Origin of the sequence: Vibrio sp. R78045, from assembly GCF_042466085.1 — a bacterium.
In the GTDB taxonomy this organism is placed as follows: Bacteria; Pseudomonadota; Gammaproteobacteria; order Enterobacterales; family Vibrionaceae; genus Vibrio; species Vibrio cyclitrophicus.
In genome coordinates, this window is sequence record NZ_JAXHBS010000013.1 from 1787814 (window position 1) to 1845176 (window position 57363).

Genomic DNA, 57363 nt, shown 5'->3' on the forward strand with positions numbered 1-57363 from the left:
GATATGGAAAGCTACCCAAGCTTTTCAAATATGAACCCTGACGGTACGGGTACCGTGACTCAAGGCGGTAACTACCGTCATGACAAATGGCGTTTTAGAACGGCTTACGTAGATCTAACGACAACCGCCGATCTTGCGGGCACAGAACACCAATTACTATTCGGCGCTAACTGGTTAGGTTACAGCTACTACCGTGGTATGGATCGTTTCAGCAGTGGTGAATATGCACCAGATGCAACAGTACCAGTACCTTCAGTAGGAGCAACATCGCTAGGTAAGATGAGCACTTACGATACTTGGGGCTTCTACATTCAAGATCTAATTACTATCAATGACGAATGGCAAGTTCTTGCAGGCGCCCGTTTCGATCGTAAAGTAAGTTCTGGCGTTGCAGAAGAAAACGTAGCACCTAAGCTTGGCGTGATTTACCACCCAGTATCAAACGGTAGCATCTACGCTTCATATTCTGAAAGCTTCGAACCACAAGGTGTTGTTTCTAGCGGAAGCCGTAACTACACCAACGATGGTCAACTTCTTGATGCAGCAACAGGTGTATCATATGAAGTAGGTACTAAGTGGGAGCTAATGGATGAGCGTCTATTCGTATCCGGCGCAGTATTCGATATTACGCAAGAAAATATCTCGATGGATGTAGAAGACACTGCATCAGGTGATTGGACGAAGACACAAGGCGGCGAACAACTTCACCGTGGTGCTGAACTAGCTGCACAAGGCTTTATTTCAGAGCGCTTCTCAATGTCTGGTTCTGCAATGTACTTAGATGCGGAAATTGCTAATCATGAAACATACGCGGGCAATCGTCCAGTAGATGTACCTGAATTTGCAGCAAGTGTTTGGTCTACTTATGCCGCAACAAATGAAGTTGATGTAAACCTTGGTCTTATCTATGAAGGCTCTCGTTACGGTGATGATGCGAATACTTTCAAGAAAGATGGTTACGCCCGTGTTGATATGGGCGCAGCATACACACTTAAGTACGACGACTCTCTTGATTTCGTAGCGCGTCTAACAGTAGAGAACGTATTTGATAAAGAATACCTAGCGGGTGGTGGTTCTACTTCTTCAAGTCACCAATTTGCTGAGGACGTAGTTATTGGCGAAGGCCGCAACTACATGGCAACGTTACAGGTAAAATACTAATTTGTTAGTAGGGTACTATTGTTAGCCTAAATATTAAGGGGAGGGTTTCTACTTTCCCCTTTCGTGATTCTGCTATTTCGTAAAATATCCCTAGTAATGTGAGTGACTTTTAATGATAATGAGACTGCTTATCAATAAAACTCATTTGACCTTCTTCTATAGTAAATGACTACAATTATGAATCTTTTAAAAACTAGCCTAGCACTTGCCATCAGTTTGGTTGCAACGTCTTCTATGGCAAACAGCTTGGATCAAGCTCAATCAATTCAAAATAAGACCAATAACGCGTCGGCTTCGAGCCAAAAGGTTATTGATAAAAGTTCGCAAGCGACCTTGATGCTGCAAGCTGAGATTGAGCGTCTGCAAGAAGAAGTGAAGAATCTAGAAATCTATCACGACCATCTTGCAGCATTGGTTGATAGCCAAAACAAAGAAGCTCAGAGCATTGAAGCGCAGATCGACGAAATCAAATACACACGTCAAGGTGTTGTACCTTTGATGTATCAAATGATCGATGGCCTTCAACAGTTAGTCGAGCAAGATATTCCGATTAAGAAAGAGCAGCGTCTAGAAAGAGTTGAAAAGCTACAAGCAATGATGACTCATGCTGATGTCAGTGATGCAGAGAAATACCGTCGCATCCTAGAGGCATACCAAATCGAGATGGACTACGGCATCAAGCTTGGTGTGTACCAAGGTCGTGTCGCATTGGCGAGTGATAAAACGATCGAGGCAGATGTTCTGCACTTAGGTCGTATCTCTTTGGTTGCTCGTAACCTAAATGGCAGCCAGTACTGGGCTTGGAATCAAACAGATGCTCAGTGGCAAGAACTTGATTCTTCTATGAAATTTGAGCTCGTTAAAGCGTATGATATTGCTAGCCAACAAGCAGCCCCAAGCTTGATTACTTTACCTGTTTCTTTAACTGTTGCGGAGGTTAAGTAATGAACTTAAAACCATTAGCAGCATTGCTTTGTATTACGTCACTTTCATTTTCTGCTTTCTCAGCTTCCGACTCAACGGCTCAGCTCGTTAACAAAGCAAAATCAGAGAACCGTACTCAAGCTTCTCACAACGTAGTTCGTGAAGCTGACTTTAAAAAGACTGAACAAGAACTTAAAGCGATCAAAGCGGAGCTTGAAGCGAAACGTACATCGGTTCAAAATGCGACAGACGTTCTTACTCAAACCTTCAGCGACAACGAAAACAAGCTTGCTCGTTTAGAAGAAAAATTGCGTTTAGAAACGGGTAGCCTTGGTGAGTTGTTCGGTGTCGTTCGTCAAAACGCGAAAGAACTAGGTGCAGAGCTTAGTTCAACAGTAAATAGCGTTGATCGCGCTGAGCACACAGCGACCGTTGACCAAATTATCGATGCTAAATCCCTGCCATCAATGCCACAACTTTCTGGTTTGTGGATGAGCATGGTGGAACAGATCCAAGCAAGCTCAGAGCTTAGCAAATCTCAAATTGCATTCATCAATGGCGAAGGCAACACACAGTCTGTCGACGCTTATCGTTTAGGTTCAATTGGCTTAGTGACAGACCAAGGCTATGTTAGCTGGAACACTCAGCGTGAAGATGCAATTGCGTATCTGAAACAGCCATCAAATGGTCCAACGTTAGCGTCACTTTCTTCACTTGCGAATGGTGACATATCTAATGTCGTTGTCGATCCTTCTCGCGGGTTCATGCTCGAGCAATTAGCACTGACGCCAAGCCTAACTGACCGTCTACAAGCGGGTGGTGTGGTTGGTAAAGTGATTCTTGGCCTGCTGGCAATTGGTTTAATCATCGCATTGGTTCGAGGTATTTCTTTGGTTATCGCTCGCCAGAAAATTCGCGCTCAACTTAAGAACCCAGAGCAAGCGGGTGACAACCCTCTAGGTCGTGTTCTTGCAGTTTACAACAAAGAGCAAAACCAAACGGTAGAAGCGTTAGAGTTACGACTTTTAGAAGCGGTTGTTGATGAGCAGACTCATTTAGAGAAAGGCCTATCAATGCTTAAACTATTGGCAGCATTAGCACCAATGTTGGGCCTTCTAGGTACAGTAACGGGTATGATCGAAACATTCCAAGTGATCACACAGTTTGGTAATGGCGACCCTAAAGTAATGGCGGGTGGTATTTCGATGGCGCTTGTAACTACGGTACTTGGTCTGGTTGCTGCAATGCCTCTTCTACTGGCACACAACATTCTTAGCAGTCAAGCGGAAAACATTCGTAATATTCTTGAGAAACAAGGTATTGGTCTTGTTGCTGAGCAGGCTGAAAAGACCGTTGAATCAAACGCTGTTGTTTCACCAGTTGGGACTGCTGCGTAATGGATATTTTGTCGGGTTCTCTATTACCAGCGAGTTGGTTAACGAGTGACTGGCTGCTGTCTTTATCAAGCTTTATGGAGCAGGGCGGTTTCGTCTTGTGGTGGCTAGCGGCTGTTGTCCTAGTGTATTGGGTGCTTGTGGTTGAACGTGTGCTTTATCTTGCGTTCTACTTTCCTAAGCAACGCCAAGCTTGGATAGCGAAATGGCATGAAAGAGAAGATCACTCTTCTTGGCATGCCAAAGCCATTCGTGAAGGTTGGTTAGGGCAAGCGAGTATCTTGCTTAACCAAAACTTGAATTTTATTAAGCTGTTAGTCGCTATTTGTCCAATGTTGGGTTTGCTAGGCACTGTAACCGGTATGATCTCTGTTTTTGATGTTATGGCGACACAAGGCAGCAGTGACCCTAAATTGATGGCTTCAGGTATCTCGTTAGCAACGCTGCCAACCATGGCAGGTATGGTTGCTGCATTAGCGGGCATGTTTGTCCATGCACGTTTAGCGAAAGTGTGTAACCGCTTAGAATTAAAATTAGAAAAATCTTTAAGGAGTCAACGATGAGACTCGGTCGACGTCATTCTAAAAACGAAGAGGCTCAAATAGACCTTACTTCGATGCTTGATATTGTCTTTATCATGCTTATTTTCTTTATTGTGACCAGTTCATTTGTTCGTGAATCAGGGGTAGAAGTCAATCGCCCACAAGCTTCTAACGTAGTTAGCCAAAAGGATGCGGGCATCTTTGTCGCGATTACATCTGCAAATGACATTTTCATTGATAAGCGTGTCGTTGATGTTGAACGTGTACAAGCGACGTTAGAGCACTTGTTGCTAGAACAACCTGATGCTTCTTTGGTTATTCAAGCGGATGAACACGCTTACAACGGTACTGTTGTTAAAGTGATGGATGCCGCGAAAGGTGCAGGTGTTAAAAACATTGCGCTTGCTGCTGATAAGCGATGATCTTGGAGGATCTTCATAAATGATTCGCCTATTTCTTGCTTTACCGTTAGCGGGTGCATTGGGCTTAGCTCTGTTTTCTTTTATGGCCTGGATGGTCGACAATGGCCATCAAGGTTCACCAGACGATAGCGAGACGTTAAGTTTCAACATGGTAATGGTGGAACAAGAACAAGAAGTCCAAAGACGACAACGCGCAGTCCCTGAAAAACCAGAAATGCCAGAGCCACCACCGGAAGCGCAAACGTCTCAGTCACAGGCTGAAGTTACGCCTCTGAATTCGATGTCTTCGCTGCCTTCATTGGATTTGAATACATCGATTGACGGCCTAGCGATTAACGCACCGACATTTTCTGATTTTGGGTCGAACCAACAGGCAATGCCTCTGTATCGAGTAGAACCTCGTTACCCAGCTAAAGCGTTGAAGCGCGGCGCTGAAGGTTTTGTCAGTTTGTCGTTTACCATAGATGAAACAGGACGCCCAATCGATATTGAAGTGATTGAAGCCAACCCACGTCGCATGTTTGAACGTGAAGCGATACGTGCACTGAAAAAATACAAGTATCAGCCTAAGGTTGTGGATGGAAAATCAACCCCTCAATTTGGTCAAACATTTACCTTTGAATTCAAGTTGGATAAATGATGAAACAGATATGGATATTAATGGGCTTGTTATTATTGCCCCTTACGACACAGGCGCAAGAGCTATCCCAATATACTGCTATTCGTGTTCAAAAAGCGCATAAGCTTGCTCAAGATGAACAGGTTAAACAGGCGATTGAAGTACTTGCAGGTTTAGAGCTTTCTAAAGGATACGACAAAGCATATGTAGCTCGCATGCTGGGGGTGTTTTATTGGCAAGATGGTAAAACTGATAAGGCGATTCAGCAGCTGACTTATGCCGTCGATACTAATTTACTGGTGGATGAACAAGCTTGGGTAACGAAGCGTATGCTTGCTGATTTGTTGCTGAATGATCAGCAGTTCAAACAAGCACTTCCGCACTATTACGAGTTAGTGAAAACAGCGCCAGAAAAGGAAAAGAAAGGCACACTGTGGATGCGAATTGCCCAAGCTGAATACCAAATTGAAAACTGGTCAAAAACCCTAGTTGCAATTGGTAATCGAGACAAATTCAATTCGAAAGTAGAGTTGTCATCTCTATCGTTGAAGTTGGGCGCGCAGCTTCAGTTAAAACAGTGGAAACAGTCTATTCCAACACTAGAAAGCCTCATTGAACTTCAACCAGAGAAAGATAACTGGTGGCGTCAGCTTGTTGGTATCCAGTTAAGACTGGAGCGTAATCGTGATGCATTGAATACGCTGGCGTTGGCTGATCTGCATGGTGTTGAGCTAAAAGATTCAGACCGCAGGCTGCTTGCTCAATTATATGCGAAACGAGGCATTCCTGAGCGTGCTGCTCAAGAGATCGCTAAGTTAGATGGTGCGAACAGTGATGTTCAACTTCTGGCGGAGCAAGCAACTTACTGGCAGCTAGCGAAAGAGTGGGACAACGCGATTGAAGTGTGGACGTTAGCGTCTAAAAAAGACACTCGATACCACTGGAATGTAGCTCAGCTTTTGGTTCAGCAGGGTTATTATGATCGAGCGTTGGTTGTTTTAGACAAAGTGAAAGACAAAAATAAACAGGCCGACGTAGCATTGGCAAAAGTGCGTTCTTGGTATAAGTTGAAAAACTTAGATAACGCACTCGCTCAAGCTAAGCGTGCGAATAACATTGAACCCTCTTCTGAAGCAAAAGGTTGGATTAAATATCTAACTCAACTACGAACAGTAACCGAGAATGGAAATGTCTAATAGCTGTAAACAGAAGATAAGAGATAGTACATAAAAATGAGAAAAGCAAAAGGGTGCCATTTGAACGTTCAAATGGCACCCTTTTTGATATCTTGCGTTAAACTTTTGCGCGCTTGAGTGTCCGGGAGGGCAAACAGCGAAAACTAAGTTCTAAGCGTGAGCATTCTAAGCTCAAGGATTGCACATCGTACCGATTGGAATTGCACTTTGAATCACACCACTTTTATCAGCGATCCAGTTTATAGTGCAATCACGATACGGGTCTTTAAAGGCGTGCAAAGTATTGCCATTATCTAAAGGCTTTTTAGTCTCAACCCAAGCATAGTTTCGCGATTCCCAAAAACTGATAGGGCGCGAACGTTCAGTTAGGTACAGTGCTTGTATATCGGTTATGTTTGAGCCGATGTGTTTTTGGAGGCGGTCTTGCTTGCTTGCTATTTGGCTGGTACAAGCCGTCACCAACATGGCAAAAGCTAAAATAATAATACGCATTTTAAAATCCTTTTAAACTTGTGTAACTGTACCTAATTTATAATCAATAAGTTTAATCTACTCTAAACCGCATCACATCAATCGCTGAACACATACACACCTCAATGATGTCTATAGTGATCTCAGTGCAAAACCTCGTAAGTACTCATCCATGCACACTGCGTCCTTTGTCTTAAAGTTGCTCAATCCACCTGTTTAGCTCTTGTTGACCTTCAGCTTTTGTCGAACTTTAAACGGCGACTAAGCACCATGAATACAAGTTAGCAAGAATATGCATACAGTTCGATTACTTCCCGTGTAATGTTATGTAAATTTTCTTCTACCGCTCGGTAAACGTAAACAATGTAAATTGAATGCCAATACGAATGATTATCAACTAAATTGTCGCCATAAAATTTATAGGTATTGGTTTGTATGTCGTTAAAAAGTAGGGCGGTTCAATCATGGGCTCGTCGACTTCATGTTTATATTTCAATGGCGCTTCTGTTCGTTGTTCTTTTCTTTTCAGTGACAGGTATCACCCTGAACCGGCCTGAGTTATTTGAATCAACGCAACCCAATATCCAACGATCGACGTTAACGCTTCCTACGAATTTATTCATGATACAAGAAGGACGATTAAAAGCCGATGAAACGGCCTTTGAAACGTTTCTGTTTAAAGAAGCCAACTTATCTGGCGTTCCTTCAGGTTTAGATATCTACGCAGAGATTGAAGACGGTGAGTTGCTCATCGGCGAAGTGTCTATGGACTTCAAAGGACCAGGCTACAACGCCTCTGTGTTCGTTGACGTGACGTCTGAAATGGTAGAAATCGAAACAACCAATTACGGCGTTATCGCACTGTTGAACGACCTACATAAGGGACGCGACAGCGGTGAAGTATGGAAGTGGTTCATCGATATCACTGCACTGTTGATGATCTTCTTTGTGCTTACTGGCGTGTGCTTATTGTTACCTAAGAAAAAAACACTCAACACCTCCATCAAATGGACGGTATTTGGCTCTGCAATCTCACTTGCTATCTATTTTGTCGCCGTACCTTAATCGCTTGATTCAATTGATGGATTGGATTGAGCAACGAATGAAAGGTTAAACGGATTTAAAAGGTTGTTAAACATGAAAAAAATGAACTGGAGCAAGGCGCTTCTTGCTTTATCTCTTTTGCCAAGTCTCGGTATGGCACAAGCGATTCCTGATACGGCAAAACTTGATGTGAGCTTCGAACTTCCAAAGATCGATACCTCTATGTACGCACGCCCTTATGTGGCGGTTTGGGTAGAGAACAGTGAACGAAAATCAGTGAAAACTATTGAGCTTTGGATCGGTAAAGACGAATGGCTTAAAGATTTACGCAGCTGGTGGCGAAAGGTTGGTCGTTATGACCGTGAATTGGTTGATGCTGTGACTTCGGCAACGCGTCCTGCTGGCAAATATCGTTTTGCTTGGGATGGTAAAAGCGATGACGGTCAAGTTTTAGAACAAGGTGATTACACGGTTCATATCGAAGTTGTTCGTGAACACGGTGGTCGTAATTATCTTCGTCAAAAAGTATCGCTAACGGATTCAAACGCTTCTTATCAGTTAAAGGCTACAGAAGAGACGGGTGAAATTACTCTGAACTACATCGCTAACTAGTAAGTGCGAACAGTAAAACCAAGCTGAACAGAATAAACAGTCGTCATCGTAGGCTCAGATAGAGCGACACGGCTAACAATTATAAATAATGGAATTGAACATGATGAAACAGACAAAAATCAAAGCACTTGCTCTAGCGGGTGTGATGGCATTCGGCCTAGCAGCAACGACAACGGCACAAGCTCACCCACGTTGGATTTTGCCATCTCACTTCACTGTATCTAAAGAAGGTGGTGATTGGCTAACGTTCGACGTTACTGCGTCTCATGGTACGTTTGTTTTTGATAAGCCTGCTGGTAGCGAAAATGCTCATGTCATCATGCCTGATGGTCGCAGCGAGCGTCCTAACTTTGTTATTCGCGGGAAGCGTCGTTCAATCTTCGATTTCTATTTTGAAGAAGAAGGTACGCACAAAGTTGCGATTAACAACGAGCCTTCTTACTACACGCAATACAAAGCTGGCCGTCGTGATACCGTGAAGTGGATTAAAGCGAACAAGGCTGAACGTGACTCTGTACTTCCTAAAGAATCACGTGACGTGGTAACTCGAATCAGTTTCACTCGTGCAGAGAGCTACATCACTGTTGGTAAACCATCGGATTCAGTGTTCAAAATCGAAGGCAAACTTCTTGAAATGAAGCCAGTAACACACCCTTCGGACATTATTGAGGGTGAACCAGTAACATTCCAATTTTTCTACAACGGTGAAATTCAGAAAGACGTAAAAGCGGAGATCACTCGTGAAGGCACGCTTTACCGTAACCATCAAGAACAGATTGATGTTGTGAGCAATGAAAACGGCGAAATCACTTTCACTCCAACGGTTGCAGGTCGTTATGTAATGAAAGCGAACTACAAAGGTGAGTTGATTGACAACCCATTGGCAGATAAAGCAAGTGCGAACGTTCACCTAACGTTCGAAGCTCTGCTTCAATAATCTGTGATATCGGGGGCTAGCTCCCTGATTAAGCAATCAAATACTTAAGGGCTCATTTGAGCCCTTTATCGCTCAGTTTACTTCTGAGGAGTTGCACTGTGGCTAGGGTACGAACCATGACAATAAAAACAAAACTAAAATTAATAATTACTCCATGCTTGGCATTGGCGCTTGGTTTCGCTGCATTACCTGCGCAAGCACACTTTCCACTGATGAGCTGCTGGTTCGAAGGCAAAACCGTGGCCTGTGAAGCGGGTTACTCTGATGGTAGTAAAGCGATTGATTACGCGGTTGAGATGTACGATTACGAAGACAACTTGATTGCAAAAGAGATGACAGATAAACGTTCTATCGTTGAATTTCCCAATCCTGACACTGAGTTTTACCTTGTATTTGATTCAGGCCATGAGTTTCCGGTTGAAGTCGACGTTGTTGAGATCAGCGATAAATGATGATTCAAGGCGTACGTGCTGACACGGGTGGCAGAGAAGGAAAATGGGTAGGGCTGATCATTGTTTTCATTCTGAGCTTTGCCACGGTCACTATCCCGTTTCATCAGGCAGAATCCCACGTAAAAACGGTACTTGATCATCAAATTTTGGTGACGGATGTTGAGCAAGAAAACTTGGCGATGTTGTCAGAGCTACGTTTGGCTCATGAAGAGATTCGCGACCTGCGTATGGACTCAGATGGTGAATGGCCCAGTGTTGTGTCACTTAAAGATGAATGGGTCGCGCCTTTTGTTGAAGACCAGAGTTGGAAGCGAAAAGGTTCTCATGCTTGGTTATTGGACGAACGTGGTTACTACTTTTCTACGCCAAGCGAATACGATGCATCAAGTGAACATGGCTTTGCAGACTCGTTTATTTTGAATGCAAACAGCGTCTCTCCGGAAATCTGGATTTTTCTTGGAGGTGTAACAAGCCAGCCGACTCAGTTTGATGAACAAACTCTAGAATCAACAGGTTGGAAACTGGTTGTGAATGAATCAGAAATTACTGTTCAGCACGATGTTTCTTCTCATTAAGCAATCCGGCTTATAAAAACGCTCACTAATAATAAGAGATTGACTATGCGAATTATGACTCTGTTCATGTCGTTAATGGCGGTGCTATCAACACCCAATGCATTGGCAAAAGAGTACACAGTCGACAGCGAGAAGCTGACGGTTGGTATTACCCTACAACCCTACTACAGCTATGTAAAAGCAGTAGTGGGTGACAAAGTGAACATTCTTCCATTGGTTGATGCTGGGTTTAATCCGCATAACTACTTACCGCAACCCAATGATTTGAAGCGATTGAGCCAGATGGATGCGATCGTGGTAAACGGTATTGGCCATGACGACTTCGCACTAAAAGTAATCTCAGCCGCGCAACGTGATGACTTAGTGGTGATCGAAGCGAACAAAGAAGTGCCTTTACTTCCCGCATTAGGACAGTCTGTGGGTCAAGGCGCCGTGAACCCGCACACGTTTGTTGGACTTTCTACAACCATCCAAAAGGTTTACACCATCGCGAGTGAAGTATCTAAGCTCGACCCAGACAACGCGGCGTTTTATCGTAAAAATGCTCGTAAATATGCAAAAAAATTCCGCTTTATGAAGCGTGATGCGATGTTGTCATTAGGCGAACTCGATACATCAGGTATGAAAGTGGCGACCACGCACAATGCTTATGGTTACATTCTTCAAGAGTTTGGTGTTGATGTGGCGGCAGTAATCGAGCCAGCACACGGCGTTGAACCAAGTGCTAGCCAACTGCAAGAGACGATCGAAAAAATCCGCGCATCGGATATCGATATTCTTTTCTACGAGCTAAACATGCCAAACCGTTTCGTTGACACCATTGAAGCTGAAACAGGTGTACAGCTTTACCGCTTTTCTCACATGACGCACGGCGAGTATGAAGACGACAAGGTGGAAGTAGAAATGAAGAAAAACCTAGAAACGTTAATCGAAGCGATGAAATTTGCGGCGGCTAACCAAGCTGAAAGCGGGAATGCATAATGCTAGGTCCATCAATCTCAATTAATAATCTCGGTCTGCAATACGACAATAACGTCATTCTTGATGATATTTCGCTAGAACTTAAAGCAGGTGACTGCCATGTGATCATGGGACCAAACGGTGGTGGAAAAACTTCATTATTACGCTCTGTACTTGGCCTTACCCCTTTTTCTGGGCAAATCGATATTCATTGGCCTGAAAAGCCAAGTATTGGTTACGTTCCTCAAAAAGCGACCTTCGAATCAAGCTTACCTCTAACGGTAATGGATTTCGTGTTGCTTAACCAAACTCGAATTCCTCTATTTTGGCGTCGTAAATCCAAACAGCTGGATCTTGCATTAGCGCAATTGGATCGTGTGGGGATGGCGACTCGTAGCGATCGCCGTATGGGGCAGTTATCGGGCGGTGAGCAGCAACGTGTGTTGTTTGCTCAAGCGTTGTTGGATAACCCAAGCCTATTGGTGTTGGATGAACCGACTACCGGTATGGACGATCAGGGTGTTCGTTATCTTGAATCGCTCATTCGTGAATGTGTTGATGAAGGCCGTACGATTCTTGCGGTACATCACGATGTCACTGCAGTGCGCCGTCTTGAAGCCAATGTACATGTTGTGAATCGATTCTTGGTTGATAGTGGCCCGCACGAACAAGTACTGCACCCAAGTCAAATTGAAAGCTTATTCCAACATTACAGTAGTGGTTCAGCGATGAACAAATCGAAGGAGGTTGCGTAATGGATTGGTTACGACAACTTGCCATAAGTGGCGTTGAAGCGGGTTGGTTATCAGACAGTTTCATGTACGCATTCATGGTGAATGCTTTGGTCGCGGCACTATTGCTTGGCCCTTTGCTAGGTGGCCTGGGTACTTTGGTCATTGCAAAGCGTCTGGCTTTCTTCTCTGAAGCAGTTGGTCACGCGGCTTTGACCGGTATTGCTATTGGTGTTTTACTTGGCGAACCACCAGAGAACCCAATCATTGGTCTGTTCAGCTTCTGTATGATCTTTGCTTTGCTACTTCACTTTGTAAGAAACAGAACCAACGTGCCATACGATACATTAGTGGGCGTTTTCCTTGCGCTCGCTTTAGCGGTTGGTGCGGCATTGCTGATGTACGTGGCACGTAAAATTAATATTCATATGCTTGAGAACGTTCTGTTTGGCTCGATTCTCACGGTAACAGACCAAGATTTAGTAATTCTCGCAGGCAGCTGCGCACTCATCATTTTGCTCTTGATACCAACGTTTAACCGTATTCTGCTAACTTGTATCAGCCCTGATATTGCCAAGGTTCGTGGTTACAACACCAGCTTTTACGATTACTTGTTTGTTATGATGATCACCTTAGTGACAATTGCAGCCGTAAAGATCGTGGGCGCGGTTTTAGTCGGTGCGTTATTGCTTATCCCAGGTGCGACAGCTCGATTGCTGACCAAACGTATGGGAAGCTTTGTATTGCTTTCGGCATTACTTGCAACCATCGCATGTTTGGTTGGAACCGTGTTGCCAATGGAACTTAAATTGCCAGTGCCATCGGGCGCGTCAATCATCATCGTTTCTGCAACGTTTTTCCTAGCAGCAACGCTATACCGAATTGTAAGAAAGGCGTAATCATGACTTGTTTAATGAATCGTATCGCTAGATCAATAAAAGCAACGGCTCAATTGAGTGTGCTTGGTAGTGTGTTAATGGCTGGTTCTGTGCTGTCACTGAACGTGAATGCAGAAGATATTCTAACCAGTACACCTGTGACTTATGCATTGGCGACAGAGCTAACCAAAGGCACCGACATTACGACTGAATACCTTCCACCAAAACGATACGGTATTGATCGCTTGCCTAACTGGTTTGGAACGAAGGGCGAAAGCATAGTCCTTAAGTCAGGAGAGAAGGCGACAGTTGCATTGACGCTGACATCGATTTGGCAAGCTGATCCTACGTTCGTATACGCGAGACAAGGTAACATCCGCTTGGTTGAGGTTGATGTCGCTCAAGCGATTACACCGCGCGCGCAAGGTGTTGCAGCGCTGACGTTATCGAATGGTGAAGTGTCTAAATATGCCTGGTTAAACCCGACTAACCTAACGCGTATGGCGGCAATTGTGGCTGATGACTTTAAGTTATTGTGGCCGGCGCAAGCAGATACGATTGATAGCAACTTACAGCGTGTGATGCTTGATGTTCGAGAACTGATTAACAAGCAACAGGCGGTATTACTGGATAATGATGTAGATTCAGTGTTATTGCTTTCAGAAAGCTTGGAAGATTTTGCTTCGGGTAGCCAGCTGTTTGTTGAAGAACGGATGTTCAAGGCAGAGCTCGAATGGACAGAGCAAGACAAAGCGAAGCTCAAAGCGATGTTTTCGGAAGACGATGCTCTCTGGTTAGTGACCGCAAAGAAGCCAACTAACTTGATTAAGTCGCTGGTACCGAGTGAGCGTATCTTAGTGGTTGATTCTGTTGATCGTTGGGGTAGAGCTGGGATTAACCCAAAAGCGCCGTTTGCCCGTTGGGAAGTACAGCCATTTAAAGGCTAATCAGCGCGATTAAAATGGTAGGATCAAAAAAGCAGCCCAATTTGAGGCTGCTTTTTTTGTTCTTGTCCATTGTCTCTGTTTGGTGAGCTAGACAGGAGGACTGCGAGTTTTAACTTACTCTGCAGCTTTTGTCTCTTCAGCTTCAACAGTTGCTTCGACTGCACCTTTAGCTTGTTCTTCAGCTTCCATTTTTGCGCGGTCAGCTTTAGAAATATAGCGAGGCTTGTTGCTACCATGCAGTTTTGAATTCGCCTGTTTTTGCTTCTTCTTTAGAATTTGATTGATTTTTTTCTTACGGTTCATTGCTGCATAGCCTTGTATTTAGTTTAGGCGGTGGAGGATAATCATTTTAGCTCTAGAACTCAATATTTACATGGTACTCAGCAAGGAAAATATCACTATGCAGGCTATCGAGACCCGACGTTTACGATTAAGAATGATCACGCCTCAAGATGCGGCGTTCATTCAACGATTATATAGCTCAGAAGATTTCCTGCGTTACATTGGAGACAAGGAGATCAGCGATCCAGCCAAGGCCGTTGAATACATCGAAAACAACATTCTTAAGATGCATAAAGAGAAAGGTGTTTGTCTATTGATTGTCGAAATTAAGGACTTCTTAACGCCAATTGGTGTATGCGGATTAATTAAGCGAGATACGCTAGAGTCACATGATATTGGTTATGGTTTTGTCCCTGAAGTCTATGGGCAAGGTTTTGCATTGGAAGCGGCACAAGCGATAATTGAAGAAGCCAAGCATAATGCTGATATTGATCATTTAGTTGCCATCACTACCTCTGATAATATTCGAAGTATCGCATTGCTGACTAAATTAGGTTTTTTGTTCGAGCGAGTCGAAGACGTATTAAGTGAAAGTGTTAATCTCAATCTGTACGGTTTGTCACTGGGTAATTAAACATGTTCAAACATAACAACATTCTAAGAGGTGAGCTCGCGACGGAGTACAAAACTGTTATTGCGATGGTACACATCTACTGTAAAAATCATCACGGTGCACTTCGTCAGAATAACGCGTTATGTGAAGAGTGTGCGCAGTTGTTACGTTATGCCGAAACACGACTCGATAGATGCCCTTATGGCGAAGCAAAACCGACCTGTAACAAGTGTCCAATTCATTGTTATAAACCGCATCCGAAAGAGCAAATGCGTTTAGTAATGCGTTATGCCGGGCCAAGAATGCTACTTAAGCATCCTATTTTAGCTATTCGACATCTGATTCATGAAAAACGAAAATTGCCAGAGAAGCCGCTGCCGAATGTGTCGAATCGCCATATTCGTATGAATAAGAAGTAACTGGCGCTTAAAAGTAAGTTCGAAAGAAACGAAAAAAGGTCTGATTTATCAGACCTTTTTTGATGTAGATACGTTTCTGTATAAGCTTCAATATAGCTAGGTAACTGTAACTTACGCTGCTTGCGGCTCGTCGTAGGTCACCGTCAGGTTGTTGATCCAGCGTCGGCTTAGGTAACGATGGGAACAAATTGTCAGTTTCACCACTTCTTCCACCAACATCAAACCATAGATGTATTTGAAATCCCATCCAGCGACAAACGCGCCGTAAACACATACTGGAATGCCCACCATCCACATCGCGATGAAATCCATACGCAAGCAGAACGCATTATCGCCACCAGCGCGAATGATACCGTTGATGATCACCATGTTCAGCATGCGAATCACGACAGCAAAGCACATGATCATCATTGCAGGTGAAGCGAGCGGGTAGAGCGCATCTGTAGAAAGGTTCAGCCATGTTAGAACATGCTCTTTACTAATAAACAGTAGTAATCCGACAACTGCGCCGAAGCCAATGACGGCTTTAATGAATGTTAGTCCCATACTCATAGCGTCATCAAACTCATCACGACCGAGTGAGTGACCAAGCAGCACAGAACACGCGACCGATATACCAAAGAATATTGAGTAACACAGCGACTCAAACGGTGCGAGCATTGAGAACACGGCAAGTTCCGTTGTGCCCATGTGACCGAAGATCATTTGGTATGCCATGGTACCCATTGCCCACAGCACGGCATTCATCGTTAGGGGTAACGCAATACGACGGTAAGACAGCCACAGCGACGGACGATGTGGTGAGCTTGGCGTAGTTAATAACCAGTGCTTACGTATACGCATGTAGCTATACATCAAACCCACTTGAATCAATCGCGCTAAAGTTGTTGCTAGTGCAGCACCAGCAACGCCCATTGCTGGAATACCAAATGCACCCTTAATGAGAACAAAATTAAGTGCAATATTGAGGGCAATAGTCACACCACCAAGCAACAGCGGAGTTACTGTGTCACCAGAGGAACGCATGCTCGCTTCTACCACCACGACTATATGAGTGAGAAGTAGAACAGGGAATCCATACCACAAGTACGTAGCACCAAGCTCAATCACGGTGTGATCGCTGGTTTGCAACATCATTAAAAATTGAGAACCAAGAGTGATGATTGCAGTAACTGGCAGCAGAACTTTTAAGCCAAATACCATCGCGATGGATGATACTGTGCGCGCGCTTTTAGGGTCATTCTTTCCCCAGTATTGAGCGACTAGTGTTCCGTTTGCTGAGGCCAACCCTGCCATAATCATAATAGCGACGAAGTGCCATTTTGATGCAATTCCCACAGCCGCCGCTGCTTCCATGCCAAAATCGCTGACCATTAAGACGTCAGCAAGGGCAAGAATAGCAACAAGCGCACTTTGCAAAGCAACAGGCAAACCAAGTTTGATGATTCGAGGTAAGATGCTCTCTGGCTTGTTATTCATAGATGCGTTAGGGTTGATGTTAGTTGTCATAAGCTCTCCGATTTATGGCAGAACTATAGTGATTTGAGTGACGTAACAACATGTTTAAAAAACAACAAAACCTGTGCGAATCTGTCATTGATTCAATGAATCCAAAATCAACGTGGCAAGATGATGTTTTTCTCGCAGAGCATTGCAAAGAACGTTTTTTGACCGTTGAAGAAATCCCAGAGATGAAAAGTTGTGGTGTCTACATGGGTGGTATGGCGAAGCTGTATGACGCGTATTGGGTTGAACGCGAATCTGTGAATGTCCATACGCTGATTTTTACTCAAGAAGGGGGCGGTATATTGACGACCGAAACCTTCGTACAAGCGATTACGCCATGCACGCTGGTGGTTCTTCCTGCGGAAACGCCATTTCGTTTCGAGCTTGACCCTCAGTACAACTATTGGAAAATGGCTTGGATGCTGACGCCCGATACCTCGCAATGGCAACATATTGCGAGCTTAGGGCAGAGTATTGTACCTTTCGGAGAGTGTGAACAAATTTGGTCCTTGATGAATTTAGTTCATTTTGAAATTGGAGGTCGAGGCAGTTTTAGAAAATTGCTGATGAGCGAGATTATTCGAACTTTGACTGGCTTTGAACCTAAGTCGACTAGCACCACAGCACGTGTTCAAGCGCTCTATAATGAGATTGAAAGTAGTCTGCACCTGCCGTGGACTGTTTCTGGTATGGCATCGCGCGTGTTTATCAGTGAAGAACAGCTAAATCGAGTGACCAAGTCGCTGTTTAACGTTTCTCCTCGCAGCAAATTGATTCAGTTAAGAATGGACAAAGCGACCAGTTTGTTGAAACAGCAAGATTGGTCGGTATCTATGATTGCCAACCGTTTAGGTTATAAAGATCCCTACAACTTCTCACATCGTTTTAAAAAGCACTTTGGTTTATCGCCAAGTCAATATCGCAAGCGTAATCAAACCTCGGATTAGACCTTTGGTCTGCAGTTTCGGGTCTTGGAATCTAAATCAGACATTTGTGCGACTGCTATTTTACCCGAGGATATAAGACGATGTTCAGTATCAGCGTGTAATAATTGATCTAAGCAGTAAAAGTACGGTATTGAGATGTTTATCAGTTTAGTATTTTTACTCTATTATGTAATATCGTAAACATTGAAGAATACGTCTACTTATGCAATACGAGGTATATATGGAACAACTTACCAACGAATTAGGTGATTTTGTGCTGCCGTCCAAACTTGTTTTAAATAATAGAGAGTTTCAATCAGGTACTAAGATTGTTAGAAAACAGGGTTGCGGGTCGATTATTGGGACGCTCTCAGAACCTCACCGTAAAGTATTGTTCTATCTATACCAAAATAAAGGGCAAGTGGTCAGCAAGCAAATTTTGAAGAGTGTTGGTTGGGCTGGTAAAGCTGTCACGTCTGCCTCAGTGCTTGTCGCTATTTATGAGATCAGAAGGATTCTCGATTGTCGCTGCATTCAAACTGTTTCAAATGAAGGTTATGTTATGGAGCAAAGAAATAATCCTCTATTGATATCCTGTTAATATTTTAATAATAAAAATTTAATCTCTTTACCGTACGAGTTCCATTGATTATCGTCATTTTTAAAACGTCCACTTATAAGCGACGTTATATTAAAAATACTGAATCTGACTTTGTCGCTGGCTATATAGTAAGGGAATTATATAAAAATGGACTCTTATCCTGCATTAGAAACGAACCACTCTGAAAATAACGTAGTAATTGAACTCAATGGTAAGATAGTTGAACTCCACACCAAGCTCATTCGAAACGTAGAAAATGGATATGTGTTAGCAACGCTGCCGTTAGCCTATCGAAAAATTATTCTATTTATGAATCGACATCGTGGTGAATTATTCAGCGTTGGCCAATTAAAAAAGATTGGTTGGGAGAACGAAAAAGTGACTAACTCGTCTGTGATTGTCGCAATATCTGAAATTAGATCGTTATTCGGAGACGGTTTGATCATTACGATTACAGGTGAAGGATACGTATTCCAACCTTAACTTTGTTCTATTTTATGATCTTGGTAGTCTATCTTTCCTCCAGATGACCAACGACAAAGGGCCCTTAGTTTAGACGAAAAGTCATAACTCAGAGCCCCAAATTTCACTGTTAATCAACGATGTTTTTTCATACCGAGTTGTCGATTTTATTTCTTATATACAGGGGTTACTCTCCTGCGATCTGAAGTGGAGAACGCTTTAGGCTCGCAATTAACATGTAAATTGTTGTCGCTAACAGAGACGCAAATAGATAAGTGAATAACCCTGCTTGTGAACTCATGAAGGTGTCAGCAATCAATGGGCCAGCAACAGAACCGATGCTGTAGCAAAGCAGCATGATTTGAGTTACGGAAACCAAGTAGCTTGGATCTAAGTTACGACAGCCTAAGTTAATCGCAATAGGGTACAGTGCAAATGTTGCCATGCCCAAAACGAATAGGCTCATACCTAATACGTAGAAATCACGATTCAAAGTTAGCACTGCAATACTTGCTACTCCTAGCAAGCAGAACAAAGCCATCAATAATACTTGTCCGATGTGGTGAGATAACCAAGTCACCATTGGCTGTACAGCCATGCCACCCATGATTACCAAAGCCATCAAACCTCCGATGTCTTCGTGCGCAATGTTACGCTGCGCTAATTCTACTGGCATCAAACCGTAAATAGCACCTAGAGTAAGCCCTGATACGATGCAACCAATTAAAGCGCTGTGGCTCAATTTGCTGATCTGTTTTAAAGACAAAGACTTTGCATCGTGGATCTGTGGAGGTGTCGCTTGGCCGTACATTAATACAATGACCGCACCGAATAAAAGAGTGAACATTGCAATGAACGGCACGCCACCTGTAATTCCAAGGTATCCAATACCAAGCTGACCAACGGCAGAACCGCCGTATAGCGAACACATGTAAACCCCTAAACGTTTCGCACGTTGGGATTCGTCCCCGCTCATTAGCCAAGACTCTACAATCACAAAGATCCCTGCGACAGACACACCAGCCACAAAGCGAGCTAATAGCCATACCGCTTGGTGTGGGATCAATGGCAATACAAGGATCGTTGCAATGAAGACACTCAATGCGATGACGAACGCGTCTTTGTGACCAACGCGAGCGATCGCACGCTCAATCAATAACGTACCCGCTAAAAGACCTGCATAAAAGGCACTCGCTAACCAACTCGATAGATTACTGTCTAAGCCATACTCAGACAGCATTAATGGTAATGAACTCATTAAGTAGCCTGAAGCGATCGCGTAAAAAGACAATGCAATAACAGGAACAGTTATGCGAGTTGTTGGTTGGATGTTGTCCAATGCAGGAGCCTCTAAATAGTGAAAGAAACGATGAATTTTCCGCGACTATGGGGGAGAAACTGGATTGGGTAAAACGAATAAAAATGGTCGTGAAGATAAAAGAAATTTATCGTGTTTGCTGGCTAAAATACCGTTGTGATATTTCATGTTTTCGCGATATTTTCTGCGGTTAAATAGCCGATAAAGCGTTGTTCAAACGACTATTTAATTTGAAAGACGGAGAGAGGTTCGTTGTATTCATCAGATTTTAATTTAGGGCGTTTAATCGTGTTAGACCACTTCTTTTCGGTATTGTCTGGGCGAGCTTCCACTCCACTTACGAAAGGCATGTCGAAAGTTAGCGCTGTCTGAAAACCCAACGCGCTCAGATATCTCTTCCATGCTCATTTGAGTTGAAGAAAGGTAGTGTCGAGAAAGGTGAAAACGAACGTGGTCAAGTATCTTCTGGTAACTCGTATCGACGGCTTTGAGGTGCCGGCGTAGCGTTCGAGAAGACATCCCCAATTCTGATGAAATAGATTCTATCGAAGGGTAACATCCAGGTCTCTCTAGTAGCATTTGAGAGACTTTTTCTTTTAGGCTGGTGGACGCACTTACTTTTGCCAACATGTCGTCACACGATTTCAGACACATCTGCAGCGTGATGGTATTGGCGGTAGGAAGAGGCGAGTACAAACTTGTTGCATCAAACTGCCATTCAAGGCGATCACTATTGAATTCAACAGGGCAACGGAAAATCTCTGTGTAGAGGTCGCCGTATTCTGGCTTAGGGTAAGGGAAGCGGATCACTTGAGATGGGAATGGTTGTTGCAGTACTTCTTCACACAGGCTTTGAATTGCGGTGAACCAATATTCGCAACAAAATGGCAGCAGCGAGTCCAAGTCGATCAGCTGCTCGGCTCTAAAGTATCCAACGTTATCTTCTACTGACATCGTTTTTCTAAGTACAGGGCCAGCAAGCTGCAGATATTTAAATCCAATCAGCAAAGCATCTAACAGCGTTTCACTACTGAATACTGCATAACCTAGAACACCAAAGTCGCTAAACCGTGCCTGTTGGCCGACTCTTAACCCTAAACCGCCTTTATCAGTGTTCGCCAATGCGTTACTGAACACCGCCAATTTTTGCGCCAAGGTAATGTGGGTGTCTGGCGTGTTGAGTTGCAGAGCATCAATGTTACTGCCTTCCAATAATGCTTCGATATTGAGGGCGGGTGACATATAGCGATGCAGTAATTGAAGATCAAGAATACCGAATGCTTGCATATCGGGTTCGTAGACTGCGGTGTATTCCATAAGCTGCCTCTTGTTGAATATCGTTATCTTAACCGAACTTTTTACATTTACGCCTGTTGCTTGTTCTCACTTTCCCAAGCTTGTTCAAACTTTTGGTTTATGTTTGCAAGGTTTTACAAGGCCTTATAGATACGTGTCCGAATATCACCGGTTTTTGTCTTTTTGAAACCTGTTCGAAATGTTATCAAAATGTTGTAATTTAGTGGGCTGAACATTGGATCGTCACAAACATTTTGCTCAATAACTACTGTTTTGCTCAATAAATATTCTTACCTACATGACACACCAATGTGCAGGCTCTGATAGCAATAAAGACAAAGCTTATTACAACGATTAAAACGGCTAAGGCGAATCTGACCGTTAGGTTTAGCCGAATAAGGAGATCATGGATGCACAATCTTGCTGTTAACTTGGAGCGCAGCGCTTCGCTTTTCCCAAATAAAGTCGCACTGCGAATGGGGACGGAAGAAGTCAGCTTTTCTCAGTTGGAACAACTTTCTGGAAACGTCGCCGCTAATTTAAAGAGGCTGGGGCTCAAGAAAGGCGATAAGGTCGCGTTGTCGTGTCCGAATGTCACGTATTTCCCGATTGCCTATTATGGGATTCTGAAAGCAGGCTGCGTCGTGGTGCCTTTGAACGTGTTATTTAAAGCAAGAGAGATCGCTTACCACCTTAATGACTCGGATGCGAAAGCCTATTTATGCTTTGAGGGTAGTGAAGAGCTGCCCATCGGTCGCTATGGCTTACAAGGTTTCGAACAGGCAAACCATTGTGAACACTTTGTCGAGATGCCCATCCCAACCGGCGCAGACACGACTTCAGTAAGAAACGAGCAGCATGAATCAATCGCTGACTGGTTAGAACAACCTTTGATTCCTTTTGAGTCTATGGCTTGCCATGGTGATGATACCGCTGTGATTCTTTATACGTCAGGTACGACAGGTCAGCCAAAAGGAGCAGAGCTTTCCCACACCAACATGCAAACTAATGCGATGTCGTCACAGTATCTCATGCGACTGGAGTACAGCGACACCACAATGGCCACGCTTCCTCTGTTCCATAGCTTCGGCCAGACAGTGATGATGAATGCGAGTGTGTTAACGGGGTCGACCATGGTGTTGATTCCGCGTTTCGAACCTTCACTGGTGATCGATCAGATCATTAACCATAAAGTAAGCGTATTTGCGGGTGTTCCTACTATGTATATTGCGCTTCTAAAAGCGGGAGAAAAGTCCTCTAGTAGTTTAGAAATAACCAAACGATCTGAACAGGTTAAACATAGCTTAAGGCTTGGTGTGTCTGGTGGTGCGTCTATGCCTCTTGAGGTTATCCGACAATTTGAATCCCGATTCGAACTTCCGGTATTGGAAGGTTATGGTCTGTCTGAAACTGCGCCAGTTGCGACCTTTAACCATATTGATGGTGACCGCTTGTCTGGCAGTGTGGGTCAACCCTTGTGTGGTCACCTTATTAAGATTACAGACATCCAAGGTAACTCAGTCGCCATGGGCGAATTGGGCGAAGTCTGCATCAAGAGTCCAAGTGTGATGAAAGGCTATTATCAAAAGCCAGAAGCCACGTCAGAAGCCATCAGAGACGGTTGGTTCCTAACGGGAGATATCGGACGCACCGATGAGCACGGCAATTTATTCATTGTCGATCGCGTTAAAGACATGATCATCCGTGGTGGTTACAACGTGTATCCGCGTGAAATCGAAGAAGTATTGATGTGTCATCCCGATGTCGAAATGGTCGCGGTGGTGGGTGAACATCATGATCGTCTAGGCGAAGAAATTCATGCCCATGTTGTGCTTCATGAACATACACAACCTGATAGCGGGGCGCTGATAGCTTGGTGTCGTGAGCAATTAGCGGATTACAAATACCCTCGTAAGGTGTTTATTCGTAAAGCGCTACCAATGACGGCGACAGGCAAGATTTTGAAGCGAGAGTTACACCCACTAGAAATAGCGGAGGCAACCAATGGATAGTTATGATTTTATTATTGTTGGCGGTGGTTCTGCGGGTTGTGTCATGGCTTCGCGGCTGTCTGAAGACCCGAATATCACGGTTTGCTTATTAGAAGCGGGTGGTAAAGACAGCAGCCCGTTCATTCATACTCCGGTTGGCGTGGTGGCAATGATGCCAACCAAACTCAACAACTGGGCTTTTGAAACCGTTGAACAACCGGGTTTGAATGGTCGTAAAGGTTACCAACCGAGAGGTAAGACACTGGGCGGTTCTAGCTCTATCAATGCCATGATGTATGCTCGTGGGCACCGTTACGACTATGACACATGGGAAAGCTTGGGTAACACTGGCTGGAATTATGAATCGTGTTTGCCTTACTTTAAGAAAGCGGAAAATAACGAAGTTCACCAAGATGAGTACCATGGCCAAGGTGGTCCTTTGAATGTGGCGAACCTTCGATCGCCAAGCCCGATGTTGGAACGTTATTTAACGGCGTGTGAATCGATAGGTGTGCGTCGCAATGAGGATATTAACGGCGCTGCTCAGTTTGGGGCGATGCCGACGCAGGTAACACAGCTAAATGGCGAACGATGTAGTGCTGCCAAGGCTTACTTAACGCCAAACCTTTCACGATCGAATCTCACGGTCGTTACTAAAGCCACCACACATAAGGTCTTGTTTGAAGGCAAGAATGCGGTCGGCGTTGAATATGGCTCTAACGGGCAGCGTTATGAAATCCAATGCAGCAAAGAAGTGATTCTATCCGCTGGTGCCTTTGGTTCCCACCAATTGCTGTTACTGTCGGGTGTCGGCGCTAAAGGTGAACTAGAGACGCATGGCATCGAACAGGTTCATGAATTGTCTGGAGTGGGTAAGAACCTTCAAGACCATATCGACTTAGTCCATTCGTACAAATGCAGTGAAAAGCGTGAAACTTTTGGTATCTCGCTGCAAATGGCCTCTGAAATGAGCAAAGCTTTACCGTTATGGTACAAAGAGCGCCGCGGTAAGATGAGCAGCAATTTTGCAGAAGGGATAGGCTTTCTTTGTTCCGAAGATCATATCGCCGTGCCAGATTTAGAGTTTGTATTTGTGGTCGCTGTGGTTGATGACCATGCTCGAAAAATACATACCAGTCATGGATTTACGTCTCATGTCACCTTGCTACGACCGAAAAGTATAGGCACGGTAACGCTCAATAGTAGTGATCCCTATGATCCGCCTAAGATCGACCCTGCATTTTTCAGTCACCCTGAAGACATGGACGTGATGATTAAAGGCTGGAAGAAGCAGTATCAAATGCTAGAGAGCTCGGCGTTCGATGATATCCGTGGCAATGCTTTTTATCCGGTCGATGCCAATGATGACAAGGCTATTGAGCAAGATATTCGAAATCGTGCGGATACTCAGTATCACCCAGTCGGAACCTGCAAAATGGGAACCGATGATGATTCTCTGGCCGTGGTAGATAACAATCTTAAAGTCTATGGATTGGATAACTTAAGAGTCATTGATGCTTCTGTGATGCCAACATTAGTGGGGGCGAATACCAATGCACCAACCATTATGATTGCCGAAAAAATAGCAGATCAGATCAAAGAACAGTATGGGTTTAGCAAGCAACAAGACAATGAACAGGCAGAAGACGAGATGGTTGTATAATTAACAGAAACAGATATAACTGATTGTTTTACAGTAGGTTAGGGAGTCTTATTTTCGCAAGGCTCTCTAACCTATTTTTTGGCGCTTTCTTCAAGCACAAGCTAAATTAAAAGCGATATAAATACGGGTCTATTTGGCCAGAGCTTGATTAAGCCATTGATCAAATTGGCCTTTTGGTAACGCACCGTTAATCGTATCGACACGTTTACCGTCTTTAAACACCATCACCGTGGGAATACTTCTGATTTGGTACATCGCGGCAAGTTGTTGCTGAGCTTCAGTATCAATCTTAACGAATCGAACATCTCCCGAACGCTCTTTTGCGACGTCACTGAACACTGGCGCAAAGCCCACACATGGGTTGCACCATGTCGCCCAGAAATCGACAACCACAGGCTGTGAACTGTTCAAGATAGATTGGAAATTAAGTGACGTTCCCTCGATAGGAGCGCCATCGAGCAATGCTGTTTTGCATTTACCACAAGTTGGGCTTTCTGAAATTCTTTCTGAAGGAACGCGGTTTACGCCATTACAAGAAGGGCATCGTGTGTTGAATGTAGACATAACTTTCTCTTTTTATTGTAACTCCGTTGCTAACGCGATTTACGAATCACGCACGGAGCGCTTATACTGTTTAAAACTAGAATACGATACTTAAATAAAAACAAACAATAAACAGGTAAATGATGACAAAATTTTACGCCGAAATTACTGGCTGGGGAAAGTGTCTGCCACCAGCCGTGCTGTCCAATGATGATCTAAGCACTTTCATTGATACGTCTGACGAGTGGATTCGAACTCGAACTGGTATCGAAAACCGTCGTATCAGTCATGTAAATACCTCTGAACTCGCGACTGTTGCAGCGAAACATGCAATGGCGTGTGCTGGCCTAACCGCTGAAGATATCGATCTTGTTATCATCGCGACGTGCAGCCCAGATTCTCTTATTCCAAATACTGCGTCGAAGGTTCAACAGAACCTAGGCATTAAAAGTGCAGCGGCTTTCGACCTTAACGCAGCGTGTACTGGCTTCATTTACGGTGTTGAAACCGCGACTCGACTGATTCAAGCGGGTAACTACCGCAATGCTATCGTTGTCGGTGCTGAGCGTCTGTCATTCTTCATCGACTGGACCAAGCGTGATACTGCAGTTCTGTTCGGTGATGGCGCTGGTGCAGTGGTTCTATCTCGCACTGAAGAGCAAGTTGGCTTACAAGAAGCTCAGATCGGTTGTGATGCTGAAGGCCGTGATATTCTAGCGGTACCAAAATTCGGTACTTCTATGGACCGCTTTGCGGCTGATAACGGCTACTGGGACTTTGATTTCGTTGGTAAAGAGATCTTTAAACGTGCAGTGAAAGGCATGGGCGCAGCGGCACACACAGTATTGAGCCGCACAGGTATCTCAACCGACAACATTGACGTTGTTATTCCGCACCAAGCGAACATCCGAATCATTCAAACTCTGTGTGATATGGCGGGTATCGATCGCGAGAAAGCGTTTGTTAATATCCAAAACTACGGCAACACATCCGCAGCGACTGTGCCAATCGCATTGTGTGAATCGCTAGAACAAGGTTTCGTTAAGCCTAACGACAACATTCTTGTTGCGGCATTTGGAGCGGGTTTAACGTGGGGTGCTGGCCATATTAAATGGGGTAGCCGTGTTGAACCACTAGGTCAATCAGATGCTAAGCTTCCAGAAGCCGACAAATCTGCGTTAGAGCTTTTAGAAAGAGCCATTTTACACTGTAAAACACACCCGAATTCAGCGAGCGAATAACGCTGATGGATACAGTAACCAAAGTACGTCTTATGACTAAAGCCGACCTAGATGGGGCGGCTTTAGTCCACCAAGCAACGTTTGTTCGACAACAGAACTCAAAAGATTGGTTACAATGTAACTTAAATGCCGCGCCACGCTTTCTTAACTTTGTTGCAGAGAGTGAAGGTGAGATCGTGGGTTACATCATCTGGGTTCAGAAGAGTGGGTTTAGACCTGAAGCTGTATTAGAGTTAGAACAACTTGCGGTATTACCAAGCGCACAGGGTAAAGGATTGGGCAAAAAGCTGATTCTAGATTCCCTGCCGCAGGTAAAACAGCATTTGGCGGAGCAAGGCTCAACACTAAAGCATGTTTTAGTGACCACCAGAGCGGATAACTTTGCGCTGAAGCTGTATCAGTCGACATTGGGAGCAGAGGTCGAAACCACGATTTCAAACCTGTACTCTGCTGACGAAGTGCTTATGATAGCTCGCAATGTGGGTGAGCGGATCTGATCGCTGAGTTCTTAGAACCAATTATAATCAGCGGTACAAACCGACCGTCATCGATAAACGTTTAATTAGGGACTAATCTAGTCCCTTTTGTTATTTCTTAGGAAGTGTTTTGAAGAAAGTTTTAGCAATTGGCTACGTTTGGCCTGAACCGAATTCATCGGCGGCTGGCAGCCATATGATGTCACTTTTACGATTGTTCAAGAGACAAGGTTGGTCAGTTGAATTTGCAACGCCAGCTCAAGAAACCGAGCACATGATTGATCTCTCTGAAGAGGACATCACAAGCCAATCTATACAGTTGAATTGCGATAGCTTTGACCAGTACATCGAAGAGCTGCAACCCGATGTCGTGATGTTTGACCGTTTCATGATGGAAGAGCAGTTTGGTTGGCGCGTGGAAAAGGTATGCCCGAATGCCTTTAAGTTACTGGATACGGAAGATTTACAGTTCTTACGTAATGCTCGACACGAAGCGGTTAAGAAAGAGACTGAACTGACCAAAGCGCATTTGTACAGTGACTTAGCGAAACGTGAAATTGCTGCGATTCTGCGTTGTGATCTTTCGTTGATCATTTCTAGCTACGAGATGGAACTGCTTCAAGCTGAGTTCAATATCGATCCAAAACTGCTTCATCACTTGCCGTTCATGGTTGATCTCAACACTCTACCTGAAAGCACGAAAAGCTTTGAAGAACGTAAGCATTTCATGACGATAGGTAACTTTAGACACGCACCGAACTGGGATGCCGTACTTCAGTTACAGAAGATTTGGCCGAAGATTCGCAAGCAGTTGCCAGACACTGAACTTCATATTTATGGATCTTACCCGCCACCGAAAGCGACGGCTTTGCATAACCCTAAAACCGGCTTCCATATCAAAGGTTGGGCGAAAGACGCTCAAGAAGTGATGGAGCAGGCTCGTGTGTGTGTTGCACCTTTACGATTTGGCGCAGGCATTAAAGGCAAGTTACTTGATGCGATGAAGCTACAGACTCCGAACGTGACCAGTGAAATCGGCAGCGAAGGCATGTTGCCACAAGGAGAACTGCAATGGCCAGGTGCGGTTGCTGATGATGTCGACGAATTTGTTGAAGCTGCAGTTGCCCTTTATAAAGATGAAGAGAAGTGGCTTAAGGCACAGAGCCGATGTCATTCAATCCTTGAAGCGCACTACGAGCAGAATAAACTGGGCGACACATTGATTGAGCGATTGATTGCGTTAGAGTCGGATCTTGAATCTCATCGACTGGATAACTTCTTTGGTTCGATGCTCAAACACCACAGCATGGCGAGCACGAAGTATATGTCCCAGTGGATAGCTGAAAAGAACAAGACTAAGTAGCTTACATAATACAACCAATACAACCGAATTAAATCATAAGCCCTTAGGTTAACGCCTAGGGGCTTTTTTCATGCAGGGCGCTTGTTAATTCCAGACTTACAAAACGACACATACTCGCAGTATATTAGCATTGACTAATTTATATTTATTAGTAAACTCTAATTTATAGGTTGTTATGAGTTTATGATGTTTGTGGATAGGAGAGGTTTGTGCTTAGTTTGATTCCTTGGGATGCTTTTTTCGGCGGCATGTTGTTAGGCGTGTCGGCCATTGTTTTAATGTTGGGGATTGGTCGAGTTGCTGGCATTAGTGGCATTGTCAGCCGATTATTGCCAACTGGCACCAGCAACAAAGAACGTAAAGATGCGGATACAGCAAACACCGAAAAACACTGGCGTATCGCCTTTGTTGTGGGAATGGTCGCAAGTGGTTGGCTATTAATTCCGACGGGCTACCAACTTCCGCAGTTAGAAGAGATGAATCTCGCTTTAGTGATTATTGCTGGCCTTCTGGTGGGCTTTGGTACTAAAACAGCGAACGGTTGTACTAGCGGGCATGGCATTGTCGGAATGGCTCGTTTATCTAAACGTTCTATTGTTGCGACCTGTGTATTTATGGGTGTGGCAATCGTAACCGTGTTTATCAAGAATCTGACTGGCTTGGGGGCATAATGAAAAACGCTTCATTTACTATCGTTATCGGTTTGGTCGCAGGTATTCTTTTTGGCTCTGGCATGATCATCTCAGGGATGGCTGATCCTGAGAAGGTACTCGGCTTCTTAGACATTACCGGTAACTGGGACATTAGTTTGGCATTCGTCATGGGTGGCGCGCTATTGGTCTTTGCACCGTTTTATCATCTGGTCATTAAAAAGCGCGCTAAAGCCATCAATGGCGAGCCGTTAGATAGCCGTAACAATCCGTTGATAGACAGAAAGCTGATTCTTGGATCTACAGCGTTTGGCTTAGGCTGGGGGATTGCAGGCTTTTGCCCAGGCCCTGCGGTAACCAGCCTAAGTGGCGGCAACCCGACGGTGTGGGTGTTTATGATAAGCATGCTGGTGGGAATGTGGCTGGCGGATCGTATGAACAAAACCTGTTAGTAGCAAGCTTATAGCTGATTACATTGGCTTTGACGTTATCCGTTCTGAGCTGACCAAGCATAGAGGTTGACTCGCTTTCAGCACGAAAGTCATTCAGCCTCTTTCTATATTTACTGTTTCTATTATTTTCAGTTATCTACAATCTGCTGTTATCTAAAATCTACTATTTAATAGTCGTTGAAACTGGGCAGTGGTCACTGAGTTTGTAGTCCAGCACATCTTGCGTTTCAAATACCTTTTGTTTCGCAGGAGAAGCATTCAAGGACTTGCTCACCACAATATGATCAATCACTGAACGAAACTGATGTGTACGGTGATTATTGCGGTTTGAGCGTACCTTACAATCTGCTCGAGTTTTTCGTGTTGCCAACTGAGCATCGGTATTTTGCGTCATATCTTTCCACATCCAATCTCTTGAATAGGAGAGGTTATGGTTAAAGTCGCCCAGAATCGCGTAGTCTTCGCCTTTACGTTCTCTTTGCTGTATCCACTTATTCAGTTGTTGAGCTTGGTCTTTGAGCCTTGAACAGTCGCGGTTAGACTTATACGCGCCGCTGCAACCCGCCTTTAAATGCACTGACAACATATGAATTGGTTTTGAATCCGTTTCCACAACCATATAACTGGCAAACCTAAGCTTGCTGTTAGCACTCGTTTCCAGAGGAAAGTCAGCGTAGTCAGTGAGAGCGATTTCTTTACGAACCGCGAAGCCCGTATATTGGTTCACTTCTTTGAATTGTCGGTTACTGTTTTTGGGCAATGAACGATCAGACATCAAGATTTTGTATTGATCGCCAGCGATGCGTTGAATGGCATTGATGTCATCGACTTCCTGAAAGGCGACTACATCCGCATCTAAGGATTGAAAGTATTCTTCAAGTTTGTCGAAATCAGATTGATCGCGTTGGGCAGAAAACTTATTCACAGCCTCGTTGGTTGATAACCATTCGATATTCCAACTGGATATGGTCAAAGGTTCAGCAAATGTCTGGCTACTGAGTAAGCAAGCTAACATTATCCACTTTTGAAGTCGTTTCATCCCAAATATCCCTAATTTTGGTGTCCAATATAGTTGAGCCGTTATCCTACAACACTTACCAAAAATTCAACTCTTTTTAGCAGTTTTTTTATTGTTGCATTGTTTCTTTTCGACTTGAGAACTCACGTAATAATATTGGATTTATCTTGTTCAGCGTGCGCGTTTTATTGATCCAAATCAATACTCAAAGTTGGTGGTTCTCGTTAAATACGCCACAATATCTAGTGTTAGTTAAACGATAAATCGCTCTATATAGTGTGTTTGTGGATAAGTCTGTGAATACCTCAAGAGTAAGGAGAAGTGGTGAAATCAATCGTAATCAAGCGTGATGGCTCAAGAGCTCCATTCAGTAGAGATCGCATCCAAGCTGCAGTGGAAGCAGCATCAGACAAAGCCGATAAGGAAATTGCTATTTATGCTCTGAATGTGGCATTAGCAGTTGAGTTGAAGCTCGAAGACTACGATGAAGTTCATATCTCTGAAATTCAAACCATGGTCGAGAACGAGCTAATGCAGGGACCATACAAGTCTCTGGCTCGTGCCTACATTGAATATCGTCATGACCGTGACATCGCACGTGAAAAGCAAAGCGCTTTAACGCGTGAAATCGAAGGCTTGATCGAAGAAAGCAATGTTGATCTGATCAATGAGAATGCCAACAAAGACGGTAAAGTAATCCCTACTCAGCGAGATTTGCTGGCGGGTATCGTGGCTAAACACTATGCAAAAACTCACATTTTGCCGCGTGACATCGTACAAGCTCACGAGTGTGGTGACATTCATTACCACGATCTAGACTACGCACCGTTCTTCCCAATGTTTAACTGTATGCTTATCGATCTGAAAGGCATGTTAACGCATGGCTTCAAGATGGGTAACGCGGAAATCGACACGCCTAAGTCTATTTCTACGGCAACAGCGGTAACAGCGCAGATCATCGCGCAAGTGGCGAGCCACATCTACGGCGGTACTACGATTAACCGTATCGATGAGGTTTTAGAGCCTTACGTAATGGCGAGCTACGAGAAGCATTTATCTCTAGCGAAAGAGTGGGACATTCATAGCCCAGAAGCTTTTGCTATCTCTCGTACAGAGAAAGAGTGTTACGACGCGTTCCAATCTCTGGAGTACGAAGTAAACACGCTGCACACAGCTAACGGTCAAACACCATTCGTAACATTTGGTTTTGGTCTAGGCGAAAGCTGGGGTTCAAAACTTATCCAGCAATCTATCTTGAAAAACCGCATTGCAGGTTTGGGTAAGAACCGCAAAACAGCCGTGTTCCCTAAACTGGTGTTTGCGATTAAAGATGGTTTGAATCACCAGAAGCAAGATCCAAACTACGACATCAAGCAATTAGCGCTTGAGTGTGCGTCTAAGCGTATGTATCCAGACATTCTTAACTACGACAAAGTAGTAGAAGTGACAGGGTCATTTAAAACACCTATGGGTTGCCGTAGCTTCTTGAATACTTACGAAGAAAACGGTGAGTTGATTCATGAAGGACGTAACAACTTAGGTGTAGTTAGCTTGAACTTGCCACGTATCGCGATTAACGCGAAGCAAGATATGGCTAAGTTCTATGAGCTGCTTGATGAAAAACTGAAGCTGGCTCGTCGTGCTCTAGAAACTCGTATTTCTCGTCTAGAAAACGTGAAAGCGCGTGTTGCTCCAATCCTATATATGGAAGGTGCATGTGGCGTTCGTTTGAAAGCAGACGACTCAATCGCTGATATCTTCAAGAACGGCCGTGCTTCTGTTTCTCTTGGTTACATTGGTATCCACGAAGCGATGACCGCACTTTACGGCACTGACGTTCACCTGTACGACGACGGCGAAATGCGCACTAAAGCGCTTGAGCTGGTGGAGTACATGAAGCGTGAAGTAGAATCTTGGACGAAAGAAACAGGTTACGCGTTCAGCTTATACGGAACACCAAGTGAAAACCTATGCAGCCGTTTCTGCAGCATCGATACCAAAGAGTTTGGTGTGATTGATGGCGTAACAGACCGTGGTTACTACACAAACAGCTTCCACTTAGACGTACAGAAGAAAGTGAACCCATACGACAAGATCGATTTCGAGATGCCTTATCCTGAAATCTCTAGTGGTGGTTTTATCTGTTACGGCGAATTCCCGAACATGCAGAAGAACATCGAAGCGCTAGAAAACGTATGGGATTACAGCTACACACGTGTTCCTTACTACGGCACCAACACGCCGATTGATGAATGTTACGAGTGTGGATATAACGGAGAGTTTGACTGTACAAGTAAGGGCTTTACGTGTCCTAAGTGTGGCAACCATGACTCAACCAAAGTATCCGTAACACGCCGTGTATGCGGTTACCTTGGTAGCCCAGATGCACGACCGTTTAACTTCGGTAAGCAAGAAGAAGTTAAACGCCGCGTGAAGCACCTTTGATCTAACAAAGGATCCTAGTTAAGGTCTGCGATCTTTAGCTCGCTCACTTAGAAGAGCTACGGTTCAAGAAATAAGATTGGTATCGGCTTCATGTCGGTACCAATTCTTTCGTTTCAGTTCTTACAGCACTGCACATTAACCTATTAAGTAATAACGAGTTTTCAATACTGTCTTATGAATTATCATCAATATCATCCAATCGACGTTGTAAATGGCCCAGGAACACGCTGCACGTTGTTTGTGTCGGGTTGTGTGCACCAGTGTCGCGGGTGTTATAACCAATCGACGCAAAGGTTAGACTCTGGGCATTTGTTCACTCAAGAACTGCAAGACCAAATTATCGCAGATCTCCAGGATCCGCGAATTAAACGTCGTGGGTTATCGCTTTCTGGTGGTGATCCTATGCATCCTGCAAACGTGTCTGAAGTACTGAAGCTTGTTCAGCGTGTGAAAGCGGAGTGCGAAGGTAAAGACATCTGGATGTGGACTGGCTATGAACTCGATGAGCTTGATGAAAAGCAGAAGCAAGTATTGGAATACGTTGATACCTTGATTGACGGTCGCTTTGAACAAGATAAAGCAGACCCAATGTTAGATTGGCGTGGTAGTTCAAACCAAATTATTCATCGGTTCCGACTCTAGTAGACTTTCGTTAGTTAACGTCAACCTACATTGGTGCAAATTAGTAGCCTCAACTTCTCTGTTGAGGCTTTTTTATGTTATGACGTTCTAAATTTGTAAATTGATTGAATATTGAACTATATGGAATAGGGAATATTAGATTGCACCAGTCTCAACTAGAGTTATCTCCTAAAAATCAAAACTTTGATGAATTTCTGTTTCTTAAATTGTAAATAAAATGATAACTTGGAGGCCATTACTTGAATTTCAAAGGGTTGTGACTTTCATGTTTTCACATCTACCAAAACCAACTTTAGATCCAATTTTATCTCTTTCTGTCGCTTACCGTGGCGACCCTCGTACTGACAAAGTCGATTTAGGTATTGGCGTTTACAAAAACGACCAAGGCGAAACACCTATCATGAAAGCCGTTTCTATGGCTCAAGATATTGTTGTCGAGACTCAGAAAACCAAAGCTTACGTTGGCCTAGCAGGCTGTGAAGAGTTCAACCAGAGCATGGTTGATCTTTTGCTTAAAGGGACTTCTGCAATGGGTCGTGTTGCTGCGATTCAAACACCAGGTGCAAGTGGTGCACTTCGTATGTTGGGAGACTTAATGAAAGTTTCTCAACCTGACACGACAGTTTGGATTTCAAACCCAAGCTACGTTAACCACAAACCGGTCATGGAAGCGGCTGGCTTGAAAGTTCGCTACTACAATTACTTCAGTCCTCAAACCAAGCAAGTTGATACTGCAAAAATGCTAGAAGACCTATCGAAAGCGGGCCCTTCAGACGTAGTATTGCTGCACGGTTGCTGCCATAACCCAACGGGTGCTGACATCGATTTTGAAGCGTGGCAGGAAATTACTAAGTTATCGCAGAAAAATGGTTTCTTACCGTTTGTTGATATCGCTTACCAGGGATTCGGTGATGGCCTAGAAGAAGATGCAAAAGGTCTTCAGCATATGGCTAACAATGTTGAAGAAATGCTTATCACGACATCTTGCTCGAAAAACTTCGGTTTGTACCGTGAAAGAACAGGTGCTGCGATCGTTATTGGTAAGAACAGCGAACACGTTGGTAACGCAAAAGGTAAACTTCTAACTCTGGCCCGTTCAACTTACACTATGCCGCCAGATCATGGTGCGGCTCTAGTGAAAACAATTCTTCAGAATCAAGAGCTAACAACGATTTGGAAGCAAGAGTTAAGTGAAATGCAACAGCGTTTGTTAAATCTGCGCCAAAGTTTATGCGATGAATTGCGAAATACTTATAACACGTCACAATTTGATTTCATTGAAAGCCATAAAGGTATGTTTACTGTACTAGGCTTTAAAGAAACTCAAATGAATCAATTACGTGAAGAATATGGAATCTACGGTGTTGGTGATGGACGCATCAATATTGCAGGTCTTTCTGAATCTCATATTCCTTATGTAGCGAAAGCGATAGCCAACGTTTCAAAATAGAAGGTGACTGAATGTATAATTGGAAAGCGATTGTAACTCTAATGCTAAGTGGTGGCCTTTTTGCTTGCTCCACGACGACTCAAGTTCCTGTCGAACCAGAGCAAAAGCCTCAAATAGAACAACCTGTTGTGGATGACTCTTCAAAGACTGACGCAACTGAAGGTGAGAAGGTCACGGAACCTACAGAGAAGCCTGAAGAAGTAAAACCAACCGAACCAGAGAAAAAGCCAGTACCGGTTGAGAAACCAGTAGAAAAAGCAACGAAGACAAGCGATGGCAAACTGATTCTTGGAGAAGAAGAATGGGTGTTTGTTCCGGGCTTGAAAGAAGCGTTTAAAGCACGTGTAGATACGGGTGCAACAACATCATCAATCAGTGCGGTTGATATTGTTGATTTTGAACGTGACGGAAAAGATTGGGTTAAGTTCAAGATTGAACATGACGGCATCACAACCGAAGAGATCAGTTTACCAGTAGAACGCTGGGTTAAGATCAAGCAATCAAGCGCTGAAGGTACACAACGACGTGCCGTTGTTGTGGCTGCGATTCAAATCGGTGATCTAAAAGACAAAACCGAGTTTACATTAGCAGACCGAACGCATCTTGCTTTCCCACTTCTGTTGGGTAGAAGCTTCTTTAGAGACGTTGCGGTTGTCGATGTAGGACAAAAATACGTTCAGAAAAAAATAACTAAATAGCGTTAAGCGGTTTTAGTTAAAACGAGATCTGACACTTTTACTTTTGATAAATCGAATCCCTGCTAATGGAATTAGTGGGGATTTTTTCTTTTTATGGCCGAATAACCGACGAAATGCATTTAATTGTGCATTGTTCGCTATCCGTTCACTGTTTAACCTCGACAATGTGATCCTGATCTCTATATAATCCGCGCTTCGTTTTATGTTTAATCCATACTTTCGTACTTCTTATTTAGGCGCGTTAGTCCGTCTAATAATTATCTGTCAGTACACGCTTAGGAATTAGTTCTTTGATATCTACCGCGAACATCACAATGCAATTTGGCGCAGAGCCGCTGTTTGAAAACATCTCTGCTAAATTTGGTAACGGCAACCGCTATGGTTTGGTCGGCGCTAATGGTTGCGGCAAATCAACGTTCATGAAAATCCTAAGTGGTGCGTTAACGCCAAGCTCGGGCAATGTTTCTATCACTCCAGGGGAAAAACTGGGTGTTCTAAGCCAAGATCAGTTCGCATTCGAACAATACAGCGTTATCGACGTTGTGATCATGGGTGACAGAAAACTGTGGGAAGTAAAACAAGAACGTGATCGCATTTACTCTTTGCCTGAAATGAGCGAAGACGATGGTATGAAAGTCGCGGAACTTGAAAGTGAGTTCGCGGAAATGGATGGCTACACAGCCGAAAGCCGTGCCGGTGACATTCTAATCCAAGCGGGTATCGAAGAAGAGTTCCATTTCGGCTTAATGCAGCAAGTTGCACCGGGTTGGAAACTACGTGTTCTATTAGCACAAGCATTGTTTGCAAACCCAGACATCCTGCTTCTTGATGAACCAACCAATAACTTGGACATCCACACGATCAACTGGCTTGCTGAAGAGCTAAATCAGCGTAAGTGTACAATGATCATCATTTCGCACGATAGACACTTTCTGAACTCTGTTTGTACGCATATGGCGGATATCGATTACGGTGAGCTACGTGTTTATCCTGGTAATTACGAGTACTTCCTAGAGGCGTCGGGTTTGATTCGTGACCAACTTCTAGCAAGTAACGCGAAGAAAGCAGCTGAGATTAGCGAACTTCAAGATTTCGTTAACCGTTTTGGCGCGAACGCATCTAAAGCGAAACAAGCCAGTTCTCGTGCTAAGAAAATGGACAAAATCACGCTTGATGAAGTGAAATCGTCAAGTCGTATGAGCCCATCAATTGATTTTGGTGAAGGTAAGAAGTTACACCGTCAAGCGCTTGAGATTCAAGACCTTGGCCATGGTTTCGATGGTGAAACTCTGTTTACTGGTGGTAACTTATTACTTGAAGCGGGTACTCGTCTTGCGGTTATCGGTGAGAATGGCGTTGGTAAAACCACATTGCTGAAATGTTTAGTTCAAGAGCTTGAGCAAAACCAAGGTATCGTTAAATGGTCTGAAAATGCGTCTGTAGGTTATTGCCCACAAGACAGCACAGCTGACTTTGATAACGATTTGAGCATTTTCGATTGGATCTCACAGTGGCGTACTGTGAAACATGATGACCTAATGGTACGTGGTATTCTTGGTCGCTTGCTGTTTACCGCTGATGATGCGAACAAAAAGGCTCGTAACTGTTCCGGTGGTGAGAAGAACCGTTTGTTATTCGGCAAGCTAATGATGCAAGACATTAACGTACTTGTGATGGACGAACCAACCAACCACATGGACATGGAAGCGATCCAAGCGCTGAACGATGCACTAAAGGTTTACACTGGCACGCTGATTTTCGTCAGTCATGACCGTGAGTTTGTTTCGTCGTTGGCGACACACATTATTGACGTGAAAGACCAGCAACTGATTAGCTTCCAAGGAACTTACGAAGAGTACTTAGATCATCAGAAAAAGATGCTGATGGTTGCTCTGTAGAAGCAAATTGCTCGCTAAGTGTTAACACAGCTAATAGCGAGCGATAATTGAAAGTAATAAAAAGCCCCGAGCATGATTATGCTCGGGGCTTTTTTAATTCGAAGTTGTTACGTATTACTTCTCAAAGTACCAAATTGCTTATCAACGACAGCTACTTATCAACGAGACCTACTTATGGATGGATTATCTCTGAGGTGTAGATTTAAGTAAATGAAGCGAGACCAGATCAGTTAACTCGATAAAGTGATTCAACTGGATAAGGATAATCAACTAGATCAAGGTAACAAATCGAATCTAGCCTAGAAACCGAATCGAGCTGACATCAAAATTTGGTGTCCGTAAGTACCGTTATTACGCATATCTAGACCTACAGAAAGCTGATCTGTTGAGTGAAAACGCGCGCCAACACCAACAATCGAACGTGTGTCATCGTTATCGATCAACTGACCAAGGCGTGCATTGACTTCAACATTCGCCAAAATCCATGCTCTTAAACCGATGTTTACTTCAGTTTTGATGTGGTTGTCGTCATTACGTTCGATGTTATGCAGTAACATTTGACCTGTAACGTCAGCAAATTGACTTATTGGGCCGTGGAATCCCATACCTACCGCTGCGTCCCAATCACTTTCAAATTCTGAATCGATACGAGCAACAAAATGAGAGTTCTGGGTAAACATGGTTGTGACTTCACCACCAAACGTACTCGGGCTCGTACCCATGCGTAGCTCGAATGTGTTGTAGTTAAAGTTGTTTGCAGACGCAGAGAATGAACACAGTGCAGCTAGCCCTAGAAGGACTGTCTTGTTTGCGCGACCTAGCATGGTGACTCCATATAAATTGTATTTTCGGCATTATATACAAAAAAGCCTGCAATATGCAGGCCAATTTATTGAAGCTTATTAATTACAGTAAGTTATTTATGATTGCTGCTTAAAGAACTTGAATGTGATCAACTTCGATTTCAGGTGTTTTGCCACCTTCGTACTCGCCAAAGATACGAATTTTTGTGTCTGCAGTCAAAGGTGCAGCTAGGCGGATGTCATCGTCCAACTCAATTTGAATCTCGCTCTGTCCGTCAGAGAAGATAAACGTATCGCTTTTTAACTGACGAACAATCTTGCCGTCAACAACCGTGTCTTGTTCTGCAAACATACTTGTGTCTGAAAGTAGAGTTGCAACAGAAACTGTCTCTATTGGACCTGTGTAAGCAATAGCGTTCTCGTGTTTGCTATTGCTGTGGTGGTCACCAGCCATTGCGAAAGTAGGTGCAAGAATAATAGTAGATGCGATAGCCAATACAGTTTTTTTCATGATGAATCCTTAAGTGTTGTTTTGTTGAAACGTTTCATTTAGTTGATACGCTTCTTTTCGCTTGGAAGCTTTGTTTCGATGAGGCTATTAAACAACACTCGGTTTGAATGCAGAGTGAGTAACACATTCATTTTCCATTCATTTTATTGAGCATCTACTCGGCAATGGCGTTAAGATGGTGGCAGAGAAATATTGCCAACAGATAGCAATTACAAATCAAGAAATTAAGGATTTAGGTACAAATGCGATCACCTTTAAGCGCCCTTATGGTTCAAGGCACAACGTCAGATGCCGGGAAAAGTGTTTTGGTGGCAGGTTTATGCCGTGTCTTGGCAAGGAAAGGAATCAAAGTGGCACCTTTCAAACCACAGAATATGGCCTTAAACAGTGCTGTGACGAAAGATGGCGGTGAAATAGGTCGCGCTCAAGCCGTTCAGGCGCAAGCTTGTAATATTGAGCCGACGGTTCACATGAATCCTGTATTGCTAAAACCCAATTCTGATACAGGCGCGCAAGTGATTCTTCAAGGTCGAGCACTGAGCAACATGGAAGCGACCGGCTACCACGATTATAAAAAAGTTGCGATGAATACGGTAATTGATTCATTCGATCGACTTTCTGCCGAATATGAAAGTGTGATGATTGAAGGTGCAGGTAGCCCGGCTGAAATCAATCTACGTGAAAATGACATCGCCAACATGGGATTTGCTGAGAAAGCGGATATCCCAGTCATTATCGTGGCTGATATCGACCGTGGCGGCGTGTTTGCGCACCTATATGGAACATTGGCTCTATTATCTGAATCTGAACAAGCTCGAGTAAAAGGCTTTGTGATTAACCGCTTTAGAGGCGATATTGCGCTGCTTCAATCGGGTCTAGATTGGTTAGAAGAGAAAACCGGTAAACCAGTAATTGGTGTACTGCCATACCTGCATGGTTTTAACCTTGAAGCGGAAGATGCCATCACATCTGCGCAAGAGTCTGACGGAGAAGCTAAACTTAAAGTCGTGGTTCCGGTGTTAACTAGAATCAGCAATCACACAGACTTTGATGCACTAAGACTCAACCCTTCAATTGATTTACGTTACGTAGGCAAAGACGAGCGCGTAAATAACGCGGATTTGGTTATCTTGCCGGGTACAAAATCAGTAAGATCGGATTTAGATTACCTAAAAGAACAAGGTTGGGATAAAGACATTCAGCGTCATCTTCGCTTAGGCGGCAAGGTGATGGGGATCTGTGGTGGCTATCAGATGTTAGGCAATATCATCCACGATCCAGATGGTGTGGAAGGTGAGCCGGGCAGTAGTAAAGGATTGGGGTATTTAGATACAGAAACGATCTTAACGCAGCAGAAGACCTTAACCAACGTACGCGGCAACATGACACTTGATGGAAAAACAGCACCAGTAAAAGGTTATGAAATTCACGTAGGTAGGACCGATGTCAATGAAACGTCATTCCCAGTTCAGTTAGAATCAGGCAACCTTGATGGCGCTGTGAATCAAGATAACTCGATATTTGGCACATACTTGCATGGCGTATTCGATAACAGTGATGCGTTGTCGCTTATTTGCGGATGGGCGGGAGCCAACGGCGTAAAAGCGATTGACCATGAACAACTTAAAGAGTTGGGTATTAATCGAATCGCTGATGCTATCGAAGAGCATTTAAATCTTGACCTGCTTTGGCCTGAATTAAAGGTTTTGGCCTGAGCCTAGCGTTCTAGGTCATAAATAAAACGAATAATAGATAAGTGATTAAAATGAAAAAACTCGTCACCCTTGTCACCTTAGCATTTGCGACATCGTTGAGTTCGACTCATCTTTTTGCTGCTGAAAAACTACGAGTTTATGCCGCATCATCGATGACGAATGCAGTAAATTTGTTGGTTGAAGAGTTTGAAAAGAATCATTCTGTCGATGTGATTCCTGTTTATGCGAGCACCTCTTCTTTGGTGCGCCAAATTGAAAGAGGCGCGCCAGCAGACATTTTTATCTCGGCCAATGACAAATGGATGACGTATTTAGTCGACCGCCAATTGGTTTATAGTGACAATGTCACAAACTTGTGTGAAAACGAGCTTGTGCTGATTTCTCCGAAAGAGGTGCCAGTATCTTTGAATCTCTCAAAGGGTGAACAATGGGCTAAACTGCTTACCAATGAAAGACTTGCTGTAGGGAACACAATGTCGGTTCCTGCGGGTATCTACGCGAAAGAAGCGTTAGAAGCTTTAGGTGTTTGGAATGATGTTAAAGCTCGATTAGCGCCAAGCAACAATGTTCGTATGGCGTTGGCATTGGTAGAGCGTAGTGAAGCTAAACTTGGCATTGTCTACAAAACAGATGCGCTGCTTTCTAAAGAAGTGAACCTAGTGTCGACATTCCCATCAGACTTACATACCCCGATACGTTACCCTGTAGCGAAGTTGAGCGATAAAGTGGTTGCCGAAGAGTTCTATATTTTTCTAAGGAGCAAGAACGCGAAGAACACCTTGAACAGTTTTGGATTTGAAGTGCGCTAAATGATGTATTTATCGGAATACGAATATCAAGCGTTAATGTTGAGCTTGAAAGTTGCTGGGTTTGCCATCTTATGGCTTATTCCTATCGGCATTGGCTTAGCGTGGCTGCTTGCTAAAAAGCAGTTTATTGGCAAAAGTATTATAGAAAGCATCGTGCATCTGCCTTTGGTGCTCCCTCCTGTGGTTATCGGCTATTTGTTGTTGGTGATGATGGGCAGACAAGGGGTAATAGGTGCATGGCTCAATGACGTGTTTGGTATTGTATTCAGCTTTAGCTGGAAGGGTGCATCACTTGCTTGTGTTGTCGTCGCGTTGCCGTTAATGGTTCGCTCTATCAGGCTCAGCTTAGAAACAGTAGACTGTAAACTCGAAGAAGCTGCAGCTACATTGGGCGCTTCTCCGATCCGTGTGTTTTTCACCATCACTTTACCTTTGATGATCCCTGGGATCATCACCGGCACAATGCTTTCTTTTGCAAGAAGCTTAGGTGAATTTGGCGCGACGATAAGCTTTGTTTCCAATATCCCCGGTGAAACACAAACTATTCCATTGGCCATGTATACCTTTATCGAAACCCCTGGTGCAGAAATGGAAGCGGCGCGTTTGTGCGTCATCTCTATTGTGATTGCGCTTAGTTCGTTGATGTTATCTGAATGGCTAAATAGAAAATCATCACAGCGATTGGGAGGAAACGCATGAGTGCATTAGTCCTCCAGTATCAACAACAACTTGGTGAAACCTTTTTCGATATCGACTTGGAGCTGCCAAGTAGCGGTATTACTGCAATTTTTGGTCGTTCTGGCGCGGGAAAAACTTCACTCATTAATGCGATTAGTGGTCTAAAACAGCCAGATAAGGGTTTGATCAGTGTATCTGGAACCATTCTGTTTGATAGCAAGAATGGCGTTAATTTACCGACTCACCAACGCAATGTCGGTTATGTGTTCCAAGAGTCTCGATTGTTCCCGCACATGAAGGTGACGGCGAACCTTAAGTACGGTATGAAAAGAGCCGATCAAGCGCATTTTGACCAAATTGTTTCGTTGTTATCTTTGGGTTTGTTACTTGATCGTTATCCAGCTCGCTTATCTGGCGGAGAGAAGCAGCGTGTGGCAATTGGCCGTGCACTGTTATCTAAGCCAAGCATTCTGTTGATGGATGAACCACTTGCGTCTTTGGATCTGCCGCGTAAACGTGAAGTGATGCCGTTTCTGGAAAATTTATCTGAAACTGTTCAGATCCCGATCATCTATGTTACTCACAGTCTTAATGAGATTTTACGCTTAGCCAATCACTTAGTGATTATTGAGCAAGGCAAAGTTATTTCATCGGGAGTAACCGAAGAGGTATGGGCATCAAGAGCAATGCAGCCGTGGCAATCTTTCTCAGAACAAAGTTCGCTTTTTGAAGCGACTTTAGCTGAGCACAATGATGATTATGCGCTGTCTCGCTTAATGCTAGGAAAATCGACATCGTTATGGGTTCAAAAAGTGTCAAGTGAGATTGGTGCTTCGGTAAGGCTGCAAGTTAGGGCAAATGACGTCTCTATCGCACTAGAACAGCCACAAAGGACTTCGATACGTAATATTCTTCCTGTGACCATTCGAAGCGTAGAGACGCATCAGCAGGGCTCTAACAAACAGTCTGTCGCTGTCGAATTGGAACTAGAACCTGGATGTTATCTGTGGGCTACTATCACACTGTGGGCGCTGGATGAGTTAAACCTAGAAATTGGTCAACAAGTTTACGCACAAATCAAAGGTGTGAGTGTCACGCAGCGAGATATTGCGGTTACGCATTAAAGCGGTTTTGATGTTTTAGTTCAGGTTTCTTGGATTTAAGATTCGGCTTAGTTTTAGATTGGAATTGTAGCTTAGGTAGTGTGCATCGTTGATACCTTACGTGTTCGTACACTAAAATTCGATCTTGATTCCATGAATGGAAACACGCGTTACGTTTGTACTGTGTTAATGTATTTTTTACGCCAGACTTTATGAGTGTATGAGCATAACGGCGAACGACATGACACGATGGCAGCGCTGATACCATTAGCAAACATAAGATTAATGAAAACAAAAAAGCCGCGTGTTTGAAGCAACATGCGGCTTAGTCAATAAGTAATACTGTTAGCGCTCAGCCTAATCTAGGCTAGCCCCGACTTACTTAGTAAAAACTTCTTTAAAATCACGCTTCAAGATAGCATCACGACGAGCTTTCTTGATTTGTTTAACCATGTCTTTTACACAATTATGTAGAACTTGGTCTAGCAGTTGAGCTCGGTACTCTTCTTTTTCTTCGTCAGACATATCTTCTGGAAGTTTAAGAGTAGGGAACTCTTCCATCACGTTAACACCAGCGAAAGCTTGGCTAACACTGATTAGAGCGTGGAACTGCTCGAAGTTGTCCAAAACATTTTGTGCGCTTGCTGGAAGACTATTCCATGCTTCACGTACTGCTTCTTCAGACACTTCATGAATAGAAGTAACCATAAAGTGCATCTCTTTTGGCACTTCATCAAATTCGATAACTTGACGAAGCTCTGGCGAGATGGTCGTTAAATCGATTTCTTGTGGTTCGTTGTTTGTAGCGTCTGACATAGTATTTCTCTTTAAAAAGAAACAATGCTAAAAAGATCTGTAAAAAAGTCAATATAATATAGAGATTAGGGCATGATTTAAGCCCAAATTTGAGCTACTTTGAATATTCAACACTAGATAAAGGTGATGTGATGATAGAAAAGGGATCTTCGATGCGCATATTGCTGGTTGATGATGTTCAACTAGACAGAATGCAACTTGCGATTCGGCTTAAGCAACTGGGTCATATTGTTGAAGCTGTAGGCAGCGGCAGAGAAGCCCTGGATGTTTATTCTGACTTTGATCCTGAACTCGTATTACTCGATATTAGCATGCCAGACATGGATGGTTTTGAAGTCGCTAACGAGGTTCGTAGTCGGTTCCCAGAATGGGTTCCTATTATATTTTTGAGTGGTCACGAAGAGCCAGCAATGATCGCTAAGGCTATCGATGCTGGCGGTGACGATTACCTGATTAAGCCAGTTAACAAAGTTGTTCTAAATTCCAAGTTGATTGCGATGCAGCGTATCGCTCATATGCGACGAGAATTAAAGCAGAGTACCGCCAAACTCGAAGAGCTCAACATTCTCCTTCAACAACAGGCCAACGAAGACGGCCTTACCAAATTGTATAATCGTCGATATATGGATACTAAGCTTGAAGAAAGTATTGCATGGCATGGAAGACGTAATATACCTATGACAGTCATACTACTGGATGTAGACTTCTTTAAGCCCTACAACGATAATTACGGCCATATTCAAGGAGATAGTTGCTTACAGGGGCTTGCAAGCACCCTTAAACAGCTCTTTGTCCGTGCGGGTGAGTATGTTGGTCGTTATGGCGGTGAAGAATTTGTTTTAATTCTGAGTGATACGGACAGTGAAGCGGCTAGTCTACAGGCCATGAGAATCAAAGAAGCGCTTCATGAGATGAATTACGCACACGATCATTCAACGGTGTCTGATAGGGTGACAGTGTCACAAGGTGTGTTGTCGTTTATACCGGGAGGCGATGAGTCAATTGCGTCTATCTACGATAAGGTTGACCAAGCGCTTTATCAAGCTAAACAAAGCGGTAGAAATACCTTTATACAGCGCAACATTTTGGAGCTTGCTCGTTAATAGACAAGCTCCTTTCTATGTTTGAATTTAGACTTCTGATAGCAGCCTGCTAGGAAGTTATTTAGTGATAAGAGAAATGCCACACTCAAAGTTATGCCCTTTGGTAAAAACAAACAAGGCGATTGTCCTACCGCTGTTTTGCTCTGTTTTCCCTGCAATAGTGAGTGCCACTACGTTGTCTGATCTAGTTAGAAAGGATATCGAACGCACGTTCGCGACGAGCGTATTGCTTAACGATACGGATGTGTTTACTTTTGGTATTAATAACTTTGATCCCAATAAAGTTTTTCGTTTAGATAACGAAGACATTGGTTCCAATGATTCTGTGAGCCGAAGAAAAGATATTGCTTCGATCAGCTTTCCGTATACGTTTGAACTTCCAGAGTACATTGAAGGTAATCATCAAGAAATAACATTACGTCTATCAGCGTTGCGTATCGAGAAAGATGTTGTGTACGCATCGACAACGAAAAGTGATTTTCAAAAAGAATCAGTAGTTTCTGGTTATCTTGAATTTGCCAATGTTACCCAGTTGGATGAACACTGGAGCTTTAGCTCGGCGATTGGTAACCACATCTCTTATTATCGCAATGACTTTGAATATCGCTCATCATTACTTGAGCCTTATAAAGATCAACTGGATGGCGTGTATCTGAATACTGACGCATGGGCATACATCGTAGAACCTAAGGTAAAACTGACCTTTGAAGACAAGCATGACTGGGGAAAATACAAACTAAGCACCAGTTGGCATTACTTTAATGGTATTGGTTGGGGTGAGGCGAATGAAGGCAACATTGGGCACCCTGAAGGCTGGTACATCGCAAACGAAGCCAAGATCTTTTACGACTTAATACGCTGGGATAAAAACATTACTTCGATGTATTCAAGTATCAGAAGAATTGATATCGGGGGCGATACGGTTGCATCTATGGGAACATCGTCCTATTACGAAGGCAGTGTAGGCTGGTTGCTCAATCCTAATCTGTTTAATGATTGGGTGGACAATGTCGGGATTGGATTGACGATTAATTATGGAAGCAGTTTGAAAGGAGGGAGCTTAGTTATCTTCTTTAACCAAGATTGATCTTCCTCTCTGGTATTCATTGATTTTATTCTGATTAATGAATCGCGCTATGAAGCGTTTTAGCCATTCCCGATTAAATTACTTAGTTACTTAGTTACTTAGTTACTAACAATCAACTTGTTGCGACCCGTTTCTTTGGCTTTATACAGTGCGTTGTCGGCCAATTTTAAAACCTCTTCAGGGTGTTTGGTCGTCGTACTATCAGATACTCCAATACTTACCGTAACATTCACCACTTCTGTCGGGTTACTACTTTGGCCGCGCTTTTTCATACCCACTTCATGATCATCAGGGCGTTCGTGAGTATTACGAATAATCATGTCGTAATTTTGGATATCAGAGATGAGTGCCTGTAGGTCAGCTTTAACTTGGTCTGCGTATTTACCTTTAAAGATGATCGTGAACTCTTCACCGCCATAGCGATAAGCACGTGCGCCGCCACCAGTCTCAGTGATGAGTCGTGCGACTAACTTGAGAACATCGTCACCAATGTCATGTCCGTAGGTATCATTAAACGTCTTGAAGTGATCAATATCGACCATCGCCATCGAGTATTTACGCCCTAAGTGCTTCATATCGACTTCTAATGCATGTCGGCCAGGAATATTAGTGAGTTGGTCATTAAAAGCCATATCGTGGCTTGCTGACATCACATAGATGATTATCAATGTTCCAGACAAAGAAAACATCGTACTCGAAATATACTGTACATCAAAAAATGTGAAGGTAGATGAAGCAAGCAAGATAGCGCTATAAACCACAACGTCGATAGAGCGGTTATAAACCAAAACCAAAATGGCCGTTAAGCCTAATAAACAAAGGCTGTACAACACGAGCACAAATGGCAGCTTAGAAAAATCTCTTACCGTAAACAGTATGCCTTCGCTCCACGACTCAAAACCGCCCGCATGGAAGTGAGAAACAATAAGCTGTGCCCAGACCATAAACAACACCACAACCAACGCATATAAGAACATCGATTTAGAGTTAACGCCATTGTCGGGGAAGGCATAGACTAATAAGCAGGTAACTGGCAGTAGTGTGGCAAGGAGAGACAACTCTAATAATGTAGTGCCTGTGTTTAGCGGTGTTTGCAAACGAACTTGGATAATGAGATATGCGACAAGCATAGTCGAAGAGACCATTGCCATGCGGCCTTGTCTGAATGTATGACACAACAGAACGGCAACGCTCAATAGAATATATGGGAGGTTGCTAGCAAACCCTAAGTTTGACTCCGTCACGAGAATGACGTTGTTCATACCTACGAGTAACATTACTAATAAAAGTAAGGGAAAGCAAAATCGAAACAAGCTCGACGTTACAAAAGAAGATGCCATTTATGTGGAGAGCCTAAAGTGTACTGATGATCTTATAATTTAATTTTATACTTAGCATACGGTTAAACAAGCGATTGCCAAGTTTTTTGCGTAAATTAGAGCAAAAACATGGTCATAGGGCGAGATTGGTGCAACCATATTTATATGTATTTGAGTTGCTATTAACCGTAGAACGAACTACACAGTATATATGAGAAATTAATTCGCTGTTATAGATACTTAACAAAACGTACGCTGATAGTATCAATTAATGGTTAATCACGAATAAGCGAACCGTAATAACAGGCAAATAGTCACAGTGAACTGATAGCCCTGATAAACAGACAGTTAGGGTAATCAGGCCATTCTGATAAATGGGCAGTTATGAAAAACGGAAGTGACAACAAGCGGTTAGTTATAATAAGTTGTTAAGAGCAATATCATAAAACACTACAAACGGAGATGTAGTATGCAAATCAGTGTGGATGTACACAATTACATGGAAACGCTTGTTGGTCATGTTTTGACTACCGAGGAATATGTGTCTAGTTACACCAACGAACAACTGGCGGATCTCGCGTGTTTGGCGTTAGGCCAACTTAAACCGATTTACATTCGCTTTGATATCGATTTTCTTGCAGCCCTACCAGAAGACAAGTTAGTGCTCTATAAACGAAATAGTGAGATCGCGGTCAAAAATGCAGAAAGCATGATCATTGACGACCGAAGACGCGAACGTGACGACAATGTGCCCGTTATATTTAGTCAACACAATTTTGATGATGACGTAGAATTGCAATGGTGTGAAAAGCCATTGTTGAACAGCAAATAGTCATGATAGTTTAGAGTCAGTACGGTCATTTAAGGAGTAAAAACGTGGGATTCTTTTCTAGATTATTTGGTGGCAAAGAAAAAACTGAACAAAAAGTAGACATTGAGCCAGTAGAATACAAAGGGTTTAATATTTACCAAGATGCCATTGCAGAATCTGGTCAATATCGTGTCGCTGGGCGAATCGAGAAAGAAGTCGACGGTGAAATCAAAACTCATCGTTTTATTCGTTCTGATGTTGTTTCAAACAAAGAAGACGCCAACGAATTGATGCTCAAGAAATCGCAGATGTTCATTGATCAAATGGGCGACAATATATTTAGCTAACCAATTGGGGTTAGAATTGATGTTGGTCATCATTTAGAGAGCTTTCAGTGTATATGCTGAAAGCTCTTTTTAGTTTTAGGGATAAAGAACAGCTAGTAGGTTGTTATTTAAAGGATTATCAGAAAGTGGTTTGACCTCTTTGTTTGAGATGGCCAATATTGATTGAAATGAAGCGCCGAAAACTCAACTAAATCGTTATAAGTAATAACTTTTCCTGTTCTTTGAACAAAACGCTTGAAGTATTAGTTCTCGTTAGATACAAACGAATAAGTCATTGTGCCAATAGTCAAGGAATCGCTATGCAAATTGGTGTACCAAGAGAAACACTCGCGGGAGAAACGCGAGTCGCTGCTTCGCCGAAATCGGTAGAACAGCTTCTAAAATTAGGGTTTGAAGTTTGTGTTGAATCACAAGCCGGCGCGTTAGCAAGTTTTGAAGATACAGCTTATGAACAAGCTGGAGCAAAAGTTGTTACCGCCGATGAAGCGTGGAAGTCCGATATTATCTTTAAAGTTAACGCTCCAATCGTTGACGAGTCTAAAAATGAAATCGAATTGCTTAAAGATGGCGCCACATTGGTCAGCTTTATTTGGCCCGCTCAAAACCCAGAATTAATGGAACAACTGTCCACTCGTAACATCAACGTGATGGCGATGGATTCTGTGCCACGTATTTCGAGAGCTCAGGCGCTAGATGCCTTGAGTTCTATGGCAAACATCGCGGGTTATCGTGCTGTTGTTGAAGCGGCGCACGAATTCGGTCGATTCTTCACAGGTCAAATCACGGCAGCAGGTAAAGTTCCACCAGCGAAAGTGTTGGTTGCCGGTGCGGGTGTTGCGGGCCTAGCGGCGATTGGTGCCGCAGGTAGTTTAGGTGCGATTGTTCGTTCGTTCGACGTTCGTCCTGAAGTAAAAGAACAAGTAGAGTCTATGGGCGCTGAATTCTTGGAAGTCGACTTCCAGGAAGACACAGGTGCTGGTGACGGCTACGCAAAAGAGATGTCTGAGGCATTCAATAAGAAAGCTGAAGAACTTTACGCGGCTCAAGCGAAAGACGTCGACATCATTATTACAACCGCTCTTATCCCTGGGCGTCCAGCACCTAAGCTGATTACCAAAGAGATGGTAGACAGCATGAGTGCAGGTAGCGTGATTGTGGATCTTGCTGCTGCAAATGGCGGGAACTGTGAATACACGGTTGCAGATCAAGTGATCACAACGGCGAATGGCGTGAAGGTGGTTGGTTATACAGACATGGTTGGTCGATTGCCGACTCAGTCATCTCAACTGTACGCAACTAACCTAGTTAACCTACTGAAACTACTTTGCAAAGAAAAAGATGGCAACATTAACATTGACTTTGATGATGTTGTACTGCGTGGCGTTACAGTTGTTAAAGAAGGCGAAGTCACATGGCCAGCGCCACCAATTCAAGTTTCAGCTCAACCACAACAACAGGCTAAGCCAAAAGCTGTGAAACCTGAGCCAAAAGTTGAAGAGCCTGTCTCTCCAATCAAAAAAGTGGCCGGTATGGCGGTTGCCGTTGGTGCTTTTGCTTGGATAGCGTCGGTTGCGCCTGCTGCGTTCTTATCTCACTTTACCGTTTTTGTTCTCGCTTGTGTGGTGGGTTATTACGTAGTTTGGAATGTAAGCCATTCTCTGCATACACCTTTGATGTCCGTTACTAACGCTATCTCAGGGATCATTGTAGTAGGTGCGCTGTTACAGATAGGACAAGGAAGTGGTGTAGTCACGTTCTTGTCATTTATTGCCGTATTAATTGCAAGTATCAATATCTTTGGTGGCTTTACTGTGACCAAACGTATGCTTGAAATGTTCCGTAAAGACTAAGGAGTAACAGATGTCTGAAGGATTAGTACAAGCAGCTTATATTGTTGCTGCTGTATTCTTTATCATGAGCTTGGCTGGATTATCGAAGCAGGAATCTGCACGTGCAGGTAACTATTACGGTATCACGGGTATGGCAATCGCGTTGATCGCGACGATCTTTGGCCCTCACTCGTCAGGTATTGTGTGGATTATCATTGCAATGGTGATCGGTGGCGGTATTGGTATCCACTACGCAAAGAAAGTAGAAATGACCGAAATGCCTGAGCTGGTGGCTATCTTGCATAGCTTCGTAGGTATGGCGGCGGTACTTGTTGGTTACAACAGTTACATTGATGCTCCTGAAGCGGCAACACATGCAGAACACGTCATCCATCTAGTGGAAGTGTTCCTTGGTGTGTTCATCGGTGCGGTTACCTTCACGGGTTCTATTGTTGCGTTTGGTAAGCTTCGTGGCGTTATCTCTTCGTCAGCATTAAACATTCCTCATAAGCATAAGTGGAACCTAGCAGCTATTGTTGCCTCTACATTGTTAATGATCACGTTTGTTAAAGCCGATGGCAGCATGTTTGCGCTAATGGTAATGACTCTGATCGCATTCGCCTTCGGTTACCACTTAGTGGCATCGATTGGTGGTGCAGATATGCCAGTGGTTGTTTCTATGTTGAACTCTTACTCTGGTTGGGCGGCGGCGGCGGCAGGTTTCATGCTGGCAAACGACCTGTTAATCGTAACGGGTGCATTGGTTGGCTCGTCAGGTGCCATTCTGTCGTACATCATGTGTAAAGCAATGAACCGATCGTTTATTAGCGTTATCGCTGGTGGATTTGGTCAAGAAGTGGTTGTGTCTGATGGTGATGAAGAGCAGGGTGAACATCGTGAAACATCGGCTGAAGATGTTGCGGACATGCTGAAAAACTCTAAGTCAGTTATCATCACTCCAGGATACGGCATGGCAGTAGCTCAAGCTCAATACCCGGTGCATGAGATTACTGAAAAACTAAGAGCACAAGGTATCAATGTTCGCTTTGGTATCCACCCAGTTGCGGGTAGGTTACCGGGTCACATGAACGTACTGCTTGCTGAAGCAAAAGTACCTTATGATGTCGTTCTTGAAATGGACGAAATCAACGATGACTTCAATGAGACAGATACTGTATTGGTTATTGGTGCAAATGACACTGTTAACCCAGCAGCATTAGAAGATCCAAACAGCCCAATCGCTGGCATGCCTGTATTGGAAGTTTGGAACGCTCAAAATGTTATCGTGTTCAAACGCTCGATGAATACCGGTTACGCTGGCGTTCAAAACCCATTGTTCTTCAAAGAGAACACGCAGATGCTGTTTGGTGATGCTAAACAGAGTTGCTTGGGTATTTTAGAGCACCTATAAAAGTTAGAACATGTTGTAATACTAAGGAGCTCAATTGAGCTCCTTTTTTTGCTCGTAACGATGTTGCACGTATTTGGAGCTCTTACTTAACTGATGAAAGTTCCAGTTGCTCTCTTGTAAGTAGGTAGGCAGGTATGTTTCTAAATATCTCGGCGTATTTGTCTACAATCCCGCAAGGCAATCGTTGTCCCTTGAATCAACATTGTTTTTCACGCGGTTAAAAATTTATCTTTGATAGCGAATGGTATATATTTGTTTGATCTATATGAATTTGCGTTGGTTTGTGATCATCAAAAAAACATTGACTCTTCTTATTGCTACGTTATCAGTCTCAGTAAACGCCTTTGCTGACTCTTTGCCTGAGCGTATCGATAACTTTACCAAACTCTTTGATCATGAAACGGCCGTTGAATCTTATGATATTCGACTGCTTCAGGCTGATTATCCAACTCGGTTGATCATGCCATCTTCTATGCTGCCACAAACAGCAGAGTATCCGTTGAAAGACATCCAACGCCTATACCAATTATCTAAAACTTGCAGCGGAAAGTTGCCGTTAAGTCCTTTGATCACAGAGCCTTTAGTTTTCACTCGTGCATTATGTAAGGGAACGAAACTTTCCGACCGTTGGTTTAGTCGCAGTGGCTTGATTCACCCTGGTGGCGGCTCTTATGCTGCAAGGTACGTTGAGAAGTACCCAGAAAAGTTTGATGATTTGAAGCGCTTCATGCACATCCAAGAACGACCAAATACAGAGCATGACGAACTCTTATCGCGTTTACAACAAATGGATAACGAGGCCATAACCGCATTGTTAGCTGGCGCGAGTATGTTTGTTGAGCTTAATGAGATGTGGGTAAAACGCGGTGACCGCTACTATCTATACAAAGAATCGGTGTGGAATGAAAATGCAACGCTAGCCGGGTTGTCTTTCAGTTTGTCGTCAGAAGGCAACAGCTGTTTCGTGCAGCGCGGTAACGTGTGTTGGGAAATCGAAGATCATTCAGAACTGCTACAAGTCGCAATGTTTATCTTGGTTATCGCCAACATCATGCTGGTTTTAGGCTGGGCGGTTTACCGCTGGAATAGCAAAAAACAAGAAATGAAAAGCCGGATGTTGGTGCTTCAAATTTTAACGCATGAATTAAGAACGCCCATCGCGAGCTTATCTTTGACGGTTGAAGGGTTTAGGCGTGAATTCGAACACTTGCCAGAATCGGTATATGATGAGTTCCGTAGATTGTGTGAAGACACCCGTCGTTTAAGACAGTTGGCGGAAGCTAGTAAAGACTATTTGCAGTCGGATAACCAACCACTAGCCACTGAGTGGGTGCCAAGTGTTGAGGAGTGGTTGCAATATAAAGTTGAAGAAGATTTCGCACCGGGAATTGAGTTACGTGTGAATAAAGACATTGCTGCAAAAGTGAACGTATATTGGTTAGGAACGTGTATCGACAACCTAATCAGAAACGCCGTGAAGTACGGTGTGGCTCCAGTGATACTAGAACTGAATACTTCTGACAAGAAGCTGACATTCAAAGTTATAGATAATGGAGACTTATCCCGCAAAGATTGGGGACAGCTAAGAAAACCATTCGTTAGTAAGAGTGGACTAGGTTTAGGTCTGACAATAGTTGAATCTATGGTCGGAAAAATGGGCGGTCACATGACGCTTATCGGCCCCCCAACAACATTTATTTTGGAGATACCTTGTGAAACAGACATTGCTTCTCGTTGAAGATGATAAAAATTTAGCTGACGGTTTATTAGTTAGCCTTGAGCAAGCTGGATATGAATGTTTGCATGCTGAGCTGATCTCTGAAGTTGAAGGCTATTGGGAACAAGCGGATCTGGTTATTCTAGACCGTCAACTTCCTGATGGTGACTCAGTAGATTCGCTTCCAAGCTGGAAGAAAAAGAAAGATATCCCGGTTATTTTGTTGACGGCTCTCGTCACAGTAAAGGACAAAGTAGCGGGCCTAGATTCAGGCGCGAACGATTACCTAACTAAGCCATTTGCAGAAGCTGAGCTTTTCGCTCGAATTCGCGCCCAACTTCGCCTACCAGACGCTGAAGAACAAGATGCCTCAAAAGTTATCGCTCAAAATCTTGTTATTGATAAAGCGACTCGTGAAGTGTTCTTTAATGAACAAGAAATTACGCTAACGCGAACAGAGTTTGACCTACTATTGTTCTTAGCAAGTAACCTTGGCCGTGTATTTACACGTGATGAGCTGCTTGACCACGTTTGGGGTTACAACCATTTCCCAACAACGCGTACTGTAGACACACATGTTCTGCAACTAAGACAGAAGCTGCCAGGTCTAGAAATTGAAACGCTACGTGGCGTTGGTTATAAGATGAAAGCATAATGAAAAAAGCCTTACTTCCACTATTAATGCTGTCGAGCGTTATAAACACGGCGCACGCAGCGGATTGGTTTAAGAGCAGCGACGCTCTAACTCAAGTTCACAAACACCTTTTAGATAACGACTTGTCTCAGATGTTTGATTCGTTAGTGGAAGTTTGGCAAATCAACTCTTCTCAATCTCGAGAGGATCACCTCAATGAACTGTTCGCTCAAGCGTTGAACAAAGATTGTGGTAAAACCCTAACCAAGAAAACCTTACCTGATTGGATAAGTTCGGTAGTTGTCAAAAGACACATCATTCAAAGCCCTGGACGTGATACGTTTCGAGTAGCGATTGATGTTGAATCTAAAAACAACATTCAAGGCATCACCTTTGAAAAGTGGGTTGATAGAGTTGTTTCGTCTGATAGTGAATTCTCCAAAGACGACGAACTCGTCAATAACGCATCAGCAAGCCTTTACCATAAGCGTTATAATTTAGCATCTCAACTAGATTCGGGCCTGTATCGTGTAAGCGTTAAAGATGATGCAGGAAACTCGTGGAGCACTTGGGTTATCCTTGGTGAAATTGTCATGCGCCAACAAGTTCGTTGGGCATCAAAAGACACGTGGCGAATCGATAAAAAAGAACTGCTAAATCCATACTGTCCGCTACCTAAGCTTGAAGTCGGTTTGTACGATTATGTCGACGAACACTACGATAAGGTGTGGGGTAAGAGTTACGAGTCTGATTATCCAATGAGTTTGACGGGCGAAGAACTGCCTAATGATCGTTATGTATTAGCCGTTTCGATGGTGCATTCTCGCTGGCAAGGTGACATAGCGATAGAACAAGCACAAACTATCAGTAAAACTTATGATATTTCTAGCGAAGAAGAGTTAAAGTAATTTAGAATTGTGCCGTTAACTATGTAAGGGATCTCACAAAGATAAACGGCATGAAAAAAACTACAAAACTACTCGCAGCGTCAATTGCATTCGCCAGTCTTCCTCTTTCAGCAGCAAACTACGCCATTGAAGCGCGTGGTGATGCGATGGGTGGTGTTGGTGTTGTTTCAGCAAACTTCCTAACAGCTCCATTCTATAACCCAGCACTGGTTGCTATCTATCGTCGTAATGATGATATGGGTATGATCACGCCAAGTTTTGGTGGTAGCTATAACGACCCCAACGACATGAAATCGAACATTGATAGTGTTGTTGACGCATCAAGCACCGCCGAGTTAGATGCTGCTCTTAATAAACTAGACGGAAACCAAGCCAATGTTGAGCTGGGTGGTGTGGTCGCATTTGCGCTTCCTAATCAATTTGTCGCGGCAAACCTTTTCGCTAAAGCTTACACAGAATCTTTCGCGACGCCGAATGTTTACACCACAGGTTCAGATGCAGATAAAATCGAGTTGTCTACCGTTGAAGCAGTGTCTATTGGTGTAACTGAGGTTGGCCTTTCTTTAGCTAAATACCAAACCTTTATGGGCCAACACATTTCATTTGGTATCACACCAAAGATCCAACGTATATACACATACAACTACGTTGCTTCAGTTAATGATTACGACTTGTCTGATGTGAGAGAGAACAGTGATGGAGAAACTGCCTTTAACATGGATGCTGGTGCACTTTGGTTCTTCGGCCCGTTCCGAGTCGGCGTTGCGGCAACTAACTTAATCTCTAGAGACATTGAAACCAAAGATACAACTAAAACACTGACGAGTACTGGTGGTGCAATGCACCAAGTCGGCGGTAAATACACTTACCAACTTGAGCCAGTTTACACAATTGGTGCGGGTATCGTTTCTGACTACTTTACGTTAAGTGTTGATTACGATTTGAATGAGACTGAAAAATTCACATCGTTTGATGACAACGAACAGATGATTCGTATCGGTACTGAAGTTGATCTGTTGCGTCAGCTAAAGCTAAGGGGAGGGTACTACAAGAACCTCGCTTACTCTGACTCAGAAGGTACTGTCACAGCCGGTATTGGTTTGTCACCGCTAAATTTATTCCAGCTAGACATCAGCGCTAACTACACGAATGAAAACGCTATGGGTGCTTCAATCAATTTCCTTGCTAGTTACTAATACTCCTTATATGATTCTGCTCCTAAACAAAGGAGCAGAGCATGTTAAACGACTTACCAACCCTTTCTCACGAAGAACAACAGAAAGCTGTTGAACGAATTCAAGAAATGATGACTCAGGGCATCAGCACAGCACAAGCTATCAAAATGGTTGCTGAGCAAATTCGTGAAGAAATGAGTAAAAAAGAAGAGTAGGGCATCAGCCCTTCTTTTTTAACACCTTAATGCACTATAACTAAATATATTGCCCTCTAGCATATTATCTCGTACATACCCACTCTTTAGTCACCCTAATTTCCAGCCTAATCAAAACCCTTAAATTTAGTCAATTCAGCAAGTTACAGCGGAGTAATTTACTTTACAGGCTTTTCTCGGTTTATATTTGTAATTAAATTACAGCAAGATCTGAAAGTAAAACAATTGCTATTTTAGGTGTCAGCATTTGTGTCAGTGGTTCAATGTATGGTGTTTTTTAAGACTAGTGACGTTGTGACTTCTGTTTTTAGCGGATACGAGTACATGAATGTTTATAATCAGACAAATGAGGATTTCATATAAGAACAGTGCGAGATAAGTGACGACGGTAATGTTTAAAACCGATACCGCGAGTGACTTACCACCGCTTAGAGCAAGCTTTACTAGCCAAATACGCGTCTTTAAGAGCAAGTGTTTAGGAGACTTAGAGGCGTAGGGAGCTGTTTATAGAGGGATACGTATCAAGCAGAGAATGCTATCGATGACGTGATAAC

Annotated in this window: 60 protein-coding genes (2 of these 60 running past the window's edge); 48 read left to right on the forward strand and 12 right to left on the reverse strand. The window is 43.5% G+C overall.

All coding sequences use genetic code 11. The annotated features are described in order from the left end of the window. The 7 genes from SJY39_RS18420 to SJY39_RS18450 all read left to right on the forward strand — a co-directional run. Positions 1–1161: the 3' portion of a TonB-dependent siderophore receptor gene (locus SJY39_RS18420; RefSeq protein WP_016785286.1), read on the forward strand. 936 nt of this gene lie to the left of the window's left edge; only the last 1161 of its 2097 coding nucleotides appear in the window; the start codon falls outside the window, past its left edge; the stop codon is at positions 1159–1161. A 177-nt stretch (positions 1162–1338) separates the two neighbouring features. Next, a complete protein-coding gene (locus SJY39_RS18425; RefSeq protein ID WP_016792857.1) occupies positions 1339–2106 on the forward strand; it encodes a DUF3450 domain-containing protein in 768 nt (255 codons plus the stop codon). Next, positions 2106–3482: a MotA/TolQ/ExbB proton channel family protein gene (locus SJY39_RS18430; RefSeq protein ID WP_010429845.1), complete on the forward strand. Its 1377-nt coding sequence runs from the start codon at positions 2106–2108 to the stop codon at positions 3480–3482. Before SJY39_RS18425 ends, SJY39_RS18430 begins: the two co-directional genes overlap by 1 nt. Then, entirely contained in the window at positions 3482–4042 is a 561-nt protein-coding gene (locus SJY39_RS18435) for a MotA/TolQ/ExbB proton channel family protein (RefSeq protein WP_010429842.1), read from the forward strand. Before SJY39_RS18430 ends, SJY39_RS18435 begins: the two co-directional genes overlap by 1 nt. Next, positions 4039–4443: a biopolymer transporter ExbD gene (locus SJY39_RS18440; protein WP_004739212.1), complete on the forward strand. Its 405-nt coding sequence runs from the start codon at positions 4039–4041 to the stop codon at positions 4441–4443. The genes SJY39_RS18435 and SJY39_RS18440 overlap by 4 nt, the downstream gene beginning before the upstream one ends. 19 nt (positions 4444–4462) lie before the next feature. Further along, on the forward strand, positions 4463–5083 hold the full coding sequence (locus SJY39_RS18445; protein ID WP_010429821.1) for an energy transducer TonB: 621 nt from the start codon (positions 4463–4465) through the stop codon (positions 5081–5083). A 20-nt stretch (positions 5084–5103) separates the two neighbouring features. After that, entirely contained in the window at positions 5104–6258 is a 1155-nt protein-coding gene (locus SJY39_RS18450) for a lipopolysaccharide assembly protein LapB (protein ID WP_016792459.1), read from the forward strand. 171 nt (positions 6259–6429) lie between these two features. On the opposite strand, the gene SJY39_RS18455 is transcribed toward SJY39_RS18450, so the two are convergent. Continuing rightward, a complete protein-coding gene (locus SJY39_RS18455) occupies positions 6430–6750 on the reverse strand; it encodes a hypothetical protein (protein ID WP_010429815.1) in 321 nt (106 codons plus the stop codon). Between the two features lie 414 nt (positions 6751–7164). Here SJY39_RS18455 and SJY39_RS18460 point away from each other — a divergent pair, with 414 nt between their 5' ends. The 9 genes from SJY39_RS18460 (at position 7165) to SJY39_RS18500 (ending at position 13865) form a co-directional block, all read left to right on the forward strand. Further along, complete coding sequence (locus SJY39_RS18460; protein WP_016792460.1) at positions 7165–7794, forward strand: PepSY-associated TM helix domain-containing protein; 630 nt, start codon at positions 7165–7167, stop codon at positions 7792–7794. A gap of 72 nt (positions 7795–7866) precedes the next feature. Continuing rightward, entirely contained in the window at positions 7867–8385 is a 519-nt protein-coding gene (locus SJY39_RS18465; RefSeq protein ID WP_016767173.1) for a DUF2271 domain-containing protein, read from the forward strand. 100 nt (positions 8386–8485) lie between these two features. Next, positions 8486–9322 carry a DUF4198 domain-containing protein gene (locus tag SJY39_RS18470; protein ID WP_010429807.1) on the forward strand — a complete coding sequence of 279 codons (837 nt, stop codon included), beginning with the start codon at positions 8486–8488 and terminating at the stop codon, positions 9320–9322. Between the two features lie 116 nt (positions 9323–9438). After that, positions 9439–9774, forward strand: coding sequence for a hypothetical protein (locus SJY39_RS18475; RefSeq protein WP_010429805.1), 336 nt, complete (start codon positions 9439–9441; stop codon positions 9772–9774). Continuing rightward, a complete protein-coding gene (locus SJY39_RS18480; protein WP_010429803.1) occupies positions 9771–10349 on the forward strand; it encodes a DUF6162 family protein in 579 nt (192 codons plus the stop codon). Before SJY39_RS18475 ends, SJY39_RS18480 begins: the two co-directional genes overlap by 4 nt. A gap of 45 nt (positions 10350–10394) precedes the next feature. Continuing rightward, positions 10395–11330, forward strand: a complete 936-nt coding sequence (locus SJY39_RS18485; RefSeq protein WP_010429801.1) for a metal ABC transporter solute-binding protein, Zn/Mn family — start codon at positions 10395–10397, stop codon at positions 11328–11330. After that, the gene (locus tag SJY39_RS18490) at positions 11330–12064 is read left to right on the forward strand and encodes a metal ABC transporter ATP-binding protein (RefSeq protein WP_010429799.1); all 735 of its coding nucleotides are present in this window, start codon (positions 11330–11332) and stop codon (positions 12062–12064) included. Before SJY39_RS18485 ends, SJY39_RS18490 begins: the two co-directional genes overlap by 1 nt. Next, complete coding sequence (locus tag SJY39_RS18495) at positions 12064–12939, forward strand: metal ABC transporter permease (RefSeq protein ID WP_010429797.1); 876 nt, start codon at positions 12064–12066, stop codon at positions 12937–12939. The genes SJY39_RS18490 and SJY39_RS18495 overlap by 1 nt, the downstream gene beginning before the upstream one ends. 2 nt (positions 12940–12941) lie before the next feature. Further along, positions 12942–13865 carry an ABC transporter substrate-binding protein gene (locus tag SJY39_RS18500; protein ID WP_010429794.1) on the forward strand — a complete coding sequence of 308 codons (924 nt, stop codon included), beginning with the start codon at positions 12942–12944 and terminating at the stop codon, positions 13863–13865. 114 nt (positions 13866–13979) lie between these two features. Here the strand turns inward: SJY39_RS18500 and SJY39_RS18505 are convergent, their stop codons facing one another. Next, positions 13980–14168 (reverse strand): DUF2986 domain-containing protein, encoded by a 189-nt coding sequence (locus SJY39_RS18505; protein ID WP_010429789.1) that lies wholly within the window; start codon positions 14166–14168, stop codon positions 13980–13982. A gap of 97 nt (positions 14169–14265) precedes the next feature. On the opposite strand from SJY39_RS18505, the gene SJY39_RS18510 reads away from it, so the two are divergent. Both SJY39_RS18510 and SJY39_RS18515 read left to right on the forward strand, forming a co-directional pair. Further along, positions 14266–14781: a GNAT family N-acetyltransferase gene (locus SJY39_RS18510; protein ID WP_010429786.1), complete on the forward strand. Its 516-nt coding sequence runs from the start codon at positions 14266–14268 to the stop codon at positions 14779–14781. 2 nt (positions 14782–14783) lie between these two features. Next, a complete protein-coding gene (locus tag SJY39_RS18515) occupies positions 14784–15179 on the forward strand; it encodes a nitrous oxide-stimulated promoter family protein (protein ID WP_016792858.1) in 396 nt (131 codons plus the stop codon). A 111-nt stretch (positions 15180–15290) separates the two neighbouring features. Here SJY39_RS18515 and SJY39_RS18520 read toward each other — a convergent pair whose 3' ends face one another. Next, positions 15291–16688, reverse strand: a complete 1398-nt coding sequence (locus tag SJY39_RS18520; protein WP_010429780.1) for an MATE family efflux transporter — start codon at positions 16686–16688, stop codon at positions 15291–15293. Between the two features lie 50 nt (positions 16689–16738). On the opposite strand from SJY39_RS18520, the gene SJY39_RS18525 reads away from it, so the two are divergent. The 3 genes from SJY39_RS18525 to SJY39_RS18535 all read left to right on the forward strand — a co-directional run bounded on the left by SJY39_RS18525 (position 16739) and on the right by SJY39_RS18535 (position 18695). Next, complete coding sequence (locus tag SJY39_RS18525) at positions 16739–17632, forward strand: helix-turn-helix transcriptional regulator (protein WP_010429778.1); 894 nt, start codon at positions 16739–16741, stop codon at positions 17630–17632. 220 nt (positions 17633–17852) lie between these two features. Then, positions 17853–18212, forward strand: coding sequence for a winged helix-turn-helix domain-containing protein (locus SJY39_RS18530; RefSeq protein WP_016767178.1), 360 nt, complete (start codon positions 17853–17855; stop codon positions 18210–18212). Positions 18213–18359: 147 nt separating this feature from the next. After that, positions 18360–18695, forward strand: a complete 336-nt coding sequence (locus tag SJY39_RS18535; protein WP_010429772.1) for a winged helix-turn-helix domain-containing protein — start codon at positions 18360–18362, stop codon at positions 18693–18695. Between the two features lie 166 nt (positions 18696–18861). Here SJY39_RS18535 and SJY39_RS18540 read toward each other — a convergent pair whose 3' ends face one another. After that, entirely contained in the window at positions 18862–20013 is a 1152-nt protein-coding gene (locus tag SJY39_RS18540; protein WP_016792859.1) for an MFS transporter, read from the reverse strand. 270 nt (positions 20014–20283) lie between these two features. Beyond that, the gene (locus tag SJY39_RS18545) at positions 20284–21309 is read right to left on the reverse strand and encodes an AraC family transcriptional regulator (protein ID WP_016792860.1); all 1026 of its coding nucleotides are present in this window, start codon (positions 21307–21309) and stop codon (positions 20284–20286) included. 389 nt (positions 21310–21698) lie between these two features. On the opposite strand from SJY39_RS18545, the gene SJY39_RS18550 reads away from it, so the two are divergent. Together SJY39_RS18550 and SJY39_RS18555 are read left to right on the forward strand one after the other, a co-directional pair. Beyond that, complete coding sequence (locus SJY39_RS18550; protein ID WP_372275463.1) at positions 21699–23300, forward strand: long-chain fatty acid--CoA ligase; 1602 nt, start codon at positions 21699–21701, stop codon at positions 23298–23300. Further along, positions 23293–24942: a GMC family oxidoreductase gene (locus SJY39_RS18555; RefSeq protein WP_372275461.1), complete on the forward strand. Its 1650-nt coding sequence runs from the start codon at positions 23293–23295 to the stop codon at positions 24940–24942. Before SJY39_RS18550 ends, SJY39_RS18555 begins: the two co-directional genes overlap by 8 nt. 129 nt (positions 24943–25071) lie before the next feature. Here the strand turns inward: SJY39_RS18555 and trxC are convergent, their stop codons facing one another. Continuing rightward, complete coding sequence (gene trxC, locus SJY39_RS18560; protein ID WP_016787647.1) at positions 25072–25506, reverse strand: thioredoxin TrxC; 435 nt, start codon at positions 25504–25506, stop codon at positions 25072–25074. Positions 25507–25628: 122 nt separating this feature from the next. On the opposite strand from trxC, the gene SJY39_RS18565 reads away from it, so the two are divergent. The 5 genes from SJY39_RS18565 to SJY39_RS18585 all read left to right on the forward strand — a co-directional run bounded on the left by SJY39_RS18565 (position 25629) and on the right by SJY39_RS18585 (position 29667). Next, the gene (locus SJY39_RS18565; protein WP_016785269.1) at positions 25629–26726 is read left to right on the forward strand and encodes a ketoacyl-ACP synthase III; all 1098 of its coding nucleotides are present in this window, start codon (positions 25629–25631) and stop codon (positions 26724–26726) included. Between the two features lie 32 nt (positions 26727–26758). Next, complete coding sequence (locus SJY39_RS18570; protein ID WP_016785268.1) at positions 26759–27223, forward strand: GNAT family N-acetyltransferase; 465 nt, start codon at positions 26759–26761, stop codon at positions 27221–27223. Between the two features lie 109 nt (positions 27224–27332). Further along, positions 27333–28565 (forward strand): glycosyltransferase, encoded by a 1233-nt coding sequence (locus SJY39_RS18575; RefSeq protein ID WP_016792863.1) that lies wholly within the window; start codon positions 27333–27335, stop codon positions 28563–28565. A 209-nt stretch (positions 28566–28774) separates the two neighbouring features. Continuing rightward, positions 28775–29236 (forward strand): YeeE/YedE family protein, encoded by a 462-nt coding sequence (locus tag SJY39_RS18580; protein WP_010429747.1) that lies wholly within the window; start codon positions 28775–28777, stop codon positions 29234–29236. Then, a complete protein-coding gene (locus SJY39_RS18585) occupies positions 29236–29667 on the forward strand; it encodes a YeeE/YedE family protein (protein ID WP_010429745.1) in 432 nt (143 codons plus the stop codon). Before SJY39_RS18580 ends, SJY39_RS18585 begins: the two co-directional genes overlap by 1 nt. A gap of 163 nt (positions 29668–29830) precedes the next feature. On the opposite strand, the gene SJY39_RS18590 is transcribed toward SJY39_RS18585, so the two are convergent. Beyond that, positions 29831–30706 (reverse strand): endonuclease/exonuclease/phosphatase family protein, encoded by an 876-nt coding sequence (locus SJY39_RS18590; RefSeq protein WP_010429742.1) that lies wholly within the window; start codon positions 30704–30706, stop codon positions 29831–29833. A 303-nt stretch (positions 30707–31009) separates the two neighbouring features. Between SJY39_RS18590 and nrdD the strand changes: the two genes are divergently transcribed. From nrdD to SJY39_RS18615, 5 genes are all read left to right on the forward strand, one after another. Continuing rightward, entirely contained in the window at positions 31010–33130 is a 2121-nt protein-coding gene (gene nrdD / locus SJY39_RS18595) for an anaerobic ribonucleoside-triphosphate reductase (protein WP_016787653.1), read from the forward strand. Positions 33131–33304: 174 nt separating this feature from the next. Then, positions 33305–33772, forward strand: a complete 468-nt coding sequence (nrdG, locus tag SJY39_RS18600; RefSeq protein ID WP_016792864.1) for an anaerobic ribonucleoside-triphosphate reductase-activating protein — start codon at positions 33305–33307, stop codon at positions 33770–33772. Positions 33773–34037: 265 nt separating this feature from the next. Then, the gene (locus SJY39_RS18605) at positions 34038–35222 is read left to right on the forward strand and encodes an amino acid aminotransferase (RefSeq protein WP_010429732.1); all 1185 of its coding nucleotides are present in this window, start codon (positions 34038–34040) and stop codon (positions 35220–35222) included. A gap of 11 nt (positions 35223–35233) precedes the next feature. Beyond that, the gene (locus SJY39_RS18610) at positions 35234–35920 is read left to right on the forward strand and encodes a RimK/LysX family protein (protein WP_010429729.1); all 687 of its coding nucleotides are present in this window, start codon (positions 35234–35236) and stop codon (positions 35918–35920) included. Positions 35921–36210: 290 nt separating this feature from the next. Then, a complete protein-coding gene (locus SJY39_RS18615) occupies positions 36211–37818 on the forward strand; it encodes an ABC-F family ATPase (protein WP_372264103.1) in 1608 nt (535 codons plus the stop codon). A 299-nt stretch (positions 37819–38117) separates the two neighbouring features. On the opposite strand, the gene SJY39_RS18620 is transcribed toward SJY39_RS18615, so the two are convergent. Next, entirely contained in the window at positions 38118–38642 is a 525-nt protein-coding gene (locus SJY39_RS18620; RefSeq protein ID WP_010429725.1) for a hypothetical protein, read from the reverse strand. Between the two features lie 109 nt (positions 38643–38751). Beyond that, entirely contained in the window at positions 38752–39132 is a 381-nt protein-coding gene (locus SJY39_RS18625) for a YgiW/YdeI family stress tolerance OB fold protein (RefSeq protein WP_010429722.1), read from the reverse strand. Between the two features lie 242 nt (positions 39133–39374). On the opposite strand from SJY39_RS18625, the gene SJY39_RS18630 reads away from it, so the two are divergent. Genes SJY39_RS18630 through modC form a run of 4 tightly spaced genes read left to right on the forward strand, consistent with a single transcriptional unit; the run spans position 39375 to position 43458 of the window. Continuing rightward, positions 39375–40847 carry a cobyric acid synthase gene (locus tag SJY39_RS18630; RefSeq protein WP_016792866.1) on the forward strand — a complete coding sequence of 491 codons (1473 nt, stop codon included), beginning with the start codon at positions 39375–39377 and terminating at the stop codon, positions 40845–40847. 50 nt (positions 40848–40897) lie between these two features. Beyond that, positions 40898–41656, forward strand: coding sequence for a molybdate ABC transporter substrate-binding protein (gene modA / locus SJY39_RS18635; RefSeq protein WP_016785257.1), 759 nt, complete (start codon positions 40898–40900; stop codon positions 41654–41656). Beyond that, positions 41657–42355 carry a molybdate ABC transporter permease subunit gene (gene modB, locus SJY39_RS18640; protein ID WP_016767194.1) on the forward strand — a complete coding sequence of 233 codons (699 nt, stop codon included), beginning with the start codon at positions 41657–41659 and terminating at the stop codon, positions 42353–42355. It begins immediately after the preceding gene. After that, complete coding sequence (gene modC, locus SJY39_RS18645) at positions 42352–43458, forward strand: molybdenum ABC transporter ATP-binding protein ModC (RefSeq protein ID WP_010429714.1); 1107 nt, start codon at positions 42352–42354, stop codon at positions 43456–43458. The genes modB and modC overlap by 4 nt, the downstream gene beginning before the upstream one ends. Positions 43459–43815: 357 nt before the next feature. Here modC and SJY39_RS18650 read toward each other — a convergent pair whose 3' ends face one another. Beyond that, complete coding sequence (locus SJY39_RS18650; RefSeq protein ID WP_010429711.1) at positions 43816–44253, reverse strand: DUF3069 domain-containing protein; 438 nt, start codon at positions 44251–44253, stop codon at positions 43816–43818. Between the two features lie 131 nt (positions 44254–44384). Here SJY39_RS18650 and SJY39_RS18655 point away from each other — a divergent pair, with 131 nt between their 5' ends. Both SJY39_RS18655 and SJY39_RS18660 read left to right on the forward strand, forming a co-directional pair. After that, positions 44385–45356: a diguanylate cyclase gene (locus SJY39_RS18655; RefSeq protein ID WP_016795356.1), complete on the forward strand. Its 972-nt coding sequence runs from the start codon at positions 44385–44387 to the stop codon at positions 45354–45356. A gap of 76 nt (positions 45357–45432) precedes the next feature. Further along, positions 45433–46443 (forward strand): Solitary outer membrane autotransporter beta-barrel domain, encoded by a 1011-nt coding sequence (locus SJY39_RS18660; RefSeq protein WP_102282416.1) that lies wholly within the window; start codon positions 45433–45435, stop codon positions 46441–46443. A gap of 98 nt (positions 46444–46541) precedes the next feature. Here SJY39_RS18660 and SJY39_RS18665 read toward each other — a convergent pair whose 3' ends face one another. Beyond that, the gene (locus tag SJY39_RS18665; RefSeq protein WP_171342274.1) at positions 46542–47783 is read right to left on the reverse strand and encodes a GGDEF domain-containing protein; all 1242 of its coding nucleotides are present in this window, start codon (positions 47781–47783) and stop codon (positions 46542–46544) included. Between the two features lie 448 nt (positions 47784–48231). Between SJY39_RS18665 and SJY39_RS18670 the strand changes: the two genes are divergently transcribed. The 9 genes from SJY39_RS18670 to SJY39_RS18710 all read left to right on the forward strand — a co-directional run bounded on the left by SJY39_RS18670 (position 48232) and on the right by SJY39_RS18710 (position 56809). Then, positions 48232–48594, forward strand: coding sequence for a late competence development ComFB family protein (locus tag SJY39_RS18670; protein ID WP_372042760.1), 363 nt, complete (start codon positions 48232–48234; stop codon positions 48592–48594). A 44-nt stretch (positions 48595–48638) separates the two neighbouring features. Then, positions 48639–48920: an HlyU family transcriptional regulator gene (locus SJY39_RS18675; RefSeq protein ID WP_010429698.1), complete on the forward strand. Its 282-nt coding sequence runs from the start codon at positions 48639–48641 to the stop codon at positions 48918–48920. 299 nt (positions 48921–49219) lie between these two features. Further along, positions 49220–50770, forward strand: coding sequence for a Re/Si-specific NAD(P)(+) transhydrogenase subunit alpha (gene pntA, locus SJY39_RS18680; RefSeq protein ID WP_010429694.1), 1551 nt, complete (start codon positions 49220–49222; stop codon positions 50768–50770). Positions 50771–50780: 10 nt separating this feature from the next. Further along, positions 50781–52160 (forward strand): Re/Si-specific NAD(P)(+) transhydrogenase subunit beta, encoded by a 1380-nt coding sequence (pntB, locus tag SJY39_RS18685; protein WP_010429692.1) that lies wholly within the window; start codon positions 50781–50783, stop codon positions 52158–52160. A 265-nt stretch (positions 52161–52425) separates the two neighbouring features. After that, positions 52426–53898, forward strand: a complete 1473-nt coding sequence (vxrA, locus tag SJY39_RS18690; RefSeq protein ID WP_010429689.1) for a sensor histidine kinase VxrA — start codon at positions 52426–52428, stop codon at positions 53896–53898. After that, the gene (vxrB, locus tag SJY39_RS18695) at positions 53873–54532 is read left to right on the forward strand and encodes a response regulator transcription factor VxrB (RefSeq protein WP_010429687.1); all 660 of its coding nucleotides are present in this window, start codon (positions 53873–53875) and stop codon (positions 54530–54532) included. Before vxrA ends, vxrB begins: the two co-directional genes overlap by 26 nt. Beyond that, positions 54532–55419 carry a DUF2861 family protein gene (locus tag SJY39_RS18700; RefSeq protein WP_010429685.1) on the forward strand — a complete coding sequence of 296 codons (888 nt, stop codon included), beginning with the start codon at positions 54532–54534 and terminating at the stop codon, positions 55417–55419. Before vxrB ends, SJY39_RS18700 begins: the two co-directional genes overlap by 1 nt. Before the next feature lie 50 nt (positions 55420–55469). Continuing rightward, entirely contained in the window at positions 55470–56615 is a 1146-nt protein-coding gene (locus tag SJY39_RS18705; protein WP_010429683.1) for a conjugal transfer protein TraF, read from the forward strand. 41 nt (positions 56616–56656) lie between these two features. Further along, a complete protein-coding gene (locus tag SJY39_RS18710; protein WP_010429681.1) occupies positions 56657–56809 on the forward strand; it encodes a YoaH family protein in 153 nt (50 codons plus the stop codon). A gap of 535 nt (positions 56810–57344) precedes the next feature. Here the strand turns inward: SJY39_RS18710 and SJY39_RS18715 are convergent. Then, positions 57345–57363 carry the 3' portion of a hypothetical protein gene (locus tag SJY39_RS18715; protein WP_371956739.1) on the reverse strand. Its footprint extends 248 nt past the window's final position, so the window shows 19 of its 267 coding nt (coding positions 249–267); the start codon falls outside the window, past its right edge — the gene reads right to left on this strand; it ends in the stop codon at positions 57345–57347.

What these genes read in the sequence shown, in the direction of transcription:
- SJY39_RS18425 (WP_016792857.1), top strand. Translation starts at nt 1,339, where the DNA reads ATGAATCTTTTAAAAACTAGCCTAGCACTTGCCATCAGTTTGGTTGCA.
- SJY39_RS18430 (WP_010429845.1), top strand. Translation starts at nt 2,106, where the DNA reads ATGAACTTAAAACCATTAGCAGCATTGCTTTGTATTACGTCACTTTCA.
- SJY39_RS18435 (WP_010429842.1), top strand. Translation starts at nt 3,482, where the DNA reads ATGGATATTTTGTCGGGTTCTCTATTACCAGCGAGTTGGTTAACGAGT.
- SJY39_RS18440 (WP_004739212.1), top strand. Translation starts at nt 4,039, where the DNA reads ATGAGACTCGGTCGACGTCATTCTAAAAACGAAGAGGCTCAAATAGAC.
- SJY39_RS18445 (WP_010429821.1), top strand. Translation starts at nt 4,463, where the DNA reads ATGATTCGCCTATTTCTTGCTTTACCGTTAGCGGGTGCATTGGGCTTA.
- SJY39_RS18450 (WP_016792459.1), top strand. Translation starts at nt 5,104, where the DNA reads ATGGGCTTGTTATTATTGCCCCTTACGACACAGGCGCAAGAGCTATCC.
- SJY39_RS18455 (WP_010429815.1), bottom strand. Translation starts at nt 6,750, where the DNA reads ATGCGTATTATTATTTTAGCTTTTGCCATGTTGGTGACGGCTTGTACC.
- SJY39_RS18460 (WP_016792460.1), top strand. Translation starts at nt 7,165, where the DNA reads ATGTCGTTAAAAAGTAGGGCGGTTCAATCATGGGCTCGTCGACTTCAT.
- SJY39_RS18465 (WP_016767173.1), top strand. Translation starts at nt 7,867, where the DNA reads ATGAAAAAAATGAACTGGAGCAAGGCGCTTCTTGCTTTATCTCTTTTG.
- SJY39_RS18470 (WP_010429807.1), top strand. Translation starts at nt 8,486, where the DNA reads ATGATGAAACAGACAAAAATCAAAGCACTTGCTCTAGCGGGTGTGATG.
- SJY39_RS18475 (WP_010429805.1), top strand. Translation starts at nt 9,439, where the DNA reads ATGACAATAAAAACAAAACTAAAATTAATAATTACTCCATGCTTGGCA.
- SJY39_RS18480 (WP_010429803.1), top strand. Translation starts at nt 9,771, where the DNA reads ATGATGATTCAAGGCGTACGTGCTGACACGGGTGGCAGAGAAGGAAAA.
- SJY39_RS18485 (WP_010429801.1), top strand. Translation starts at nt 10,395, where the DNA reads ATGCGAATTATGACTCTGTTCATGTCGTTAATGGCGGTGCTATCAACA.
- SJY39_RS18490 (WP_010429799.1), top strand. Translation starts at nt 11,330, where the DNA reads ATGCTAGGTCCATCAATCTCAATTAATAATCTCGGTCTGCAATACGAC.
- SJY39_RS18495 (WP_010429797.1), top strand. Translation starts at nt 12,064, where the DNA reads ATGGATTGGTTACGACAACTTGCCATAAGTGGCGTTGAAGCGGGTTGG.
- SJY39_RS18500 (WP_010429794.1), top strand. Translation starts at nt 12,942, where the DNA reads ATGACTTGTTTAATGAATCGTATCGCTAGATCAATAAAAGCAACGGCT.
- SJY39_RS18505 (WP_010429789.1), bottom strand. Translation starts at nt 14,168, where the DNA reads ATGAACCGTAAGAAAAAAATCAATCAAATTCTAAAGAAGAAGCAAAAA.
- SJY39_RS18510 (WP_010429786.1), top strand. Translation starts at nt 14,266, where the DNA reads ATGCAGGCTATCGAGACCCGACGTTTACGATTAAGAATGATCACGCCT.
- SJY39_RS18515 (WP_016792858.1), top strand. Translation starts at nt 14,784, where the DNA reads ATGTTCAAACATAACAACATTCTAAGAGGTGAGCTCGCGACGGAGTAC.
- SJY39_RS18520 (WP_010429780.1), bottom strand. Translation starts at nt 16,688, where the DNA reads ATGACAACTAACATCAACCCTAACGCATCTATGAATAACAAGCCAGAG.
- SJY39_RS18525 (WP_010429778.1), top strand. Translation starts at nt 16,739, where the DNA reads ATGTTTAAAAAACAACAAAACCTGTGCGAATCTGTCATTGATTCAATG.
- SJY39_RS18530 (WP_016767178.1), top strand. Translation starts at nt 17,853, where the DNA reads ATGGAACAACTTACCAACGAATTAGGTGATTTTGTGCTGCCGTCCAAA.
- SJY39_RS18535 (WP_010429772.1), top strand. Translation starts at nt 18,360, where the DNA reads ATGGACTCTTATCCTGCATTAGAAACGAACCACTCTGAAAATAACGTA.
- SJY39_RS18545 (WP_016792860.1), bottom strand. Translation starts at nt 21,309, where the DNA reads ATGGAATACACCGCAGTCTACGAACCCGATATGCAAGCATTCGGTATT.
- SJY39_RS18550 (WP_372275463.1), top strand. Translation starts at nt 21,699, where the DNA reads ATGCACAATCTTGCTGTTAACTTGGAGCGCAGCGCTTCGCTTTTCCCA.
- SJY39_RS18555 (WP_372275461.1), top strand. Translation starts at nt 23,293, where the DNA reads ATGGATAGTTATGATTTTATTATTGTTGGCGGTGGTTCTGCGGGTTGT.
- trxC (WP_016787647.1), bottom strand. Translation starts at nt 25,506, where the DNA reads ATGTCTACATTCAACACACGATGCCCTTCTTGTAATGGCGTAAACCGC.
- SJY39_RS18565 (WP_016785269.1), top strand. Translation starts at nt 25,629, where the DNA reads ATGACAAAATTTTACGCCGAAATTACTGGCTGGGGAAAGTGTCTGCCA.
- SJY39_RS18570 (WP_016785268.1), top strand. Translation starts at nt 26,759, where the DNA reads ATGACTAAAGCCGACCTAGATGGGGCGGCTTTAGTCCACCAAGCAACG.
- SJY39_RS18585 (WP_010429745.1), top strand. Translation starts at nt 29,236, where the DNA reads ATGAAAAACGCTTCATTTACTATCGTTATCGGTTTGGTCGCAGGTATT.
- SJY39_RS18590 (WP_010429742.1), bottom strand. Translation starts at nt 30,706, where the DNA reads ATGAAACGACTTCAAAAGTGGATAATGTTAGCTTGCTTACTCAGTAGC.
- nrdG (WP_016792864.1), top strand. Translation starts at nt 33,305, where the DNA reads ATGAATTATCATCAATATCATCCAATCGACGTTGTAAATGGCCCAGGA.
- SJY39_RS18605 (WP_010429732.1), top strand. Translation starts at nt 34,038, where the DNA reads ATGTTTTCACATCTACCAAAACCAACTTTAGATCCAATTTTATCTCTT.
- SJY39_RS18610 (WP_010429729.1), top strand. Translation starts at nt 35,234, where the DNA reads ATGTATAATTGGAAAGCGATTGTAACTCTAATGCTAAGTGGTGGCCTT.
- SJY39_RS18620 (WP_010429725.1), bottom strand. Translation starts at nt 38,642, where the DNA reads ATGCTAGGTCGCGCAAACAAGACAGTCCTTCTAGGGCTAGCTGCACTG.
- SJY39_RS18625 (WP_010429722.1), bottom strand. Translation starts at nt 39,132, where the DNA reads ATGAAAAAAACTGTATTGGCTATCGCATCTACTATTATTCTTGCACCT.
- SJY39_RS18630 (WP_016792866.1), top strand. Translation starts at nt 39,375, where the DNA reads ATGCGATCACCTTTAAGCGCCCTTATGGTTCAAGGCACAACGTCAGAT.
- modA (WP_016785257.1), top strand. Translation starts at nt 40,898, where the DNA reads ATGAAAAAACTCGTCACCCTTGTCACCTTAGCATTTGCGACATCGTTG.
- modB (WP_016767194.1), top strand. Translation starts at nt 41,657, where the DNA reads ATGATGTATTTATCGGAATACGAATATCAAGCGTTAATGTTGAGCTTG.
- modC (WP_010429714.1), top strand. Translation starts at nt 42,352, where the DNA reads ATGAGTGCATTAGTCCTCCAGTATCAACAACAACTTGGTGAAACCTTT.
- SJY39_RS18650 (WP_010429711.1), bottom strand. Translation starts at nt 44,253, where the DNA reads ATGTCAGACGCTACAAACAACGAACCACAAGAAATCGATTTAACGACC.
- SJY39_RS18655 (WP_016795356.1), top strand. Translation starts at nt 44,385, where the DNA reads ATGATAGAAAAGGGATCTTCGATGCGCATATTGCTGGTTGATGATGTT.
- SJY39_RS18660 (WP_102282416.1), top strand. Translation starts at nt 45,433, where the DNA reads ATGCCACACTCAAAGTTATGCCCTTTGGTAAAAACAAACAAGGCGATT.
- SJY39_RS18665 (WP_171342274.1), bottom strand. Translation starts at nt 47,783, where the DNA reads ATGGCATCTTCTTTTGTAACGTCGAGCTTGTTTCGATTTTGCTTTCCC.
- SJY39_RS18670 (WP_372042760.1), top strand. Translation starts at nt 48,232, where the DNA reads ATGCAAATCAGTGTGGATGTACACAATTACATGGAAACGCTTGTTGGT.
- pntA (WP_010429694.1), top strand. Translation starts at nt 49,220, where the DNA reads ATGCAAATTGGTGTACCAAGAGAAACACTCGCGGGAGAAACGCGAGTC.
- pntB (WP_010429692.1), top strand. Translation starts at nt 50,781, where the DNA reads ATGTCTGAAGGATTAGTACAAGCAGCTTATATTGTTGCTGCTGTATTC.
- vxrA (WP_010429689.1), top strand. Translation starts at nt 52,426, where the DNA reads ATGAATTTGCGTTGGTTTGTGATCATCAAAAAAACATTGACTCTTCTT.
- SJY39_RS18700 (WP_010429685.1), top strand. Translation starts at nt 54,532, where the DNA reads ATGAAAAAAGCCTTACTTCCACTATTAATGCTGTCGAGCGTTATAAAC.
- SJY39_RS18705 (WP_010429683.1), top strand. Translation starts at nt 55,470, where the DNA reads ATGAAAAAAACTACAAAACTACTCGCAGCGTCAATTGCATTCGCCAGT.
- SJY39_RS18710 (WP_010429681.1), top strand. Translation starts at nt 56,657, where the DNA reads ATGTTAAACGACTTACCAACCCTTTCTCACGAAGAACAACAGAAAGCT.